Annotated in this window: 36 protein-coding genes and 3 rRNA genes; 26 read left to right on the forward strand and 13 right to left on the reverse strand. The window is 59.3% G+C overall.

Annotation, left to right across the window (positions count from 1 at the left end; translation table 11 throughout):
- The 6 genes from rrf to BMOU_RS10395 form a co-directional block, all read left to right on the forward strand.
- A 5S ribosomal RNA gene (gene rrf / locus BMOU_RS11865) occupies nucleotides 1–79 on the forward strand; the annotation flags it as partial.
- 478 nt (nucleotides 80–557) lie between these two features.
- On the forward strand, nucleotides 558–1232 hold the full coding sequence (locus BMOU_RS10375) for a phosphatase PAP2 family protein (protein ID WP_034877517.1): 675 nt from the start codon (nucleotides 558–560) through the stop codon (nucleotides 1230–1232).
- A gap of 433 nt (nucleotides 1233–1665) precedes the next feature.
- A complete protein-coding gene (locus BMOU_RS10380) occupies nucleotides 1666–4557 on the forward strand; it encodes a glycoside hydrolase family 3 protein (RefSeq protein ID WP_034877519.1) in 2892 nt (963 codons plus the stop codon).
- 315 nt (nucleotides 4558–4872) lie between these two features.
- Nucleotides 4873–7302 carry a beta-glucosidase GluB gene (gluB, locus tag BMOU_RS10385; RefSeq protein WP_034877521.1) on the forward strand — a complete coding sequence of 810 codons (2430 nt, stop codon included), beginning with the start codon at nucleotides 4873–4875 and terminating at the stop codon, nucleotides 7300–7302.
- The gene (locus BMOU_RS10390) at nucleotides 7295–7852 is read left to right on the forward strand and encodes a GtrA family protein (RefSeq protein WP_034877523.1); all 558 of its coding nucleotides are present in this window, start codon (nucleotides 7295–7297) and stop codon (nucleotides 7850–7852) included. The genes gluB and BMOU_RS10390 overlap by 8 nt, the downstream gene beginning before the upstream one ends.
- Before the next feature lie 264 nt (nucleotides 7853–8116).
- Nucleotides 8117–8410: a DUF2316 family protein gene (locus BMOU_RS10395; protein ID WP_235143780.1), complete on the forward strand. Its 294-nt coding sequence runs from the start codon at nucleotides 8117–8119 to the stop codon at nucleotides 8408–8410.
- A gap of 204 nt (nucleotides 8411–8614) precedes the next feature.
- Here the strand turns inward: BMOU_RS10395 and BMOU_RS10400 are convergent, their stop codons facing one another.
- The gene (locus BMOU_RS10400; RefSeq protein WP_051428972.1) at nucleotides 8615–11476 is read right to left on the reverse strand and encodes a glycoside hydrolase family 3 N-terminal domain-containing protein; all 2862 of its coding nucleotides are present in this window, start codon (nucleotides 11474–11476) and stop codon (nucleotides 8615–8617) included.
- A 217-nt stretch (nucleotides 11477–11693) separates the two neighbouring features.
- Between BMOU_RS10400 and BMOU_RS11250 the strand changes: the two genes are divergently transcribed.
- From BMOU_RS11250 to BMOU_RS10415, 3 genes are read left to right on the forward strand one after another with little or no spacing between them, the layout of a single operon-like run.
- Nucleotides 11694–12398, forward strand: coding sequence for a LytR/AlgR family response regulator transcription factor (locus BMOU_RS11250; RefSeq protein WP_034877528.1), 705 nt, complete (start codon nucleotides 11694–11696; stop codon nucleotides 12396–12398).
- 17 nt (nucleotides 12399–12415) lie between these two features.
- Nucleotides 12416–12841, forward strand: coding sequence for a hypothetical protein (locus BMOU_RS10410; RefSeq protein WP_034877530.1), 426 nt, complete (start codon nucleotides 12416–12418; stop codon nucleotides 12839–12841).
- 16 nt (nucleotides 12842–12857) lie between these two features.
- Complete coding sequence (locus BMOU_RS10415; protein ID WP_051428973.1) at nucleotides 12858–13715, forward strand: ATP-binding protein; 858 nt, start codon at nucleotides 12858–12860, stop codon at nucleotides 13713–13715.
- 110 nt (nucleotides 13716–13825) lie between these two features.
- Here BMOU_RS10415 and BMOU_RS10420 read toward each other — a convergent pair whose 3' ends face one another.
- Both BMOU_RS10420 and BMOU_RS10425 read right to left on the reverse strand, forming a co-directional pair.
- Nucleotides 13826–15019, reverse strand: coding sequence for a pyridoxal phosphate-dependent aminotransferase (locus tag BMOU_RS10420; RefSeq protein WP_034877532.1), 1194 nt, complete (start codon nucleotides 15017–15019; stop codon nucleotides 13826–13828).
- 155 nt (nucleotides 15020–15174) lie between these two features.
- A complete protein-coding gene (locus BMOU_RS10425) occupies nucleotides 15175–15807 on the reverse strand; it encodes a sugar O-acetyltransferase (RefSeq protein WP_034877534.1) in 633 nt (210 codons plus the stop codon).
- A 270-nt stretch (nucleotides 15808–16077) separates the two neighbouring features.
- Here BMOU_RS10425 and BMOU_RS10430 point away from each other — a divergent pair, with 270 nt between their 5' ends.
- Complete coding sequence (locus BMOU_RS10430) at nucleotides 16078–17481, forward strand: chloride channel protein (RefSeq protein WP_051428974.1); 1404 nt, start codon at nucleotides 16078–16080, stop codon at nucleotides 17479–17481.
- Nucleotides 17482–17576: 95 nt separating this feature from the next.
- Here the strand turns inward: BMOU_RS10430 and BMOU_RS10435 are convergent, their stop codons facing one another.
- The gene (locus BMOU_RS10435; protein WP_171002112.1) at nucleotides 17577–18920 is read right to left on the reverse strand and encodes a sensor histidine kinase; all 1344 of its coding nucleotides are present in this window, start codon (nucleotides 18918–18920) and stop codon (nucleotides 17577–17579) included.
- Between the two features lie 29 nt (nucleotides 18921–18949).
- The gene (locus BMOU_RS10440; RefSeq protein ID WP_034877538.1) at nucleotides 18950–19666 is read right to left on the reverse strand and encodes a LytR/AlgR family response regulator transcription factor; all 717 of its coding nucleotides are present in this window, start codon (nucleotides 19664–19666) and stop codon (nucleotides 18950–18952) included.
- A gap of 316 nt (nucleotides 19667–19982) precedes the next feature.
- On the opposite strand from BMOU_RS10440, the gene BMOU_RS10445 reads away from it, so the two are divergent.
- The gene (locus tag BMOU_RS10445) at nucleotides 19983–21110 is read left to right on the forward strand and encodes an ABC transporter ATP-binding protein (RefSeq protein ID WP_034877540.1); all 1128 of its coding nucleotides are present in this window, start codon (nucleotides 19983–19985) and stop codon (nucleotides 21108–21110) included.
- 283 nt (nucleotides 21111–21393) lie between these two features.
- Complete coding sequence (locus BMOU_RS10450; protein ID WP_034877542.1) at nucleotides 21394–22806, forward strand: DUF4032 domain-containing protein; 1413 nt, start codon at nucleotides 21394–21396, stop codon at nucleotides 22804–22806.
- Nucleotides 22807–22875: 69 nt separating this feature from the next.
- Here BMOU_RS10450 and rlmB read toward each other — a convergent pair whose 3' ends face one another.
- Both rlmB and BMOU_RS11720 read right to left on the reverse strand, forming a co-directional pair.
- Nucleotides 22876–23865, reverse strand: coding sequence for a 23S rRNA (guanosine(2251)-2'-O)-methyltransferase RlmB (rlmB, locus tag BMOU_RS10455; RefSeq protein WP_034877544.1), 990 nt, complete (start codon nucleotides 23863–23865; stop codon nucleotides 22876–22878).
- Nucleotides 23866–24092: 227 nt separating this feature from the next.
- Complete coding sequence (locus tag BMOU_RS11720; RefSeq protein WP_268744949.1) at nucleotides 24093–24215, reverse strand: hypothetical protein; 123 nt, start codon at nucleotides 24213–24215, stop codon at nucleotides 24093–24095.
- Nucleotides 24216–24635: 420 nt separating this feature from the next.
- On the opposite strand from BMOU_RS11720, the gene BMOU_RS10460 reads away from it, so the two are divergent.
- Complete coding sequence (locus tag BMOU_RS10460) at nucleotides 24636–27626, forward strand: cation-translocating P-type ATPase (RefSeq protein ID WP_034877545.1); 2991 nt, start codon at nucleotides 24636–24638, stop codon at nucleotides 27624–27626.
- A 122-nt stretch (nucleotides 27627–27748) separates the two neighbouring features.
- Here the strand turns inward: BMOU_RS10460 and dcd are convergent, their stop codons facing one another.
- The 3 genes from dcd to BMOU_RS10475 all read right to left on the reverse strand — a co-directional run bounded on the left by dcd (nucleotide 27749) and on the right by BMOU_RS10475 (nucleotide 31621).
- Complete coding sequence (dcd, locus tag BMOU_RS10465) at nucleotides 27749–28330, reverse strand: dCTP deaminase (protein ID WP_034877546.1); 582 nt, start codon at nucleotides 28328–28330, stop codon at nucleotides 27749–27751.
- Nucleotides 28331–28479: 149 nt separating this feature from the next.
- Entirely contained in the window at nucleotides 28480–29238 is a 759-nt protein-coding gene (locus BMOU_RS10470) for an alpha/beta hydrolase (protein WP_034877547.1), read from the reverse strand.
- A 310-nt stretch (nucleotides 29239–29548) separates the two neighbouring features.
- Nucleotides 29549–31621 carry a Na+/H+ antiporter gene (locus BMOU_RS10475; protein ID WP_034877549.1) on the reverse strand — a complete coding sequence of 691 codons (2073 nt, stop codon included), beginning with the start codon at nucleotides 31619–31621 and terminating at the stop codon, nucleotides 29549–29551.
- 82 nt (nucleotides 31622–31703) lie between these two features.
- On the opposite strand from BMOU_RS10475, the gene BMOU_RS10480 reads away from it, so the two are divergent.
- On the forward strand, nucleotides 31704–32180 hold the full coding sequence (locus tag BMOU_RS10480; RefSeq protein ID WP_034877550.1) for a nucleoside deaminase: 477 nt from the start codon (nucleotides 31704–31706) through the stop codon (nucleotides 32178–32180).
- Nucleotides 32181–32316: 136 nt separating this feature from the next.
- Nucleotides 32317–34611: an alpha-galactosidase gene (locus BMOU_RS10485; protein ID WP_034877551.1), complete on the forward strand. Its 2295-nt coding sequence runs from the start codon at nucleotides 32317–32319 to the stop codon at nucleotides 34609–34611.
- Between the two features lie 111 nt (nucleotides 34612–34722).
- On the opposite strand, the gene BMOU_RS10490 is transcribed toward BMOU_RS10485, so the two are convergent.
- Nucleotides 34723–35925, reverse strand: a complete 1203-nt coding sequence (locus tag BMOU_RS10490) for an ROK family protein (RefSeq protein ID WP_034877553.1) — start codon at nucleotides 35923–35925, stop codon at nucleotides 34723–34725.
- A 182-nt stretch (nucleotides 35926–36107) separates the two neighbouring features.
- Between BMOU_RS10490 and BMOU_RS10495 the strand changes: the two genes are divergently transcribed.
- From BMOU_RS10495 to BMOU_RS10505, 3 genes are read left to right on the forward strand one after another with little or no spacing between them, the layout of a single operon-like run.
- The gene (locus tag BMOU_RS10495; RefSeq protein WP_034877555.1) at nucleotides 36108–37400 is read left to right on the forward strand and encodes an ABC transporter substrate-binding protein; all 1293 of its coding nucleotides are present in this window, start codon (nucleotides 36108–36110) and stop codon (nucleotides 37398–37400) included.
- A 14-nt stretch (nucleotides 37401–37414) separates the two neighbouring features.
- Nucleotides 37415–38329 (forward strand): carbohydrate ABC transporter permease, encoded by a 915-nt coding sequence (locus tag BMOU_RS10500; RefSeq protein WP_034877557.1) that lies wholly within the window; start codon nucleotides 37415–37417, stop codon nucleotides 38327–38329.
- Nucleotides 38330–38347: 18 nt separating this feature from the next.
- Nucleotides 38348–39226, forward strand: a complete 879-nt coding sequence (locus tag BMOU_RS10505) for a carbohydrate ABC transporter permease (protein WP_034877559.1) — start codon at nucleotides 38348–38350, stop codon at nucleotides 39224–39226.
- Nucleotides 39227–39322: 96 nt separating this feature from the next.
- Here BMOU_RS10505 and BMOU_RS10510 read toward each other — a convergent pair whose 3' ends face one another.
- Nucleotides 39323–40342 carry a LacI family DNA-binding transcriptional regulator gene (locus BMOU_RS10510; protein WP_034877561.1) on the reverse strand — a complete coding sequence of 340 codons (1020 nt, stop codon included), beginning with the start codon at nucleotides 40340–40342 and terminating at the stop codon, nucleotides 39323–39325.
- A gap of 323 nt (nucleotides 40343–40665) precedes the next feature.
- On the opposite strand from BMOU_RS10510, the gene BMOU_RS10515 reads away from it, so the two are divergent.
- The 6 genes from BMOU_RS10515 to ilvA all read left to right on the forward strand — a co-directional run bounded on the left by BMOU_RS10515 (nucleotide 40666) and on the right by ilvA (nucleotide 49044).
- Nucleotides 40666–41991: an ABC transporter substrate-binding protein gene (locus BMOU_RS10515; RefSeq protein WP_034877563.1), complete on the forward strand. Its 1326-nt coding sequence runs from the start codon at nucleotides 40666–40668 to the stop codon at nucleotides 41989–41991.
- A 121-nt stretch (nucleotides 41992–42112) separates the two neighbouring features.
- Nucleotides 42113–43012: a carbohydrate ABC transporter permease gene (locus tag BMOU_RS10520; protein ID WP_051428975.1), complete on the forward strand. Its 900-nt coding sequence runs from the start codon at nucleotides 42113–42115 to the stop codon at nucleotides 43010–43012.
- A 5-nt stretch (nucleotides 43013–43017) separates the two neighbouring features.
- Nucleotides 43018–43842 carry a carbohydrate ABC transporter permease gene (locus BMOU_RS10525; RefSeq protein WP_034877565.1) on the forward strand — a complete coding sequence of 275 codons (825 nt, stop codon included), beginning with the start codon at nucleotides 43018–43020 and terminating at the stop codon, nucleotides 43840–43842.
- A gap of 56 nt (nucleotides 43843–43898) precedes the next feature.
- On the forward strand, nucleotides 43899–45596 hold the full coding sequence (locus BMOU_RS10530) for a glycoside hydrolase family 13 protein (RefSeq protein WP_051428977.1): 1698 nt from the start codon (nucleotides 43899–43901) through the stop codon (nucleotides 45594–45596).
- A gap of 194 nt (nucleotides 45597–45790) precedes the next feature.
- Nucleotides 45791–47611: a glycoside hydrolase family 13 protein gene (locus tag BMOU_RS10535; RefSeq protein WP_034877567.1), complete on the forward strand. Its 1821-nt coding sequence runs from the start codon at nucleotides 45791–45793 to the stop codon at nucleotides 47609–47611.
- A 167-nt stretch (nucleotides 47612–47778) separates the two neighbouring features.
- Complete coding sequence (gene ilvA / locus BMOU_RS10540; protein WP_034877579.1) at nucleotides 47779–49044, forward strand: threonine ammonia-lyase; 1266 nt, start codon at nucleotides 47779–47781, stop codon at nucleotides 49042–49044.
- Between the two features lie 102 nt (nucleotides 49045–49146).
- Here ilvA and BMOU_RS10545 read toward each other — a convergent pair whose 3' ends face one another.
- Nucleotides 49147–49920: a Sir2 family NAD-dependent protein deacetylase gene (locus tag BMOU_RS10545; RefSeq protein WP_034877569.1), complete on the reverse strand. Its 774-nt coding sequence runs from the start codon at nucleotides 49918–49920 to the stop codon at nucleotides 49147–49149.
- A gap of 503 nt (nucleotides 49921–50423) precedes the next feature.
- Between BMOU_RS10545 and BMOU_RS10550 the strand changes: the two genes are divergently transcribed.
- Both BMOU_RS10550 and BMOU_RS10555 read left to right on the forward strand, forming a co-directional pair.
- Nucleotides 50424–51957, forward strand: a 16S ribosomal RNA gene (locus BMOU_RS10550).
- A gap of 456 nt (nucleotides 51958–52413) precedes the next feature.
- Nucleotides 52414–55492, forward strand: a 23S ribosomal RNA gene (locus tag BMOU_RS10555).
- Nucleotides 55493–55609 lie beyond the last annotated feature (117 nt).

A 55609-nucleotide genomic window follows, 5' to 3' on the forward strand; every position in this document is an offset into this window, starting at 1 on the left:
TCCGAACCCGGAAGCTAAGGCCTGGCACGGTGATGGTACTGCACCCGGGAGGGTGTGGGAGAGTAACGCGCCGCCGCATCCAACCGTTGGGACCCCTTCCCCGGTCGAGCCTGTCGGGCTCCCGGGGAAGGGGTCCCTTTTCGTTGTCGGCGGCCCCTTGCCCTCCGGCCCCGGGGCCTTCGGCGGGCTCCCGGGGAGGGGGTCTTGTGCGTGTTTGCGTGGCCTTTTGCCCTCCTTCCTTTCCGGTGTCCCGCACGACCCCACCCGCCGATGGCCCGGGGGTGCCGTCGGCGTGTTGTTCCGGGAGGCCGGGCGGGGTTCCGAGCCGCGGCGCGTCCACGGATCCAAAGCCCAGACACATCAGCAATCCGTCGGAGGTCACTTTCCGTGCGTCCGTGGTCCGGCCGTCCCGGACACGGAACACCACCAAAACCCACGGTTTCCACGAGTTTCACGCGGTGACCCCACGGGATCGGTCCAAAACAAACCGGAAGATCCTGTTATATGCCCAACACGAACAAGTGTATTCGAGGCGAACGCGTGGTTAACTTGAGTCCATGCACACAAGAACCCGAACCATTGCCGTGGTGGTAGCCACTGCGCTGTTGTGCGCCATCGTACCGATGATCGGCATCAGCTTACGTAATTCCGTAGCCATCACCAGCCGTGAAACCAATATTCTGCAAAATCTGGCAAGGTTGCCGGAAGGGCTGCGTGATTGTTCGGCGGTGCTCGCGTTCATGTTCTCGACCATCGGATGCATAGCGTTGCTCGTCATCCTGGCGGGCATCGACTTGCGCATCACCAAAGACAGGAAGATCGTAGTCCGCGATGTCATTGTATCGGCGACGCCGATACTGTATGTGAACGGCATCAAATGGTTGGTCGAACGCCCACGACCGATCACTTCCGTCGGTTCGGGCCTGCTGCCGGGCGATCCAAGCTTTCCGAGCGGACACACCGCGGCGGCCGTCATCGTCTCCGTCATGATGATTCTGACGGTACGCAATTTGGCCCGTAAACGCTTCCCAGACGGCGAAACCGATCGGAAACGGATACTTCTACGCAGAGCGGTGATCGGCGGTGTGGCAATCGTCATCACGGTCGCCTGCTCGCGCCTACTGCTGGGACTGCATTTCCCGACTGACGTACTGACATCGGCCACTGTCTGCCCGCTCATCTCCTATGCCGTCTGGTGCGTGTGGAACGTCGCCACGTCGTCGGGTAAGTGAGGCGGACGATCCGCCATTTTCGGATGGTCGGCATTGCAGGATGAGCGAAGCGAGCTGAAGGATCCCGAAAGCCATTCGAGGCTGGTCAACGGGATTTGCTTTCCGACCTGCCATTCAGCATGACGGGGTGAGGATTCCCATATCCGCTACGAAAATGGCGGTGTCGCAGGACGACGCAGATTATGTTCGGTTAACGACAGATTATCGGGGCATTGCCGGATTGCCCGGTGGCTCTTTCGATTTCAAGGATGCTGATGACGCTTGAAAACATTGAGGTTCGAGTGTTCGACCGGAATCATATTTGAATTTTGCATGATGATCCGTATGTTTTTCTGATTGGTTCGCGATTTCCGTTTTCCGGACAATGGAGCCAGTAAGCCGTTCGCACAGTGGCGAAAGGCGCGGGAACAGAGAAACCAAGGAAGGAATCGTCATGCTGGAAATCAACATGGATGACGTCATTGCAGTGATCCAATCCATCAGACCGCAGCTGATAGTCATTGCCGTGGCATTGGTGCTCGGCATCATCACAACCGTCGCAATCAACAAGAGAACCGTGGCGAGCCAAGGCGTACGCAAATTGGCGCATTCGACCAGTTGGGTCGTCGTGGCGATTGCGGCGATCGTATCGATCACCATGGCCCTTACAGGTCCGCTTGACAGCATGCTGACCATGGCCACCGCCACCAAGCATGAATTGACGCAGGAAACCATCGATACCACCAACAAGCTTGCCGTGGACATCGAGCGTGAAGGCATCACCCTGCTGCAGAACAATGACCGCATGCTGCCGATGGGCGACACCGGCAACATCAACGTATTCGGCTGGGCGTCCACCAATCCCATCTACGGTGGTACGGGTTCCGGTGCGCTGTCCGATGCCTACGACACCACGTCGCTGCTCGACGGTCTGCACGACGCCGGTTTCAAAACCAACGAAGACCTGACCAAGTTCTATACCGACTACTCCACCACACGCGGAACCATCGCCGTGACCTCGGCCGACTGGACCCTTCCCGAGCCGGCCGCCGACACCTATGCCGACACACTCATCGACAATGCGAAGGACTTCTCCGACACCGCCATGGTCGTGATCGGCCGTGTAGGCGGCGAAGGGCTCGATCTGCCGACCGACATGAAGGCCGATGACGTGACCTACAACGACAATTCCAAGGATTATGAGGACTTCCCGAAAGGCACGCATTATCTGGAGCTCAGCCAGTCCGAGAAGGACATGATCGATCTGGTCGCCAAGAACTTCAGCAAGATCGTGCTCGTCTACAACGGTGCGAACGCGTTCGAAATGAGTTTTGTAAAAGATTATCCGCAGATCAAGTCGGTGCTTTGGGCGCCGCATCCGGGCCAGGCCGGCTTTGAAGCGCTCGGTGAAGTGCTTTCCGGCAAGACCAATCCGTCCGGCCGAACCGCTGACACCTTCCTGACCGATCTGACCGCCAATCCGACATGGAACAACTTCGGCAACTTCGAATACGACAACGTCAAGGAATTCGAGGTCGACTCCGCTCGCGGCGTGCGCTTCCCGCACTTCGTGAACTACAACGAAGGCATTTACGTCGGCTACCGGTACTACGAAACCGCCGCCAACGAGGGCCTGATCGACTACGACGCCACCGTGCAGTATCCATTCGGCTACGGCCTGAGCTACACCACCTTCGAACAGAAGATGGGCGAGGTGACCTACGATGCCGAAACCGGCAAGATCACCTTCGATGTGACCGTCACCAACACCGGCGACACCGCCGGCAAGGATGTGGTCGAGACCTACTACAACCCGCCATACACCAACGGCGGCATAGAAAAGGCGACCGCCAACCTGGTCGACTTCGAGAAGACGAAGGAACTCAAGCCGGGTGAATCCGAAACCGTCAAAGTCGAATTCGATGACGACGACATGGCCTCATACGACTACAAGAACGCGAAATCCTACGTGCTGGAAAAGGGCGACTACGCCATCTCCATCCGTTCCGACTCGCACCGCACCATTGACGAACGGGAAATCATCGTCGCCGATACCATCACCTACGACAGCGAAGACAACACCCACAATGGTGACGCCGCCGTGGCCACCAACGTGTTCGATGACGCGAATGGCGGACTCGACTATCTGAGCCGCGCCGACCACTTCACCAATGCGGATGAGGCGCTGGCCGGTCCGACCGACTATTCCATGTCGGACAAGGACAAGTCCACCTTCTACAATGTCGGCAATTACGATCCGACCAAGTTCGACAACGATTCCGACGAGATGCCGACCACCGGCGCGAAGAACGGCCTTCGTCTGGCCGAGCTGCGCGGCGCCGATTACAGCGACGCCAAGTGGGACCAATTGCTCGACCAGCTTACGTTCGACGAGATGGACAATATCATCGCCAACGCCGGCTACCAGAATGCGGCCATCAAGTCAATCGGCAAGGTGCGTCTGTCCGATGTAGACGGTCCGGCCGCACTGAAGGATAACTTCACCGGTGTAAGCTCCATCGGCCTTCCCTCCAACATCGTGCTCGCCTGCTCCTGGAACAAGGATCTGGCCCATGAATATGGAGAGACCATCGGAGACATGGCCCATGAAATGCAGGTCTCCGGTTGGTATGCACCGTCCGTGAACCTGCATCGCTCACCGTTCGCAGGTCGCAACTTCGAATATTTCTCCGAGGATCCGACCCTGAGCGGGGACCTATCCAGCGAACAGGTGCTTGGCGCCGCCGACCGTGGCGTGTATGCGTTCATCAAGCACTTCGCCCTGAATGAGCAGGAGACCCAACGTAACGGCCAGCTGTGCACCTGGGCCAACGAGCAGTCCATCCGCGAACTGTATCTGAAGCCGTTCGAAACCGTAATCAAGGCCGATGGCGACGCCCAGGCCGTGATGGGGTCGTTCAACTACATCGGCAACACGTATTCCAGCGCCCACACCGGCCTCAACCAGACCGTGCTGCGCGGCGAGTGGGGTTTCAAGGGCTTCGTGGAAACCGACTACTTCTCCGGCACCAACTACTCCTACCAGACCGGCGACCAGGCAATCCGTGGCGGCACCGACGCCATGCTCGCCACCACCGAAACCACCAACCACATCACCGATCACAGCGCCACCTCCGTCAAGGCGATGCGCGCGGCCACGCACAACATCCTCTACACGGCGGTCAACAGCTGGCGTTACGCGGATGGTGAGCCGGACGACCCGATGCCAAGCTGGAAGGTGACATTGATCGTGGCCGATGTGGTACTGGGCGTGGTCCTGGCCGGTCTCGAGGCGCTTGCCGTCAAGCGATTCCTGAACCGACGCAAGGTGGCGGAGGCCCAGTAAGCGGCATCCCAGCGCGTAACCGCACCCCTCCTATGGCGACGCTTCACGGCAAACGTGGGCGTCGCCATGTGATTGCTTACGAAAGGATGTGCCCTTGATTACGGTGGTCCGCCGGGACAACTGTCCGGAGGAAACCGATTGTGCGGGTAAAACGACAGGTTGTGTAATACGGGCTTTGTGGGCCATCGGTGACTGGTTCAATCAAACTAGCGGCGGATCTTTGCATGCGATGCGGCAGGGAAAAGATTCGCGGGGACAGCGCGGCTCGGGGAGAGTCAAGCGGGTTCGCATAAGAGTTAGTGCAAGGGAGAACCAATGGAACTCGAAGAACTTTCGGTTGTCGAAAAGGCTGCGATGCTTTCCGGTGGATCGGAATGGGATTCACGAGGCAACAGCAGGGCCGGCATCCCCAGCTTTGTGATGAGCGACGGCCCCCACGGCGTGCGGCGTCAGCTCGGTGAGGGCGATCATCTCGGTATCGGGGCCTCCAAGCCCGCCACCTGCTTTCCGACCGCCGGTACCGTGGCCAATTCCTGGGACCCGGCGCTCGCCGAGGAGATGGGCGAGGCGCTCGGCAAGGAAGCGCACGATCTTGACGTAAACGTGCTGCTTGGCCCGGGCATGAACATCAAGCGCAATCCGCTGTGCGGCCGTAACTTCGAGTACTACTCCGAAGATCCGATCGTCGCCGGCCGTATGGCGGCAGGCCTGATTCGCGGCATCCAAAGCAACGGCGTTTCCGCATGCCCGAAACACTTCGCCGTCAACAGCCAGGAACTACGCCGTCAGGCCAGTAATTCCGTGGTTGACGAGCGTACCATGCGTGAACTGTATCTGACCGGCTTCGAAATCGCGGTGCGCGAAGCCAAGCCGATGACCATCATGACCTCCTACAACGAGATCAACGGCGTCTACGCACACGAAAACAAGCATCTGCTGCAGGAGATTCTGCGTGACGAATGGGGCTTCGACGGTATGGTCGTCTCCGACTGGGGAGGTTCCAACTCCGCTGTCGCAGCGGTCAAGGCCGGTGGATCGCTGGAAATGCCATCCCCGGGCTTCACTTCCGTACGTGAACTGGAAAGCGCCGTCAGGGCCGGAACATTGTCTGAAGCGGATCTCAACGCCCGCGCTGCGGAGGTCGCCAAAATCGCGGCGGCCACCAAACTGGTCGGCGTCGGCCGCAACGATCTGCTCACGGACGACATCGCCGCCGCGCACCACGAAGTGGCCCGCAAAGTCGCCGAAAACGCAAGCGTGCTGCTCAAGAACGACAATGCGACCCTTCCATTCAAGCCGGGCACCCGCGTGGCCGTTATCGGCGACATGGCCGCCACCGCGCGCTACCAGGGCTCCGGCTCCTCCAAAGTGAACGCCACCAAGGAAGAAAACATTCTCGAAGAGGTCAGGAATGCCGAAGACCTGCATCTTGCCGGCTACGAGCCAGGCTATGATCGCCAGGGAGCGGCCAATCGCGGACTCATCGAAGATGCCATCGCGCTCGCCGGCAAAGACGATGTGGATGTGGTGCTTGCCGTGATCGGTCTCGATGAGCGCAGCGAATCCGAAGGTCTCGACCGTTCCACCATGGCGATACCGCAGGCACAGAACGACTTGATCTCCGCCCTGAAGGGCACAGGCAAGCCGATCGTAGTGGTGCTCGTAGCCGGCTCACCGGTTGAATTGCCGTGGATCGACGACGTTGACGCCATACTGTATGTCGGTCTTTCCGGACAGGCCGGTGCCTCCGCAACCGTGCGCGTGCTTACCGGCAAAGTCAATCCTTCCGGCCATCTGGCCGAGACATGGCCGCTCGTGTATGGGGACTGCCCGAGCTCCGGCTGGTATCCGGCAATCGGCCGTGACGCAATCTATCGTGAGGGTCCGTTCGTCGGATATCGGTATTACGAGACCGCCGACGTTCCGGTGCGTTTCCCGTTCGGTTACGGTCTCAGCTACAGCGATTTCACCTTCTCCGATCTCGCGGCGGACGATGACGGCGTGACGTTCACCGTCACCAACGATTCCGATATCGCCGGTGCGACCGTCGCGCAGTTTTACGTGCGCGGACCGCAGGGAGGCACATTGCACCCCGATCGCGAACTCAAAGGCTTCGTCAAGGTGTGGCTCGGCGCCCATGAAAGCAAGGAGATCGCCATTCCGTTCGACCGTTACACCTTCCGTCATTTCGATGTCGCGGCCGACGCATGGAGAACGGAATCCGGCATATGGACGCTGCTGGTAGGCGACAATGCCGAACATCTGCCGTTGTCCATCACGTATGCCGTTGTAGGCGACGTAGGCGTCAATCCGGCCAATCCGGCGCTCGGCAATTATCTGACCGGCCGCGTCAAGGAAGTGACCGACGTGGAGATGGCCGCGCTGTTCGGACATGAGGTGATCGCCCCGGGCAAACCGGTGACTTTCGGCGTGAATGATCCGATCATGTCGTGGGCGGGCTCCAAGGGCTTCGTCGCGCGCACCATCGCCAGGACACTCACCCGGCAGGAGGCAAAGATCCGCCAGAAGACCGGTTCTCCGGACCTCAACACCCTGTTCGTGCTGAACATGCCGCCTCGTGCCATGAGCAAGATGACCCAAGGCAGGATCGACTCGGCGATGGTCGATGCCATCGTCAAAATCGCCAACGGCCGTACTTTCCGCGGATTGGGTGGCGTGATCGCCGGCTACTTCCGCAACCAATCCGCAAACAAGCGCACCGCAAAGGAGCTGAACAATGACTGACAACAACGCGATGCAGCCCAACGAAAAGGTCGGCCCGATTCGCCAATGGATCAGGAATCATCCGAACATCTGGGAGTTCATCCTGTTCAACGTGCTGTCGAACATCTCCACCATCACCCGTTTCGTGGTGACGTGGATCGGTACCGCCATCTTCATTTCCGGTATGGGACTGACGCAACCGTTTCACTTCCTGATCTTCAATTACGACACCAAGGGCAACGGTCTGGGCGGCTTCCTGACCTTCCTGCTCGCCGAGGTGCTCGCGCAGGTGGTGAACTTCTTCGTGCAGATGAAGTGGGTGTTCAAGTCCGACTCCAGCTTCAAGGACGCCGCCTGGAAGTATGTGATTCTCGCCGTGATCATCGTGGTCGTGAATCTCGTGCTGCCGGGCTACATAACCGGCCTGTGCCAGGGTTGGGGTATGAACGCCGGCGTCGCGGGCACCATCGCCTCCGTGGTCAACACCCTGCTGGCCGTGATCGTGAGCTACCCGCTGCTCAAGTTCTGGGTCATGCCGAAGAACAAGGATTCCAAGGAGGCTGCCAAGTAGATCGATGAATTTCTGAACTTCACCTTCTTTTCTTCCTTTCCTTTGCCCGCCCGGTTCCTTCCCTTCTTCCGGGCGGGTTTTTCCGTGCCGGATAAGCCGCCTGTCGAACGTCGGCCAGTGCCGTGACGGACATGGTGTTCGTTGTACGCGTAGGGTCATGACTACGCGAAGTAAGTGGCGCTACAATCCTCAACGGAATTCCGTCGGAGGTACCAGAGAACGGAAGTTTGATATGAACGGTTGGGTGAGATCATGTCGTTGACTGTGCAACAAAAGGAGACGGCCGCCGCGGAGTTCGCTGCGGCCATGAAGCGGCTCGGACTGACGACAATGCAGGTCGCCGACGATTTCGACATGCCGGAAAGCCGGATCGCCGAACTGCTGAAACTGCATAACGTACGCCATATCGAAGACGGTTGGGTGCTGCGCAACTATCTCATCGAAAAAGCGGACGCCGAGGGCATTGAGCTGCCACCGTTCACCGTGCTGCAGGGAGATCCAGAGAACTACTGGTTCCTGGATATGCGGCGAATTCGGAAACTGAATCTCAAGGCATAGGATCGAAACCGGTCGGAAGAGCGGCCTGAAAAGTCGGAACTGTCGTCGATTCGCTGGATACGACCGAAAGCTGTGTCACATGCCTTATGTGGGCTGGCATAAACGGAAGATGGGTGCCTGCGCTCTAGTGGAGCGCAGGCACCCATCTTGGTTATAGAGGTGAGGGATGGCGTGAATGGCGTTCAGCCAGTCGGGGCAGTGCCATCATTTGACGGAGACCGTGGTTCTTTTCCTCCTTCCCGTAACGACCAATGCGAAGATGCCGGCCGTGCAGAGTACATACACCGCCACGCTGCCGATGATTGCCGGCATTCGCCACACCGGAGTGAGATCGGGTTCACCGACGATGTAGCTATTCGCTACGGTGTACAGGTATTGATGGGCCGCCTCCCGCATAATCTTCTGACCAGAGGCGGTCTTCATCAGGTCAGTGCAATCGCTGATTCCTCCCATACCGTTCGATAGTGTGGAGGTTCCTCCCGCAAGCAGCGCCTTCTGCGTGTTCATGAATCCATGCAGCTCGAGATTGTCGGTCAGTACGGTTCCGGCAAAACCCCATTCGTTGCGTAATGTGGCGGTTAGCAGTGCGGAGCTTGCGCCGGCCCACGTTGTGCCGATGTTGTTGTATGAGCTCATGATGGCGGTTGCGCTGCCCTGCTTCACCGACATCTCGAATGGCTTGAAGTAGATCTCGCGCATCGCCTGTTCGCTGGCCCAAGTGCACAGACCGTAGTGACGCTGGGTTTCCTGTTCATTAAGTGCGAAATGCTTCAGGTAGGCGTAGATGCCGTTCTTGGTGACGTTGCTCGTCACGGTTGCGGCCATTGCGCCCGACAGTAGCGGGTCTTCGCTATAGTATTCGAAATTGCGTCCGGCAAAGGCATTGCGATGGATGTTGGCGCCTGGCGCGTACCATCCGGAAATATGCCAGGCCCTGGCTTCCTTTGCTATGGATTCAGCGAAATCCTTGGCCACGTCGGTGTTCCAAGTGGCGGCAAGAACCACTTCGGCAGGATAGGACAATGTCTTGTAAGTGGTGGTTCCCATGAAGGCGTCGAACACGTAGGACAGCGCCGCCGGGCCATCCATATCGTACGTCTGTGGTTTGCCGATTGACTTGATTGCCGGGGCTCCCCAGCCGTTTTTCGACAGGAAAGTGTTCATATCATCCAAGGTGAGTTCATCAAGCAACTTGTCCCAATCCTCGTCATCATATGACTTACCGGACATATCGGCCAGCTTCACGCCGTTCTTCGCGCCGAAGGTCGGTGCCTTGTCGGAATCGTCAATATAGTCGGTGCCAACGGTAAGCGCGCTCTTGAAAGCAGCCAGTTGCTCATCGGTGGCTTCAGCGTCCGAGCCGGGGACGATCGCCCAGTCATCGCGGGACATGTAGGTCACATCTCCGGCAGCGTCGTCAAAATGATTTTCGGCGGTCTGCTTATCCGAATCGCGCTTTCCGACATATTTGGCCGAGGGATCCTTGCCGGTGGATGCCTTGGCGTCGTTGAACACGATTGCCGTCGGCACATGGTAGGTGAAGGTGGCGTTCTTGGCGGCAGTGTGCGAATCGTGACGTAGGGAGATGGTGTAATCGCCCTGCTCCATCACATACGATCCGGTGGATGAATAGTATTTCAAGCTATCGTAGGAGGCCATGTCGGAAGCCTCAATGTCGATCGAAACGCTTTTGGTCTCGCCGGGCTGAATCTCTTCGGTTTTGGCGAAACCGCCAAGCACTGCGCCGGGTTTCTGAATATGGCTGCCGTCCTTGTGATAGGGAGCGCCGTAATACAGTTCGACGACATCCTTACCGGCAACCTTACCGGTATTCGTCACATCGATGGTTACCGAAATCTTCGAATGCTGATCGATGGTGCCTTGCTCGGTCACGTCGGTGACTTTCCAGTCGAAAGTCGTATATGACAGGCCGTATCCGAATGGGAACTGCACAACATCGTCATATGTCAGACCAGTGCGCTTCTCACCTTCTCGAGTGGTGTAATCATAGCTGGTGCGCGTCTCATAATACCGGTAGCCGATATACACGCCTTCCTGATAATTCACCAGATATGCCGGGTGGGAATCGAAGTCCTTGAAGCAGTCATTCGAATTCGTGTATCGGTATTCGCCGAAGTTGTAATACGATGGCGTGGTCTCCACGGCATACGGATATATATCTGCAAGGCGCCCGGACGGATTGATTTCGCCTTTGAGGATATTGACCACGGATTTGGTGCCGACATCGCCCGGATCTCCGATCCACAGTGCGGCATCGATGTCTCCCGTGGAATCCGGTTTGGCGTTTGTGCCATCAGCATCATCCAGAAAACCCAGCTCCATCGCGTTGCCGGCGTTGATGAGCACAATCACACGTTTGAAGGTCTCCTTGGTTTTGTTCATCAGCGCTTCCTCAGCCTCGCTGAGTTCGAGATAGTGGCGCTTCTTGTCGTTATCCGTCTTGCTGTACTGTGACATATCCGTCGGCAAATCGTTGCCCTCTCCGCCCTTGCGGGAAATGACCACGACCGCGGTGTCGGAATAATCTCGCATTCTTTCAAAGGAGGCGTTTCCGGTGTATGAGGAAAGTCCTGCTTCCGGAATGGAGAAGTCCACCTCGAAAGTATTCTTGCCGCTGTCGTTGTTGGCATACACCGACTTGATATCCGGGTTGACCTTGATGCCAGCCTGTTCGAATGCGGTGACGAAATCAGTGCGATTGGCGGTATATGAACTGCCTCCGGAACCGGAACCACCGTAAACCGGATTGTATGCGCCGTATCCGAGCAGATTGACCTTGCCGATATCAGTCGGCAGTACGCCGTCGTTCTTGAGTAGTACGACGCCCTCGTTTTCCTCAGTTTGGGCGACATTCAGTGCATTCCGGCGTGCCTCGGTCACCGCTGACGAGGAGGCATCGACCTTACCCGGGAAAGCCTTATCGAGGGACAGGCTGAATACGCTGAATGCCAGCACATCCGCAATGACCGCGATGACCGCGATGATTGCGAGGAACACGATGAGGATTCTTCTCCAGAGTCCTGCGCTCCGTTTCTTCTCTGCCATGATTGCTCCTTCTTCGAATAGTGCGAACATCCGCACGACTGCATGGGCAGCTTGGGAATCCACTTTGAATCCCGATGCTTCCATACTCCAACAGAAAACGGCGGAGATGATGGGCTTTGTAATAAGTCGTATGCGTTTTGGCACAAGTGGGAGTAAAAAAGTTTGCCGGCAATGCGATGGTTGATAAAATGTTCTATGAGAGACAGGAGAGTCAACGATGCTGTCGATTGCCATCATCGAAGACACCGAGTCGGATTATGAACGGCTTCGCAAACAGATCGATGAGTTCACGCGGTCTCATGGAACGCCGTTCCGCATCAGTCGGTTCGTTGATGCCGAATCCTTCCTTGACGGCTATCGGTCCGACTACGACCTGGTATTCATGGATGTCGAACTTCCGGGATTGTCTGGGATGCGGGCCGCGCACGCACTGCGCGATTTGGATGAGAGCGTCACGTTGGTATTTTTGACGCGTATCGCCAGTCTTGCCGTCAATGGGTATGAAGTGAACGCACTTGACTACATGATCAAGCCGGTCAACGAAATCGCATTTGACCTCAAGATGAAACGATTCGTGAAAAATATCGAATCGAAACGCAGCTTCACCGTCACTATCCCAACCAAACATGGCATCGCGCGAATCGCGGCTTCGTCCATTCACTATGTCGAAGTGGCCGGGCACAACCTGATCTTCCATACCGAGCAGGGAACCTTCGTTTCTCGCGGAACCATGAAGAAACTGGAGGAGACGTTGAGCCCCCATCACTTTCTTCGGTGCAATCACTGTTACTTGGTGAATCTGCAGGCAGTGGTGTGCGTGGAGGATTGCATGGTTCATCTCGTTGATGCCGAATTGCCGATCAGCCGCGCCAAACGTAAGTCGTTCCTTGATGGCTTGGCCGCATATCTATCAATCGCGTGAGTGAGCAAGGGGAGCGAATGAATCAGTTTGAGTTTTATGACGCCTTCGAATTCGCGATTGTCCTAGCAATTGCCGAAACCCTGTTGTTTGCCTCACGGGAGCGCAGATCTTCATTCGCCGTGCGATTGGCATGTGCTGTGATTGCGTATGCTGCGATTGTCTATGGCTTATACGCGATTTCCGCAACGTACTTATCAGGATGGCTGGGCCTGCTTCGGTATCTGCTGATATTCGCGGCCTCGATTGCGGCGCTGCTGGTTTGTCTGGACGAAGCGATCCAAACTGTGCTTTTCTTGGCTGTTGCAGCATATGCGATACAGCATTGCTCCGTCAGTGTCACGACGGTAGCCGTATTTTTCATTCCGGCTCATGGTGGGTTATGGATGATTACGCAAAGCGCGGTCTGTGTTGTGCTTGGTTTAATCTTCAGAAAGATTTTTTGACGAGAACGGCCGTCAGGTGCTTGCGGACGGTCAGCTGCTCGGTATAACGGTGACGATTCTGTTGATCACACTGGTGATGAGCTACATTCCCGTGCTGTATCTGGAGCGGGAGGATTCATTGGAGAAATCCATATGCGGTATGTACGCCGCTGTCAGCTGCATACTGGCACTCGCATTGCAATCAGGCTTGCTGACGCAAAACCGTTGGAAGGATCAGGCATTACTGGTTCAGCAGATGTGGAATATGAACAGACATCAATATGAGCTGAGTAAAACCACTATCGAAACCATCAACGTGCGCAGTCATGATTTGAAGAAACAGATAGGTTTACTGCGCAACGCATACTTGAACAACGAGACCGGACGAGCATTGGACTCCATTGAATCGGCAGTCAGCCAATATGACGTGATGGCCAAATCGGGTAACGCGAACCTTGATGTGATTCTTACGGACAAGCTCATATATGCCAAACGTAATGGTATTTCCATGACGCATTTGGTCGATGGCCGAGAGTTCACTTTCATGGAGACAATCGACCTCTACGCGCTGTTCGGCAATATGTTGGACAACGCTTTCGAAGAGGTTATGAGGATTGCGGATTCCCGCCAACGGGTGGTGGTGCTGAACGGTATGCGGTCGGGTGGCATGGTGGTGATCCGTTGCGAGAACCCGACCGCTTCGCCACTGAATCTGCGAGAAGGCGAATTACCGGACACCACGAAATCCGATGTCTCGTCCCATGGCTTTGGGCTACGGAGTATTCGTATGGTGGCTGAAAAATATGGCGGACACATGACGTTGGAATCCGACGGGGAATTATTCTGTATCAGTGTGATTATTCCGGCCACTCCGACATCGCCCGTTGAGTGGTGATGTGGATCGCCATCTTCATTCCCGGCATGGGCCTGACACAGATGGAAGACGACGAACTGCACACACATGATGGGAATCGGCGTACGGTCGGCCAATCATGTGACGGTTCTTCACAACCCTTCCGCCAAATCGAGCATGCGTCGGACGCCTTCGCGCAACTCGTCCGCATCGCCGGCGTACGACAATCGCAGGAAACCGCGTCCCTCCTCGCCAAATGCCTCGCCGGGCACCACGGCGACGTGCTTCTCCTGCAACAGTCTGCGGGAGAAGTCGTCGGAGTCCAGGCCCGTGGCGCGCACATCGACGAACGCGTAGAATGCGCCCTCCGGTTCAATCAGACTGAGTTTGGAACAACCGGCCAGCTCATCGACGACGATCTGTCGTTTGGCGAGATACTCCTGACGCATGTCTTCGACCAGTTCCTGCGGACCGGTCATTGCGGCCACGCCGGCGTACTGGGATACCGAATTGACGGAGGAATGCACCATTTCCGCGATTTTACTGGTCTGTTCGATGATGCATGTCGGTGCCAGAAGATAGCCGATGCGCCACCCGGTCATGGCGTACGTCTTGGACAGGCTCTCGACGACGATGGTGCGTTCCTTCATACCCGGCACCGCCGCGATGGATGGCGCGGTAGCCGGCCGGCCATCCACGCCCTCTCCGTAGACGATCGAATGGTAGACCTCGTCGGAAATCGCCCAGATATTGTGTTTCCTGCAGACTTCAGCCACTTGCGCCAGTTCTTCGGCTGTGGTGACGGCGCCGCTCGGATTGCCGGGCGAGTTGATGATGATGGCGCGCGTTCGGTCGGTCACGGCCGCCTCAATGTCCGCAGCGCTGAGATGCATGCCGTTTTCCGGGCGCAGCGCGACGGGAACGGTTATGCCCCCGCACATCATGATGGACGATTTATACGATGCGAAATACGGTGATGGCACGACCACTTCGTCGCCGGGAGCCACCACCGTGTTGATGGCCAGAAACAGGCCGATGGTGGCGCCGTCCACGGCTTGGATCTCGGTTTCCGGATCGTAATCAAGGCCCTTCACACGGCGGGAATAATCCGCTGCAGCCTTACGGAATTCTGAAATGCCAAGGATATTGCTGTAACGGGTCTTGCCCTCCCGAGCCGCCTTGGCCGCAGCCTCCACGACATGAGGGGCGGCCGTTCTGCTGGGTTCGCCTACGCACAACGAGATTACGTCGTCGATTCCAATCACACGGTCGAACACATCGCGGATTCCAGAACGCGGCACAGCCCGCACGTTCGGCGAAATCGGCATCATCGTATCGTCTCCCATGAAACACCTCTCTTTTGCATCGGGAAAACACTGATACAAAAGAGCTATCACCGAATTGCTAACGGGAAAATCCGAATATGACGAAATGGTTTCCGATTCAAGTAATTTCGTTGCGTAAAGGTTGCCCGGTATGTGCGGACCCGTCGTCGCCCCGGCTACTCCGGCAGTACGTCGAACGGCGGATTGATCCTGCGGTCATGCCAATAAAAGACGTTGTCATGTTCGCCGATTTCACGCACCACCTTGCACGGCTGCCCATATGCCACCACGTTCGCGGGGATGTCCTTGGTGACGAGCGAACAAGCGCCGATCACCGAATTCTCTCCGATCGTCACGCCCGGCAATATGGTTACGTTCGCGCCGATCCACACGTTGCGGCCGATGGTAACCGGCAACGAATACTGCGTCGCTCGCTCGCGCAGGTCCGGACGAATCGGGTGGCCGGTGGTGGTGATGGTCACGTTCGGTCCGATCATCACCTTCTCTCCGATGTGCACCTCGCCGTCGTCGACGAGCGTGAGATTGAAGTTCGCATAGGATCCTTTGCCGAAATACGTGTTGCAGCCCCAGTTGGCATGCAGCGGCGGCTCGATCCACGCGCCTTCCTCGTACCCGCCGAGCAGTTTTTCCGCGATTGCTCGACGCCGTTCCAGCTCGCTGGGACGGCTGGCGTTGAACTCGTACAACAGTTCCATCTGATCGGCTTGCGCCTGCAGAATCTCCGGATCGTCGAAGGCGTACACTTCACCGGAATTCATGATGTCCAACACCTGTTGTGGCACGGTCATGGTGCTCTCCTTGCTGCTTTGCGTCACTCCTATGCTTGTTATTTTGCCGCATGTTCGGCCATTCGGACGAATGGAGTTTCCTGCTGGGTTCCTCCACCGCCATTCGAAATGGCTTAAGTATGTTTCGGGACTATCCTGAACGAAGGAAGTGATCCGAGCGATCGCATAATGACATGGTGATTCGGCTTCGGGAGTGAGAACGTTCATGGACTTGCGAAAAGTTCGACGGCGGTGGGACGATTGCGGAAGTGAAACGAACGGAGGAAACAAGTGCGGCGGGCATCCGATAAGAGGCAGGAGCTAGGTGCGGAAGTAACGGAATCGCAGGAACGGCCGAACAAGGCCGGCCAATCGCAACAACCGAAACTAGGGCGTATCCCGGCATTGGTCGCGGCGGTGGCCATCGTCAGCGTGGCCATCGGCGCGGCCGCAGGCCTGCTGACGTTGATGCTGTACGGTATCGAACAGCTTGGGCTCGGCTATGTGGAGAGCACGCATGAATCCGGACCATTCCATGTGCCGCCTTTGCGCCGTGCGATTTCCGTGTTTGTCGGCGCCACCATCGCCGCCATAATCTGGTGGCTGCTGCGCACCCGCAGCACAAAGGTGCCGTCCGTCAAAAAAGCGGTGAACGGTAACGAAATGCCGGTCTGGCAGACCGTCGTGCACGTAGTGCTGCAGATTTTCATCGTCGGTATGGGCATGTCGGTCGGCCGAGAGACGGCCCCGCGTGAGCTTGGTGCCATGTTCGGCCAGCGTTTCGCCCGTTGGGTGCACCTTGATGCAAAAGATACGCGTACGCTGGTCGCCGCCACTGCGGCGGCAGGTCTGGCCGGCGTCTACAACGCGCCGCTTGCCGGCACGTTCTTCGCCGTGGAGATCCTGCTCGCCGATGTGACGCTCGAATCGGTCATAATCGCTTTCTCCTGCTCCGCGCTCGCCGCATGGGTGGCGTCGCTCATCAAAGGTACCCACCCGTTTTATTCGCTTGATGAGGCCGAAGGTCTGTTCACGCCGGATTATATGGCGTTCGCACTGGTCGCCGGCCTGATTCTTGGCGTGGCTGGTGCATTGTTCCGCCGTGGTTCGCAGTGGGCGGAGCAGAACAAGCCAGCCGGCAACGGAATTCTTTGGATGATGCCTTTGGCCGGTGTACTGACCGCAATCGTGGCGATTTGGGTGCCGCAGGTCATGGGCAACGGCCGTGCCACCGCACAGTTGAGCTTCTCCAGCAAGGCCGATCTGGCCGTCATCCCGGTTCTGCTGCTGTCTTTCGCCGCCAAAGCGATCGTCACGTTGCTGACGATCCGTTCCGGCGCGTCCGGTGGCGTACTGCAACCGGGCATCGCGCTGGGTGCCGCCGGCGGTGCTGCGCTCGGTGTCCTGTGGATGCAGATATTCCACACGAATTCAATCGCCATGTATGCGTTGTTGGGTGCATGCGCATTGCTGTCGGCCTCACAGCAGGCTCCGTTAATGGCCATCTGCCTGGCGATGGAGCTGGTGAACGCTCCGATCAACCTGTTCGTGCCGATCGGCTTCGCCGTCGCCGTCAGTGCCTTTACCTCCTTCTGTCTTAACAGGCCGCTTGCAAGGTTTCGAATTGCCGTTCCGAAACTGCCGGACGGTTGCCGAGCATGCGGATTCTCTCGTAATCGTGACGCATCAGTGTGACGCATGGATCGGTAGGGGATTCCGATGGTCTCCTGACGCATCCCAATCTTCCTCGCATCAGGTTTGGATCGAGATTCCGCTTGCCTGCAGCGTTGTTACATGGCCATGAGACCGGTTTGGCGTGGAATCAGCACGGTCAGTACGAACCAGTGGTTCTCGGTGCGGATCGTCACCTCGCCGCCGTACTGCTGCGCGATATGCCGGATTGATTTCACGCCGAAACCATGCCGATGCCGATCGTCGCGTTTCGTGGTGCGCAGGTTGCCGTCCGCGTCTTTGTTGAGCCGGGAATCGTAATAATTCTCGACGCGCACCACAGTGAACCGGTTCTGCTCATACAACGCCAGTTTGATGAGCCGCTGGTCGGCGTCCGGCAGCTTCGATGTCGCCTCGATCGCATTGTCAAGCGCATTGCCGAACAGTGATGCGATATCCATCGACGACATGTTGTTCAGCAGTGAACCATCGGCTACGGCGGTGAACGTGATGCCGCGGTCGGCGCAGGTGCGTTCCTTCGTGGTCAGGATGACGTCCAGCACGGGATTGCCGGTATGCTGCTGCGCACTGTAGCGTTGCACCGACTTTTCCAACTGCTCGAAGCCGGCCGCCGCATGTTCCGGATCAACCTGCGCGCGCAGTGCCGTGATCTGATGCTTCAGATCATGCGCCAGACGGCCCAATGACTCGATGTTCTCCTTGGACTGCAGATACTCCTGATGCTGGCTTTCCAACTGTGCGTTGATCGACGCGAGTTCCGTGTTCGCCTCGATACGCCGCGCCTGCTCCTGCTGCGCATAAAGAATCGCGAAACCGCAGAAATCCACCAACGTGCGGATATAGAAGACCTCCTGGCCTACGGAGCCGGAGAACGGCGTATTCGTCGAGACGAAACTCAGGTTGCTCATGGCGAACGTGACCACCGTGATGGCCACCGTCGCAATCGCGGCGGGCGTCGTCGGCAATGTGGGTGCGGTCTGACTGAAATTGCCGCGTTCCACCAGCCAGGCCAATCCGAAGCAGATTGCGTAGATGCCGATGAGCGAAAGGACCGACCGCCAATCGAAACCCAAAGTGTCATCCCGCATGTTGGCGAAGGTCACGATCTGCCAGTGCAGCGATGCGACCAGCTCGCCCAGCACGAAGGCGCGGGCCGTGATATACAGGCTTTCACGCTTGCCGGCGCCGGCACCGAACAGAATCGTCGCATACATGCAGCCGAACGCCAGCATCATGCCGACGATCCAAAACCAGATTGGCAGCATGCCATCGAGATACTGCACCGCAATCAGCAGTGCAAGGCCGGCCACGGCCGCGAACGCCGTGCGGTGCTGCGGGGCACGGCGGTACAGTACGGCGATGTAGACCATGCAGGCCAGCCATTCGCAGATTCCCGTATACACACGGGGAATGTCGGGCAAGGCGTTGGTGATGCCGGTCATCGCGGGCATGGCGAGCATGTCGGAGCCAGTCACCTTCCTCCTCCCATGAAGTCGGTCAATGCCGCCAGAAACGCCTTTTTGCGTGGTCGGCTTACGCGCAGGTGCTCGCCGTTCGACATCACGCAATCCTGGTCGGCCACGCCGATGACGTGTCGGAGATTCACCAGATAGCAGGAATTCGAGCGGAAGAAGTGACAGTCGGCGAGCTTCGCCTCCATGTCTTTGAGCGTACCGTTGATCGACAGCTTGCCATCAAGCGTGTGGATTACGATCGTATGCCGGATCGACTCGATATATACGATGTCCGTCAATTCGAGGCGCATCTGGCCATTGCTGGTTTCGATCAGCATCGAATCGTTGTTGTTGCGGCGCACCGCGTCGATGGAACGTTTGAGCTCCTGCGAAAACGCGAACCATGGCACGGGCTTCAGCAGATACGACAGCGCGCGCACCTCGTAGCCGCTGATGGCATACTGCGGGGCCGCGGTGATGAATACGATCACCACGTGGTCGTCCCGTTCGCGTATGCGCCGGGCCGCCTCCATGCCGTCCATTTCCTTCATCTCGATATCGAGCAGCAGGATGTCGTAGACAGGGGTGTATCTCTCGACGATTCGTGCGCCGTCGTCGAATACGGAGACGGTGAATCGCTCGTTATTCTCGCTTTGGTAGCGGTTGAGATAGTCGAGTACTCGCTGGCAGCTTGCGGGGTCGTCTTCGACCACTCCGATTCGTATGTTGCGCATGCCTGAGAACCTTCCCTTCCGTGACTCCCTATCCATTGTCTCGCGTCCGTATGATAAAAACTACGATTCATCTGCGATTCAACGACAAATTCTCTTTCTGGACCGTGCCGGATGCGCGACACGCGTTGCCTAATCGGGTGAAATGTGTATTATGGAACGTGGCTCAACGAAGAGATCTTCGCTAAACCAAGTACATAAATTAACGCTTTGAATTGTGGCTTTGTCGAAGTCGTAAGCTGCAAGGCGAGGCACAGGAAAGAAATCCCTTTACAACGGATCGTGAGGCACGTACCTGCCTCTGAAAGGATGACAAATCATGGCAGAAGTCGTATTCGACCATGTTACTCGTATCTACCCGGGCAACGATAAGCCGTCGGTGGATGATCTGAACCTGGATATCAAGGACGGCGAGTTCCTTGTGCTGGTTGGCCCGTCTGGCTGCGGCAAGTCCACTACCCTGCGTATGCTCGCAGGCCTCGAAGAGGTCAACAAGGGCCGTATCCTCATCGGTGGCAAGGATGTCACCACGATGCAGCCGAAGGACCGCGACATTGCAATGGTGTTCCAGAACTACGCTCTGTACCCGCACATGACCGTTGCGGACAACATGGGCTTCGCTCTGAAGATCGCAGGCACCCCGAAGGAAGAGATCCGCAAGCGCGTCGAGAAGGCCGCCGAGATCCTCGACCTGACCGAGTACCTCGATCGTAAGCCGAAGGCCCTGTCCGGTGGTCAGCGTCAGCGTGTGGCCATGGGCCGTGCAATCGTCCGTGAGCCGAAGGTCTTCCTCATGGATGAGCCGCTGTCCAACCTTGACGCCAAGCTCCGCGTGCAGACCCGTACCCAGATTGCCGCCCTGCAGCGTCAGCTGGGTGTCACCACCCTGTACGTGACCCACGATCAGACCGAAGCGCTGACCATGGGTGACCGCATCGCCGTCATCAAGCTCGGCCTTCTGCAGCAGGTCGGCGCTCCGACCGAGCTGTACGATCGCCCGGCCAATGTCTTCGTCGCCGGCTTCATCGGCTCCCCGTCGATGAACATCAACACCCACCCGGTGGTCAACGGCAAGGCGAAGATCGGCGAGGACACTGTGGATCTGCCGGCTGAGGCCGTCAACAAGCTGACCGCCGAGGACAACAACCAGATCGTCGTCGGCTTCCGTCCGGAAGACGCTTCCCTGGCTGCCCCGGATGATGCCAACGCCTTCTCCCTCAAGGTCATGAACGTTGAGGATCTGGGCTCCGACGGCTACATCTACGGCAACATCATCACCGATGGTTCCTCTGCTGAGGCGTCCACCATGATGTCCGATCAGAACAAGCTCACCACGATTCGCGTGAACCCGCGTGCTCTGCCGAAGGTCGGCGATACCGTCAAGATCAAGATCGACCCGTCCAAGATGCACCTGTTCGCCCCGTCGACCGAGCTGCGTCTGAACTAAGTGGATATACGAGTAACCAACCGTCGGGAATCCTTCCATAGGGCATCCCGGCGGGTGGCTGAATAAACTTGACGGAGGCTTCCGCTTCCGTCAACCATTAAACGAGACATTCTCTTCCTCTCTTATTGTCTCGTTGGAGAAGCCCCGCGTAGGTGCGGGGCTTCTTTTTTGCCGCTGCCTCTGCAGATGGAGTACTCCCGATAAAGGTTGGGGGAGGGGTGGCCGACCGACATGGCAGAACGCCCCTTTCCCGTGGGTAGGTCAAAGGGTAGATTGGTGAGTTATGGAATCTATTGAACTGCCCCAGCTGGATCCCCGTGTGCTTAAGGCCACTTCCGTGAAGGCCGAAGATCCAACTGCACAATCTCCGGAACCGCAGGCGCTGAAAATCACCGCCGCAAGCTCGAATCCGAAGATGTTCACCCTACCATGGGAAAAACCGTTGGCGACCTGGCCCGAAGATCTGCTGGCCAATCTGCCGCGAGGCATCTCCAGGCACGTGGTACGTTTCGTGCATGTGGGCGACGAAGTCTATGCCATGAAGGAAATCACCCGCAATGTCGCCGAACGGGAATACGAGCTGTTGCGTCGACTGCAGAAGCTGGAGCTGCCGACCGTGCAGCCGATCGCTGTGGTGACGGGCCGTCATAGCCATGATGGCGAGCCGTTGGAAGCCATCCTGGTCACCAAGCACCTGAAGTTCTCACTGCCGTATCGTGCGCTGTTCGCGCGCAACCTGCGTCCCGACACCGCCGAACGGCTGATCGATGCCTTGGCTGTGCTAATGGTGCGCTTGCATCTGGCCGGCTTCTACTGGGGCGACGTGTCATTGTCGAACGTGCTGTTCCTGCGTGATGCCGATGCGTTCTCGGCTTTCCTGGTGGATGCCGAAACCGGTGATCTGCAGGTGAATCTGACCGAGGGACAGCGCGAATACGATGTGGATCTGGCGCGTACGAACATCATCGGCGAACTGATGGATCTCTCCTCCGGCGCGCTGCTGCCGGGTGATGTGGACGAAATTGAGGTCGGCAACCGGCTGGTAGACCGCTATCATTCGCTGTGGAGCGCCCTGACCGACACCGATGATTTCGGTCCGGATGAGATGTGGAAGATCGAGAAGCGTGTCAACAAGCTCAATAAGCTTGGTTTTGACGTGGACGAGCTGGAAATGAAGACCGCCGCCGACGGCAAGCGTGTGCTGGTGCGCCCGCGCGTGGTCGATGCCGGCTACGCCAATCGCAAGCTGCTGCGTTTGACCGGTCTGGACGTGCAGGAGAACCAGGCCCGCCGCCTGCTCAACGACTTGGATGCCTACCGTGCCTCCACATGGCGTGAGGGTGAGGATCTCGAAATTGTGGCGACCGATTGGATGCGCGAGGTGTTCGAACCCACCGTGCGCATGATTCCGCGCGAATACCGGTCGCAGATCGAGCCGGCGCAGTTTTTCCATGAGGTGCTGGACCACCGCTGGTTCCTGGCTGAAAAGGCCGGTCATGACGTGCCGATGGCCGAAGCGGTGCAGAGCTATGTGGAGAATGTACTGCCGCAGTACAAGCTTGATTCGAAGGATGTGGACGCGCTGAACGCCGAAGCCGACTCCGGTGTGATCGACGACGAATACACCTACAACAATCCCGATGATGACGGCTATAATCCGGATGACGATCCGGATGCCGCGGTGTGGAGCCATTAAACACCCATGCACCTATAACGAAACGTGGCCGAACTGGCATTGCAGTTCGCAGTTTGTTATAGGCCGTGTTTAGTTCTTCGCGGCTTCGCGACGGGCGCGGGCCACCGCATACAGCGTGATGCCGGCGGCGACGGACGCGTTGAGCGACTCGACCATGCTTGACATCGGAATGCCGGCGATGACATCGCAGGTGGTGCGTACCAAACGGCTCAGGCCATTGCCTTCGGATCCAAGCACAACCACGAGCGGATCGGTTTCGAAGCCGGTTTCGCCGACGAGCGCATCGCCGCCACCGTCAAGACCGATGCTGTAGTAGCCGTGTTCCTTCAGGCCTTCGATGGCCTTGGTCAGATTCACCACGCGGGCGACCGGCATATGCGCGGCCGCGCCGGCGGAAACCTTCCAGGCGGCGGCGGTAACCGAAGCGGAACGACGTTCCGGCAGAATCACACCATTGGCGCCGAACGCCGCGGCGGAACGGATGACCGCGCCCAGATTCTGCGGGTCGGTCACGCCGTCCAAGGCGATGAACAGCGGCCGGGCCGCGATACGGGCGGCTTCGGAATTGGCGGCTTCCATGGCGCGCGACTTCTTATCGGCGCGTTCCACGAGCTCGGCCAGTGACGAATACTGGAACGGCTGGGCCTTCATCACCACGCCCTGATGATTGGAGGAGCGCGCGATGCGGTCCATTTCCAAGCGATCCGCCTCAAGCAGGTTCAGACCGTGGATGCCGGCGAGGCGCACGATTTCGCGTGTGCGGTCGTCATGTTCGATACGTGCCGCGATATACAGCGTCGAAGCCGGAACGCCGCATCGCAATGCCTCGAGCACCGCATTGCGGCCGATGACCAGATCATCGGATTCCGAAGTGAACTTCGCCACGCGACGGCGTGCAGCCAGTCGCGGATCGGCCATTTTGCGACGATCCGCCGCCTTCTTGGCCTTATATGCCTTGTGATATACGCGATTTTCGGCCTTGGGAGTCGGCCCCTTGCCTCTCAGCGCGTTACGATGCTTTCCACCCGACCCCTTGGTCGGTCCTTTTTTCATTGCCATAGTTGCCTATTGTCCCAGCACCCCGGGAAATGCGTCGGCATCAAGGATCCGTGATCGGGCCGAATGAAATCGCCACGCACGGTTGGCGTCGATCGCATGACATTGGGCCGATGGAATCGTCCGGGGTCGGCAGTCGGGATTCATGCGACACGATTCGGAGTTTGGCTGTGATTCCGGGAATCGTGCATCGGCTTAAGCTGTCGAAATCGTTTGAGCCGGGAGATTGCCTACTTGTTGAGGGCTTTCTTGAGCAGGTCGGAGGAGGCCTTGGCGAGGGCGAACTGGCCGAAGCCGGGGTCGATGGAGGCGAGGTTGGCGTTGATGATCTGGTCGAAGGTGCTGTTCTTCATGGTGTCTTCCTTTCGTCGCGGCCGCCGTCGCTGGTTCCTGTCGTCTTGCCGTTCCCGCCGGCCGCGGGGTGATTGTTCCGTTGTCTTTTTTCCGTCTCGTTGTTCTGTTGTGCCTTCATCATAGGCCGGCCGGCCCGTGCCGGTCATGCGATGATCGTTGATTTCTTGGCATGATCGTCGGCTCATCTTGAAGAAAACGTAACAGCAGGCTGCAAAAAAACCACGAAGCTGTTTCACGGCATGTTTCACGAATTTGCGGAATCTTGACAATTGCAGGTGCGTCGCCTCATTGCAAAACAGGCACGGTGTGTAATAATGGCATGAATGCGTTGTTTGGCAATCGCCACAACGCCCACAACCGCGCAGCTCCGCCGCATAGGGCGAAGTTGACTACTCCGCGGCGCTCTCAAGGAGATCACCATGGTTGATCACGAGAACGATCAAGCCATTCATTCCCATCACTCTGCCGCAAGCGGGACCGAAAATCCAATGGTCGTCGACTCCGCGCAGGGTGTTCTGCCCCACGATGCCGACCCATCGTTGACCGATGCGCAGGCCGTGGCGGATGCGCTCAACGTCGATCCGAACGTGGGCCTAAGCCAAGCGGAAGCCGAACGCAGGCTTGCGAAGTTCGGCCCGAACGAGCTCGCCTCCGCGCCTCCCGTGCCGAAATGGAAGAAGTTCCTGGCGCAATTCAAGGACCCGCTCGTCTATCTGTTGCTCGCCGCGACCGCCATCTCACTGGTCGCGTGGTTCATTGAAAAGGCCAACGCGGTGCCCGGGGCGGAAGGCGGTGAGGCGCTGCCGTTCGACGCCATCGTCATCGTGCTCATCCTCATCGTCAACGCCGTGCTCGGCTACATCCAGGAATCCAAGGCGGAACAGGCGGTCGAGGCACTCTCGCAAATGACCGCACCGCAGACCAATGTGCTGCGCGACGGCAGAATCACCCGCATCAACACCGTTGACGTGGTGCCGGGCGACATCATCGTGCTCGGCGAGGGCGACTCCGTCTCCGCCGACGGCCGACTGTGCGTCGCCGCATCCCTGAGAATCGCGGAAGCCAGCCTGACCGGCGAAAGCGTGGCGGTCGGTAAGAAGGCGGATACGCTCGAACACGCGAAAGCCCTCGGTGACCGCGCCAACATGGTGTTCAACGGCACCTCCGTAACGCAAGGCACCGGACGTGCCATCGTGACCGGCACCGGCATGAACACCCAGGTCGGCAAGATCGCCGACCTGCTGCAGGCCACCGAAGATGACGAAAGCCCGCTGCAGAAGGAAATGAACTATGTTTCCAAGGTCCTGGGCATCGCGGTGTGCATCATCGCCGTCGTCGTGCTTGTAGCGCTTGCGATCACCGAAGGATTCAACGACATTCACGACGTGATCGACTCGCTGCTGCTGGCCGTCTCGCTGGCCGTCGCGGCCGTGCCGGAAGGCCTTGCCGCGATTCTGACGGTGGTGCTCGCCCTCGGCGTACAGCGCATGGCCATGCACAACGCGATCGTCAAGAAGCTGCATTCCGTGGAGACGCTCGGCTCCGCATCGGTGATCTGCTCCGATAAGACCGGTACGCTCACCCGCAACGAGATGACCGTGGAACGCGTAGTCACGCCCAGCGGCGAAGTGCAGATCACCGGTACCGGCTACGCGCCTGAAGGCCGCATGGTGATAGTGGACCAACGGACCCCGGAGCGTGCCGCGACCGAGATGGAGGCGGTGGCGACATTGGGCGTCGGCGCGCTGGCCAATGACGGCGACCTGCGGGAAAACACGCAGTCCGGCATATGGGAGGCCATCGGCGATCCCACGGAAGTCTCGCTGATCGTCGGTGCGCACAAGGTGAAGGCCGACCGGAGATATGCGCACTACAGTCGCGTCGGCGAGATTCCGTTCACCTCCGAACGCAAGCGCATGTCGATCGTTGCGCAGGATAACGCGGATGCCGGCAGGCTGACGGTCTTCTCGAAAGGCGCGCCGGATGTGCTGCTCGGCTATTGCAACAGAATCGCCGTCGACGGTGCCGTCCGCCCGCTTACGGAAGGCGACCGTCAGCAGATTCTGGCGACCGTCGAACGACTCTCCGGCGAAGCGTACCGTACGCTGGGGCAGGCCTACCGCCCGCTCGGCACGGCATCGCTTGCCGACGTGCCCGGCGTGATCCTCAACGCCGCGGGCCATGTCGCCGATATCGCAGAACAAAGCGACATACTGGAATCCGACTTGATCTGGGTGGGCATGGTCGGCATCATCGATCCTCCGCGCACCGAAGTGCGTGCCTCCGTCGCCGAAGCGCATCGTGCCGGCATCCGTACCGTCATGATCACCGGCGACCATCCGCTCACCGCGGCACGCATCGCCACCGATCTGGGCATCATCGAACAGAATGGCAAGGCGTTGACCGGCGACCAACTGGACGCCTTGCCCGACGACGATGCGCTCGACGCAGTGACGTCGGAAGTCTCCGTCTACGCTCGCGTGGCTCCGGAACACAAGTTGAAGATCGTGAAATCCCTGCAGCGCCAAGGCAACATCGTGGCCATGACCGGCGACGGCGTGAACGATGCCCCGGCCGTGAAAACCGCCGACATCGGCGTCGCCATGGGCATCACCGGCACCGAAGTGACCAAGCAGAGCGCGAAGATGATCCTTGCCGACGACAACTTCAGCACCATCGTCGCCGCCGTGCGTGAAGGTCGTGGCATCTTCGACAACATCAGGAAGTTCCTGCGCTACCTGCTCAGTTCCAACGTGGGTGAGGTATTCACCGTGTTCGGCGGCGTGATCTTCGCCGGATTCCTCGGCATCACCCAACCCGGCACGCAGGGCGTGACCGTGCCGCTGCTCGCCACGCAGCTGCTGTGGATCAACCTACTCACCGATGCGGCCCCGGCGCTCGCCATGGGCGTCGACCCATCCACCGACGATGTGATGGCCCGCAGACCGCGCCGCCTGACCGACCGTGTGATTGACGGCGAGATGTGGGGCGACATCATCTTCATCGGCGTGATCATGGCCGCAGTGACGTTGGTCGGCATGGACATGCATCTCGCCGGCGGCCTGTTCACCGACCGTTCCGTCGCGGCCGTCGGGCATGAGGCGCAGATGGTCGAAGCACGCACGATGGGCTTCACGATTCTCGTATTCGCGCAGATGTTCAATGCGCTCGCCTCACGCTCGCATCTGCAGTCGGTGTTCGTCGGACTGTTCGCCAACAAATGGCTATGGGGCGCGATCGGCGTTTCCGTGGCATTGCAGTTGGCGGTGATCTACGTGCCGTTCCTCAATACCGCGTTCGGCACCGTGCCGCTGAGCGCCGGAGCATGGCTCGAGTGCGTCGGACTGGCGCTGATCGTGCTCATCGCCTCCGAACTGCGCAAGTGCGTGCTACGTGCCATGCACAGGTAATGCCGGATGCACGCAGTGCTCACTGCGATGAGGGACGACGGCCGAAGCAGATAACACAAGGCGCTCGCCGGGTATTCCGACGAGCGCCCTTACGTTAGGAAGCCGAACGACTCAAGGCCCAATCAGTCCTGAATCTCGGCCTTGTAGAAATTCACGTACGAACGGCTCGGCGTTGGCCCGCGCTGACCCTGATAATGCGAGCCGGTGCCCTTCGAGCCGTACGGATGCTCGGCCGGCGAGCTCAGCCGGAAGAAGCACATCTGGCCGATTTTCATGCCCGGCCACAGCTTCACCGGCAACGTGGACACGTTGGACAGTTCTAGCGTGATATGCCCTTCGAAACCCGGGTCGATGAAGCCCGCGGTGGAATGCGTCAGAATACCCAGGCGGCCCAGCGAACTCTTGCCCTCCAAGCGTGCCGCGACGGTCGAATCCAGCTTCACATACTCCCATGTGGATCCCAGCGCAAATTCGCCCGGATGCAGAATCCACGGTTCGTTCGCGGCGACCTCGAACTGTTCGGTCAGCTCGCCCTGATTCTCCGCCGGATCGACATAGGTGTACGCATGATTGTTGAATAGGCGGAAGAAGCGGTCCAAACGCACGTCGATCGAAGCCGGCTGCACCATTTCCGGGGTCCACGGATCGAGTGAGATATGACCGTCGGCCTGGGCGGCGAGAATGTCGCGATCGGACAGCAGCATCAAAACTCCTTCAAGTCGTAACCGTACGCACTCTTCGCGCGCGAAACCACACTGCCTACCAGTCTAGCGCGCCATCGCTACGTGATGGCCGGCACCTGTACCGTACCAATCGCCAAGGCAGGCCGTTGCAGCTCTGCCGCCTAGCCGGCCTACAGCACGCCCGGTGCGATGTCGTGGATGGCCAGCCAGTCACGCAGGTCGCTGAACTCGTCGAGACTGACGGCGTGGTCGAGGCCGCGGTAGCCTCTCGAAGTCAGGAACGTGTGTTCGTCCAGCCATGCGGCGGTGGCGAAGATTTCCGGCTTGGGAATCACGGTATCGCTGTCGCCGTAACCGTAGAAGACGGGAATGTTCAGCGCGGCCAGACGATCGTCGGCAGGCGCGGTGTCGGCGACATGTCCCGGTGCGAGGAATCCCGACAGCGCGACCGACGCGAGATAGCGTTCCGGATGAACGCGCAGCAGATGAATCGCCAGAAGTCCGCCCTGCGAGAAACCGATCGGTACGACGGTGCGGTCTTCGGGAACGTTCGCGGCGACCCAGGCATCGATCGCATTCGCCGCGGCGAACGCATCACGGTCCAGATCGTCGCCGGACGGTACGCAATCATGGAACCAGGAATAGGCGCCCTGCCCGAAGCCGAATTCACCCGAACCGGCCTCCTGCAACACGAGCGGCGCCCGCAGTGAGGCGAAATCGTTATATGGGGCGACGTAGCGCATCATATCGGCGAGGTCGGCCTCATTCGAACCCCAGCCGTGCAGGCAAAGGAACAGCGGACGGCGCGGGGCGGCATTGCCGCCGCCGCGCGAATACTGCGCATGCGTTACCCACAAAGGATCGCCGAAGCGACCCGGTACCACATTCGATTCGCGTCCGATCAGATTGCCTTCGATTGCATCGCTCATGTCTTTCAATATAGCCCTTTCGACATGGCGCGCTGCGATGGCGAATGTCATCGACGGAGGAGAGGACAAAAAAAGAAGACCCCGGTGGGATTGCCACCGGGGAGAGAAAGGAGAGAGAAGAAGAAAGGGTTCAGTTTTCGGGAACTGCTGTGGCTCCTGATCAGCTGCTGTTTGCTGATAGCTCTTATATAAACAGTCCTTTCTGAGTGCATGTCTGATATTTTCTGTGAACTTTCTGGGAATCATGCATCCCGGCATGACATCCCGGCTTCCTCGACTCGGTATTGGCTTGCCCGATGTGATGCGGAACTCAGATCTGGGCGTCGGCATCGACGCTCATCACGTAGACGTTGCGGCGCAGCTGCTTGGATTGCGCACGCGTGATGTCGCCCGCCTCATACATGTCCTGAATCACACCAAGCTCGATGCCGTAGCTCTCACGCTTGACCTCTTCGGCCTGCGCCTGCGCTTCGGCGTTGTCGCCCACATTCGGGCGCGCACGCAGCGTGGCCTCGCCTCGACGGTAATCCAGCAGCAGACCGGAACAATGCTCGGTGTTGTACGTATCCTTGCCCATCTCCTCGTACAGCCGATCGATCACGTGCTCGATCGCGTCCACCTGCACGGCACGGGTATGGGCGAACAGTTCGTCGTCGCTGAACAGCGGCGTGGTGCGACGGATCTTGCTGTTCACGCGGCGCACCAGCATGCCCGTACGGCGTTGCAACGCCCTGAACCGGCCCTTCAGCTGCCAGATCGTGCGTCCGGAATCATGGGCGGTCTCGATATGACGCAACGAATTCATGATCTGGTCGAGCAGGCGCTCGCAGGCTTCGGCCTCCAGATCGTTGGCCGCCTTGTTCTCGCTCGGATGAGCCTTTGCGTCGGCCAGTCGCGCCTTCACATACTCCTTCTCCCAATTGAGTGCGTCGATCTGCAGCTGCATGTAGCCCTGCGGATCGGTTTCCCCGATGCGCTGCTTGAGCCGTGTGATGCGCTTCGTATAGGAGTCGATGATCATGAGCACGGCCTTGCGGTTATCGGACGTGACCCGTCCCGACAGCTCCTCCACGGTTCGGCGCAGCACTTCGATGGTGATTTCGCTCATCTCCATGGAAGCGTCCTTATCGTGGTTCGGCGCGAGCAGCGGCAGCAGGAAGTTGGCAAGCAGCAGCGTCACTACGATCACGCCGCCTGCGATGAAGATCAGCTCGTCACGCATCGGGAACCATTCACCGCTGCTGACGGTATAGGGGATGGTGAACATCAATGACAGGGTGATGGTGCCTTTCGGTCCGCCGAACGTCATGACGGCGGCCGAACGCCAACGCTGCGGCGTCATCTTGCGGCGCTTGTGCGTGGTCGTGTCGCGGGCGAGGCGCAGCATGAGCGAAATCCACAGGAATCGCATGACGATCACCACCGCGGAAACGGCCAGAATGGCCAGCAACAGTCGCCAGTTGCTGATTTCCGGGTCGTCCCAGCTGGCGCTCATCGCGTCCGGCAGCAGCATGCCAAGCAGAATGAACACGGTGCCGTTCAGCGTGAACGACAGCACGCCCCACACGCTTGACGATACGATGTTCGTGCGTGCCACATTCGGTCCGATGCCGGTATGGTCGAAGCGGATGGTCAGGCCGGCCGCGACGACTGCGAGAATGCCGGAGACATGCGCCGCCTCCGCGCCCAGATACAGCAGGAACGGCAGGAACAGTTCCATAAGGATTCTGCTGGTGGTCGTCTCCCAGCCGATGGAACGTAGCGATTCGAACAGGATGTCGGCGATCATGCCTACGGCCAGGCCGAAGATGGCTCCGCCGAAGAACGATACGACGAATTGCGTTGCCGACTGGCCGATCTCGAAAACTCCGCTGACGGCAGCCGCTATGGCGAACTGGAAGCCGACGATGCCGGAGGCGTCATTGAAGAGGGACTCGCCCTTCAGCACGCCCGTCTGACGCTGCGTCAGCGCGGCCTCCTTGCCGAGGGATGATACCGCCACCGCGTCGGTGGGCCCAAGCGAGGCGCCGAGTGCAAGGGCCGCGGCAAGAGTGATCGACGGCCATATGGAATGAAGTATGAAGCCGACCGCCACCATGGTGGCGATGGCCAGGCCGATGGCCAGCGACAACGATAGTTTGACCGAGCGCAGCAGTTCGCGTTTGTCGATCTCGTGCGCCTCAAGGTACAGCAACGGCGCGATGAACAACACCATGAACAGTTCCGGGTCGAGTGTGACATCCGGAAAGAACGGCAGCTGCGTGACCAGTGCACCCAATGCGATCTGCACGAGCGGGGTGGAGACCTTGGGAATGAAGCGACTGAGGAATGAAGATAATACGACGGCAGCAATAATGCATAGAATCAGTTCGAATACCGCCAACGTGCCTCCTTTGCGCGTGATTGCCCCCGCCTGTTCCAGACTACCAAGAGGCATTTATGCGCGTGTTTCGTACACTGGAGGCATGGCGTGGAATGAAAGTATGGAAGTCGCGCTTCGACTGGCACGTGAGGCGGCGGTCGAAGGGGAGGTGCCGGTCGGGGCCGTGGTGCTGGACTCCTCCCGCCAGGTGATCGGTTATGGACGCAATCTGCGAGAGGCCGACCGCGATCCACTTGCCCATGCCGAGGTCAAGGCCATGGCCGAAGCCGCGCATGCACTCGGCACTTGGAATCTTGCCGACTGCACGCTTGTCGTCACACTTGAGCCCTGCCCGATGTGCGCCGGCGCCTGCCTGCAGACGCATGTCGGCCGCATCGTCTTCGGCGCGTGGGACGCCAAGCTTGGTGCGTGCGGTTCGGTCTGGGACATTCCCCGTGATCCGCATATCGGCAGCATTCCGGAAGTCATCGGCGGCGTACGGGAATCGGAATGTGCGCAGGTCCTCACGGATTTCTTCATCGGGAAACGAGGCGCCGACGATCCGCTCCGACGGAAGTGACGAGTGGAGGCGCGACGACAATCCGGAATTACTTTCCGAAAATAAGAAACACGCTGCGACGGGTCAAGGAAAACCGGTTGCCGTAGCATCGAAAACGTCATACTCAGGAAATATTCGCATATCAAAGGATGTTGCAATGACGCTCATTCAATCGTTTCAAGGATCTGCCTCCGACGGCACCGCGCTGACCGCCGTCTATGCCGAGCAGCCAGCCTCCAGCGTGGCCCTCGCCATGGTATTCCCCGGCACCGAGCTGCCGCGACTGGTGTATTGGGGCCGCCCGCTATCCGCTCCCGAAACCGTGGTCGGCCTGTACGATGCCCTACGTCCGCAGCGCGTCTCCGGCGCGCTCGACTACACCGCATGGCCGAGCGTACTGCCGACCCAATCTGAATCCTGGATCGGTGCCAAACGTTTCGAAATCCGCCGCGACGGACGTGAGCTGTTCTGCAAGTTCGCCGTCACCGACATCAAGGCCGAGACCGTGGAAGGCGGCAACGCCTATGAAATGACCATAAAGGACGGCTATCCGCAGTGGAACGTGGCCGCGGAACCGAAACGGACACCGACCATCACCGCCACCGCCGAAGACGTGGAACAAGGTGTGAAACTCATCTGGACCTGCGAAGTCGACGTGAGCGGTCTCGTACGCCAGCGGGCCACCGTGATCAACACCGGCGAGGGACGGCTGGAAGTCGGCAAGGTGGAACTCGGCTTCCCCGTGCCGGCCGACGCCACCGAAATCCTTACCACCACCGGCCATCACCTGCACGAACGTTCGCCGCAACGCCAACCGCTGACCATCGGCCGTTTCGAAAAGGTCTCGATGACCGGCCGTCCTGATTTCGACGCAACCCTGCTGCTGTCCCTCGGTGAAACCGGCTTCGGATTCACCCGCGGCAATGTCTACTCCGCACATGTCGCATGGAGCGGCAACAGCGTGCTCTCCGCGGAACGACTGCCCTATACCACCGGCATGCTCGGCGGCGGCGAGATGCTCTTCGGCGGCGAAATCACGCTGGCCGACGGCGAGGAATACACAACCCCGTGGGTATGCGGATCCTTCGGTGAAGGCCTTAACGAAGTGGCCTCCCGTTTCCACTCGTTCATCCGCAACACGCATCGCGACTGGAACGCCGAGTACGGCATCGCCCTCAAACCGCGGCCGGTCATCCTCAACACCTGGGAGGCCGTCTACTTCAACCATGACTACGACACCCTCACCGCACTGGCCGACAAGGCCGTGGAAAGCGGCGTCGAACGTTTCGTGGTGGATGACGGCTGGTTCGGCTCCCGCCGTGACGATACCTCCGGCCTTGGTGACTGGGAGATTTCGCAGGACGTATGGCCTGACGGCGACAAGTCGCTGAAGGCGCTCGCCGATTACGTGCACGGCAAGGGCCTCGAGTTCGGCCTGTGGTTCGAACCGGAAATGGTCAACCCCGATTCCGACATGTTCCGGACGCATCCGGATTGGGTCCTGAAGCCCACTCCCGGCCGCCTGCCGATGCAGGGGCGCACCCAGCAGGTCGTCGACCTGACCAATCCGGACGCCTACGCCTACGTGTACGGCGCAATGGACAAGCTCGTGGGCGAGCTTGGCATCGACTACATCAAGTGGGATCACAACAAGCTCGTCACCGAAGCCGTTTCGCCGTATTCCGGCCGTCCGGCGGTGCATGGGCAGACGCTTGCGGTCTATAGGATCTTCACCGATTTGAAGGCCGCACACCCGGGACTTGAAATCGAAAGCTGCTCCTCCGGTGGCGGCCGCGTGGATCTTGGCATCCTTGAAGTGGCCGATCGCATCTGGGGCTCCGACTGCGTCGATCCGGTGGAGCGTGCCGATATCCAGCGCTATACCTCGCTGCTCGTGCCGCCGGAGATGATCGGTGAGCATGTGGGCGCCTCGCCGGCGCACTCCACGCATCGCGCCACCTCGCAGGAGCTGCGTATGGCCATGGCGTTCTTCGGGCATATGGGCATCGAATGGAATCTGCTCAAGGAGCCGCAGGCCGACATCGACAAGCTCGCCAAATGGGTCGCCGAGTTCAAGAAGCATCGTGAATGGTTCGCCGTCGACACGGTGGTGCACTCTGATGCCGCCGATCCGGCCGTGCGTGTGGACGGCTGCGTCATGCCGAACAAGGCCGCCGCAATCTACCGCTTCACGCAGCTGACCACCTCGCAGACCTATCCGGCCGCGCCGGTGCGTCTGCCCGGCCTCGATCCGGATAAGGTGTATACGGTGTCACCACTCGACGTGAGCCTTGACCTGGTCAAGCAAGACATCACCAATGGGCAGAGTCCGCTCGGCTGGTGGAATCCGGAAGGTGTGAAGATGACCGGGCGTGCGCTCGAAACCTACGGCATCCGCCCGCCGTCGCTTCACCCCGCCCAGGCCGTCCTGTTCAAGGTCGTGGAAATCTGATTGCCTAAGTGCCGGTAAACGGCTTCTTCCGGATCGAACCGAGCATTCGGATCCTGATGATCGATGAGGGTGCGGTTCGATCCGGCGGAGCGGTATACGCAAGGAGCTGGGTCAGCCCACATACTGGCGGATGGCTTGGGAGGCCGCGGCCTTGGCCCATAGCGCCCAATCGTGGTCCGGTATCTCGAAATCCACCGGCGCGGCCTGGCTGTGGCGGTAGCTGTTGATGCCATTGCGCAGGTCATCGATGCCAAGTTTGGCGATGAACGACGATTCGCCGGCGATCATGATCTTCTCCGGCATGGCGATGTTCGCGATCGTCGCCACCAGCGTTCCCAATCGGAAGCATGTACGATTCACGAGTTTCGTGGCCTGCGGTACATTCGCCTTGGCGTCGCGCGTGAAATCGTCGAACGTGACCACGCGGCCGATCGCATGCGAGTATTCCTCCACGATGGAATCGTCACTCAGGCATTGCGCGCATCCCTTGTGGCCTGATACGCAGCGTGGACCTTCCGGATCGACCGGAATGTGCCCCACCAGACCGTAGGATTTGTCCGGGCAGTTCACCAGTTCGCCGTTCAGCGCCAGCGAATACCCCACGCCCACTCCAATCGTAAGCACGGCGAAACTGTTCAATCCCACCCCCGAGCCGAACAGGCAGGCATCCACCAGCAGCGAATCGATGTCGTTGTAGATGCCTGCCGGCAGTCCGGTGGCCGCACGCACCATCCGTGAAAGGTTCACCGGCTGCGACCAGTGCATGAACGGCGCGAACGTCACCAACGAATCGTTCACCACATGGCCGCCGATGGAGATGCCGACCGCACATGGTTTCGGCCATCCGGCCATTGCCGCTTCGCTGGAGCAATCCGTCACCAGGCGGCTGATGATCCGCACCACGACCTCCGGCGAAGTATCGTCGATCACCTGCTCGTGGCAACCGGTGATGATATGCCCGCCCGCATTCACGGCCACGGCGGAAGCGAGCGAGGCGTTCAATTTGATGCCGACGAACGTGCGCGCATCCGTGATGATGCGCAGTCCCGTCTGTGGCCGACCGCGACGTTCGCCGCTGTCCTTCACCGTGAACCCTTTTGGCAATCTGCCCGTCTGGTCGGCGGTCATCGGGGTCTCCTCGACAACGCCGGCATAGATCAGATCGCTGGTGATGCGTGAGATCGCACCCTGCGAAAGACCGAGGATCTGCGCCAGCGTAATGCGTGCGATCGGCCCGTATTTCATGATGCTGGCCGCCACTTTATGGGTGTAGCTCGAGCCGTCGAACCACTGTGGAAGAGGAGAATCTGCCATGTATACGTTCCTTTACGCCGATTTACTTTCCCAGAATAACAAAATCTCGACGTTTAGTTTCCGCAGGGCGTAGGCGCGCAGGCGCTGGGAATGAAAACCGTCTCCATCTAGCATCCTGAATAACGGTGGCGTGGTGAAGGTGCCGTGACCGCCGCAGACAAAGAAGTAGCAAGGAGTCGAGAATGAAACCTGATTCCACAACCAGTGCAGGCAAGATCAGGAGGATTGCATACCGTGCGCTTACCGCTGCATGTGCGGTCGCGATTGCGGCCGGCCTCGCCGGCTGCGGCGACAGCACCGCGGGAACCGTCACGTTGGATTTCTTCCAGTACAAGTCCGAGGCTGCGGATTGGTTCACGGCGAAGGCCCGAGAATTCGAGAAGACCCATCCCAACATCAAGATCAACATCAACAACTCCTCCGACGCGACCACCGATCTGCGTACGCGTCTGGTGAAAAACCGTGAACCCGACATCATCACCATCAATGGCGACATCAACTACGGCATGCTGGCCGAAGCGGGCGTGTTCCATGACTTCACCGACGACGAAATCGTCGACAAGCTCAATCCGGGCATGGTGAAGATCGCCAAGAACCTGGTGCAGACGGAGGACCAGTCCAAGAAGCGTCTGTACGCCATTCCGTACGCCGGCAACGCAAGCGGCTACATCATCAATGCCGATGTGTGGGAGGCGGCAGGCGAGGATCCCGACAATCCTCCGCAGACCTGGAGCGAATTCATAGCGCTGCTTAAGCGTTTCAAGGAGAAGGGCATCACACCCATCGAGGCGAGCACCGCCGATCCGTGGACGCTGCAGGCTCCGCTATCGTCCCTCAACTCCACGCTGGTGCCGGAATCGGAATACAGCAAGCTCAAGGACGGCTCCAAGACGTTCTCCGACCTGTGGGGCACGGTCAGCGACGAGTTGGTCGAAATCTACCAGAACTACACGCAGAAGAATCCGGCCGTCACCTACCAGCAGGCGACGCAGGATCTGGCGGCCGGGAAGGCCGCGATCCTGCCGCTGGGTACGTATGCGATTCCGCAGGTGCGTCTGATCAACAAGAACGCCAACCTGCGCTTCGCGCAGATGCCGGCCACCGACAATGCCAAGGAGCAGCAGCTCACCGCCGGCGATGACGTGATGCTGACCATGGGCGCGCATACCAAGCATGAGAAGGAGGCCCGCCAATTCGTGGACTTCCTCATGAGCGAGGAGAACGTGAAGGACTACTCCGAGCAGCAGTCCGCATTCACCCCCTACAAGAACACCTACGTGGGCGATGATGCGTTGAACGGCGTGCTGAGCTTCTACAAGGCCGGCAAGCTGACCGACTTCTGCGACCACTACGTGCCGGCCAGCATCAACATCGCGGGCTTCCTGCAGACGCTGATACAGACGGGCGACAAAGACAAATTCCTGAACAGCATGCAGTCCGAATACGACAAGATCGAAGCTAGGAACTTCAGGTGAGAGGAGGCGCGGACATGACTGGCAATACTGCAACGAAGCCTGCGAAGAAAAAGGTTTCGAAATTCTCCAAGCGCAAGGTCGATCCGGCGTTCTATTGGATGACCGTGCCGGCCGCGATTCTGGTGGCGATCTTCCTGTACTGGCCGTTCCTGCAGGGTGCGGCGTACTCGTTTACCAACTCCCAAGGCTACGGCGACTTCAAGTTCATCGGTTTCAAGAACTACATCGCGATGTTCCAGGATGCGCGTGTGGGCAACGCCTACATGTTCACGATCTTCATCGCGGTGCTGATCACGATCGGCACGAACTTCATCGGCATGTTCCTCGCGGTGCTCCTGAATTCCAGGATCGCCTTCAAGAACGGCTTCCGTGCGATCTTCTTCATTCCGTACACCTTGTCGGTGCTGGTCATCGGCTATGTGTTCAAGTACATCTTCATGACCCCGTTGCCGGCACTCGGCCAGGCGCTGCACATCGATTGGCTGTCCACGTCGATGATCTCCAACCCCGACCTGGCATGGTTCCCGATCGTGTTCCTGTCGATCTGGCAGGGTGTGGCCTACTCCACCCTGCTGTACCTGGCGGGTCTGCAGACCATCGACAACGAGATCTACGAGGCGGCGTCCATCGATGGCGTGAATGCCTGGCAGAACTTCTGGCAGATCACCTTCCCTCTGATCGGACCGTTCTTCACGATCAACATGGTCCTGAGCCTCAAGAATTCGCTCGGTGCGTTCGACCAGATCATGGCATTGACCAAGGGTGGTCCGGATTCCAAGACCGAGACCGTGTCGTATCTGATCTTCCAGAACGGCCTGGGCAACGGTGAATACTCCTACCAGATGGCGAACGCGGTCACGTTCTTCATCGTGCTGGCAATCCTCGCATTCGTGCAGCTGAAGTTCTTCAGCGGCAGGGAAAAGGTCTGAGAGTAAGGGGAAGAAATCATGACTAGCGCAACTGTTGCATCGAAGACCGCTGCCGCGGGTTCCGGCAAGCCGGAGAAAATCCGCAAGGACCGCAACATCAACTGGTGGCTCACCGCGGCCGTGGCCGTGCTCAGCCTCACCGTGCTGGTGCCGCTGTACTTCACCGTGGTCACCGCGTTGAAGACCCCGGGCGAGGCGGGCACGTTCAGTCTGCCGACCTCTTGGGAATGGCATAACTTCGCTGACGCGTGGACCAAGGTGAACTATCCGAAGGCCGCGCTCAACTCCGCGATCATCACCGTGTGCGCGGTGGTTCTGACGCTGCTGACCAACACCTTCGTGGCGTACGCGGTCGCAAGGAATATGGACAAGCGATTCTTCCGCTTCCTGTACTACTTCTTCCTGGCGATGATGTTCGTGCCGTTCACCGTGATCATGCTGCCGATCGCCAAGGAGATGGGCACCCTGCATCTCGACAATCAGCTCGGCCTGATCATCCTGTACACGATTCTCGGCATCGGCACCAACCTGTTCATCGCGATCGGCTTCATCCGCTCGATTCCGGTGTCGTTGGAAGAGGCGGCACGCATCGACGGCGCCTCGACCTGGCGCATCTTCTGGACGATCATCTTCCCGTTGATGGGCCCGATCAACGCCACCATCGCGATTCTGACCGCACTGTGGGCTTGGAACGACTTCCTGCTGCCGCTGATCACCCTGACCGATCAGAGCAACCAGACCATCCCGCTCGCGCAGTACGTGTTCCAGAGCCAGTTCACCTCGAACTATCCCATGGCCTTCGCCTCCTACCTGATGGCCATGGCCCCGGTGCTCATCGTCTACATCTTCGCCCAGAAGTGGGTCGTCGGCGGTGTGATGAGAGGCGCTGTGAAGTAAACGGTCCCTTGGACCCCTCGGCAGAGGGAGAAAAAGCGGGAGCCCCACGGCATACGTGGGGCTCCCGCTTTGCGTTTCCCATTGCCTGGGAGGGAACTATGTCTCGGCGATCGGCCGGGTCGTGCCACCCGGCGTCAGTATGGTCTGAATAATCGTACGCGGCTCGTCCAGTGTCTTCTTCGAGATAAGGTCGAGCGCCTTGTGCGCGGTAATCCGTCCGATCTCGCGTGCCGGCTGCGCCATTGTGGTCAGATCGATGCTCGTCGCCACATCCGATCCGTCATGACCGGCCACGGATATGTCTTCCGGTACACGCACGCCGTTGCAACGCAGCTCGTGCATGACGGCCAGCGCATAGTGGTCGGACCATACGCACAATGCGGTTGGGCGTTCCGGCAATGCGAGGATCTCAGCGACGGTCTGCCTGACGGATCGCGGTTCCGTAACGTCGATATAGCGGATGCCGCAGTCGGTGAGATTGAGGTCGGCGATGGTATTGCGGTAGCCGGTGGTGCGGTCGTCGTGGCCCCACTCGCTGCCCGGTAGCGGCTCTTTACGCCCGATATAACAGAATTTTCGATGACCGATGGCGGCCAGGTATCGTACGAGCATGCTTTCCGACACCTGGTCGTCGATGGCGACGGACCCTTGGCAGAAGTTGTCGTCAGGCGAGTTGACGGACACGATGGGCATATCCAACTGTTCCAGTGCCTTGTCTTCCTGTTCGGTGGCGGAGAAACCGGTGATGATCAATGCGTCGGCGTTGCGGTTGGCCGGCAGGTTGGTGAAGAACCCGGAACGCTCTTCGGTGCTGCCCGCACGGTAGATCATCAGGTCGTAGTGCGCTGGATTGAGTACGTCGTACAGTCCGTCCAGCAGTTCACCCATGAACCAGCCTGCGATGCGGTCGCGGGATAGCAGCGCGATGCGGTTGGTCTGCCCGCTTGCCAATGCGGAGGCCGCCTTCGAGACGGTGTAGTTAAGCTCCTTCGCCGCCTTCAATACCTTCTCTCGCGTGCGAGGCGCCACATGATCCATGCCGCGTAGCGCCCGTGAGACGGTGAAGGTGGAGACCCCCGCGGCCTTCGCCACGTCTTCGATGGTCGTCTGCGCCATGAGCCGCTCCCGCCGTTGTCGAATATTCGAACCATGTCTACTAAACGATTATATATTTCTTTCTCGATTTTTTGCGATGAGCTGTACTAAGCGTTGAGGTGACAGAATGGGATCAAGGGTCTGCATTGACGGGTTTCGGGTTAGAGGATATTGGAAAATCAATGTAAAACCAGTTTGACGCGCCGATAGGAAAGGTGTGTGGCTGGATTTGACAAATACGTTTCTTTTCTCATATCCTATAGCTAAGCGCTTAGCAAAAAGGCGAGTGCCAGGAAACCGAATCATGACGACATGTATCGATTTCCGCGAGGAAAGGAACATCAATGAAGATCGGAAAATCCATCAAAACCATCGTCGCCGGGGCCATGGCCATGGCCTGTCTCGCATCCATGGCCGCCTGCGGTCCCGGATCGTCATCCTCCCAATCCAATGCGACCTCCGAACCGGTGAGCACCGACCTCGGCAACGAGAACATCGAACTGAAGCTATGGGACGGCGCCGGTCTCAAAACCTTCGACGACCAGCTCATCGAAGCCTTCCAAAAGAAGTATCCGAACATCACCATCAAGGCCACCTACGATCCCGACAACACCTCCGCGCAAAACGGTCCGCGCATCATCTCCGCCGCCGATACTCCGGATATCGCGCGCATCACCGACATCAATTCCGCCGTGCGTGGCAAGCATCTGGTCAATCTTGATGACTATGCCAAAGCCTACAAGTGGAACCTGCCCGAATCCCAAACCGAGGTATACCAGGTCGATTCCAGCGGCAAAATCGGCTCCGGCAGCCTTTACGCGGTGCCGGACGGCGTATCGATGACCGGCCTGTACTGGAACAGGAAAGTGGCGAAGGAGCTCGGCATCACCGAGGCGCCGACCACCGTCGAGCAGCTCGAGGCCGACATGAAAAAGGCCTCCGACGCCGGTGTGCTGGCGATGATGATGCCGGCCAAGGAAGGCGGCACGTCGTACATCTATCAGGCGTTGCTCACCAACTATGAAGGCCGCGACGCCGTGCAGGATTGGATTCTGCAGAAGAGCGGCGCCACGTTCGCTACCGAAGGTGCCGTCAAGGCGGCCAAGCAGATTAAGAGCTGGCAGGATGCTGGCTACTTCTCCAAGGACGCCCTCGCGCTTGATGGATCCACCGCATTGAGCCGTTTCTGCAATGGTGAGGCGCTGTTCTTCCCCTCCGGCAGCTGGTATTCCGCATCCATCAACGATGCCCTCGGCGATGATGCCGGATGGGTGGCGTTCCCCGGTGAAAGCACGGGCAAGGAATCCGCCGCGGCAAATGCCGTGACCGCATTCGGCATTCCGGCCAATGCCAAGCATAAGAACGCGGCGGCCGCGTTCCTCAACTTCCTGCAGTCCGAGGAGGCCCGTCAGATCGCGGTCGATAACGGCTATCCGCCGGTGGGTGAGGGTGACGTGCCCAGCACGGACAACCAGCTGCTGATGCAGGTGCTTATGTCCTACGAAAACCTGGTGAAGACCGGCAACACCACCGACTTCATCAACAATGCGACCGCTGGCATCCAGTCCAGTGCCATCATCCCCGGTTTCCAATCGCTGCTCGACGGCACCATGACGTCGAAGCAGTTCGTCGACTCCATCCAAAAGCAATACGAGAAGGAAACCAAATAGCCGCAGCCACACAACTTCGGGCGGGACGTTTTCAATCCCTTTTCGCTCCCGCCCGAATCCCCTCCGCATCGCAACGTAATCACATACGCGGCAAACCGCGCCAACCCAAGTTGAGGCAATCATGACCACCCGCAATTCCACCAAGCCGAAACGCCCGCTGCCGCTCGGCGCGATCAGCCTGCTGTTCCTTCTGCCGGCATTGTTGTTCTATGCGGTATTCGAACTCTGGCCAATCGCGCAGACCATCTGGTACTCCCTGTACGACTGGAATGGCATCGACGAAAGCACTTTCGTCGGACTCGACAACTACGGGACGGTATTCACCGACCCCGATCTGTACGGCTCGATCCTGCATTCGTTCTATCTGATCATTTTCTTCTCCATCATCCCGATCGTGCTCGGCCTGATCATTGCCGTGCTCATCAAAGACATGAAATCCAAGATGGGCCGCGGTTTCGCACAGGTCTGCCTGTTCCTGCCCCGTGTCATCCCCGGTGCCGCGGCAGGCGTGGCCTGGACCTGGATGCTTGCCGACAAGGGCACTGTCAACCAGTTGCTGCGCGCAATCGGTCTCGGCGATGCCGCGCACGTATGGCTCGGAGACCAATCCACCTCATTGAACGCCGTCGGAGTGATCGGCTTCTGGCTGCAGCTTGGCTTCTGCGTGGTGTTGCTGCTATCCGGCATCGGCGGCATCGATCAGTCGCTTTACGAAGCGGCCAGTCTTGACGGTGCCGGCTGGTGGCGGCAACTCTTCCACATCACCCTGCCCGGCCTGCGTGGGCAGATCGGCGTATGCCTGACCATGACCATCATCTCCGCGCTCGCCAGCTTCGACGTGGTCTACATGTCCACCCAGGGAGGTCCCGGTACCTCCACCATGGTTCCCGGCGTACAGGTGTACCGACTCGCATTCACCCAGCAAAGCGTCGGACTCGCCTCCGCGCTGGCCGTGGCCCTGATGGTGCTCGTGCTGCTGGTCGTCGGCCCTCTGCAGCGACTTGTCAACGGAAAGAAGTGATTACCATGCAGCAATCGAAAACGACCCGCATCGCCGGCGGTGTGATGCTCGCACTGACCGTGCTCTTCTGCGTGCTGCCGTTCCTCAGCATGTTCTCCGCGGCACTGCAGCCGCAAGGCTCCATGCCGGAAGGCATCCAGTTTACGGCGCATCCACACTGGGAGAACTTCATCGATGCCTGGAATGTCGCCAACATCACGCCGTTGCTGCTCAACAGCATCATCCTGGTGGTTACGGTGGTGCCGTGTGTGGTGATCTTCTGCTCGCTTGGAGGCTACGCGTTCGCGCAGCTGAAGGTGCCTTTCAAGGGACTCATCTACGCATTGTTCCTGGTTGGTCTGACGATCCCGTTCGAGACGATGGTGACCCCGCTGTACTACGAGATCAGCGACATGGGGATTCTCAACACCCGCCTTGCACTGATTCTGCCGTTGATAGGACTGAACATTCCATTCGGCATTGTGTGGATGCGCTCCTGCTTCGAACAGATGCCGCGAGATCTGATGGAGGCAGCCAGCATCGACGGTGCCGGACACTTCCGTACCTTCCGTTCAATCCAGCTGCCGCTTGCGTTGCCGGCGATTTCCTCGCTGGGCATCCTGACGTTCCTTGCCACCTGGAATCAATTCCTGCTGGCTGTGGTGCTGGAGAACGATCCGAACAAGCGCACGATGGCGGGTGCCCTGCAAGCGTTCGTCGGCCAGTACCAGACCGATGTGGTGCTGCTCAACGCAGGCGCGCTGCTGATCATGGCGCCGACCATGCTGCTGTTCATCTTCCTGCAACGCTACTTCATCCGCGCCATGCTGGCCGGTTCCGTCAAGGGGTGATTGCGATGGCCATCTCTTCCTCTTCCACCATCTTCCCGGCCAACACAATGGGCAACATGGCCGAAGGAGTATCCGCAGGCACGACAATCGCCGGTACGACCGACGATTGGTGGCGTGACGCGGTCATCTATCAGATCTATCCACGGTCTTTCGCCGACGCGAACGGTGACGGTGACGGTGATCTGGCCGGCGTAATCGACCGACTCGACTATCTGCAGGGTCTCGGAGTGGATGCGATCTGGCTGTCGCCGTTCTATCCGTCGCCATTGGCGGACGGAGGCTATGATGTGGCGGACTATCGTGCAATCGACCCGCGCTTCGGCACCATGGCGCAGTTCGATGAACTAATCGCACGCGCACATGGGCGTGGCCTCAGAATCATCATCGACATTGTACCGAATCACACTTCCGACCGGCACGCATGGTTCCAAGCGGCACTGGCGGCGGCTCCCGAGTCTCCGGAACGTGCCCGTTACGTGTTCCGCCGTGGCAAAGGCGAGCATGGCGAACTGCCACCTACCAACTGGTTGAGCAACTTCGGCGGCTCCGCGTGGGAGCCGTGCGGCGACGGCTGGTACTATCTGCACACCTTCGCCAAGGAACAGCCCGACCTCAACTGGGATAATCCCGAAGTGCACCAGGAATTCCTCGATATTCTGCGATTCTGGTGCGACAAGGGCGTGGACGGCTTCCGCATAGACGTCTCTCATGGCTTGGCCAAGGATCTGCGCGAGCCATTGCGTGATCGGCCGGATCCGACCAAAATGTACCCACAGGCCGCCGACGGATCCGATCCGATGTGGGATCGGGACGCCGTTCACGACATCTATCGTGAATGGCGCAAACTCTTCGGCCGTTATCATCCTGCGAAATATGCGGTGGGGGAGTCTTGGACGCCATTCAGTGAGCGTGTATTCCAATACGCACGTCAAGACGAACTTGGTGCGATTTTTGACTTCTCCCTCGAAAAGGCCGCATGGAATCGTGATGAATACCGCGCCACCATCGAGCGCACACGACGCTACGCCATCATGGCCGGCACCGCGCCCACTTGGGTGCTCGGCAACCATGACGTGCCACGTATCGCATCCCGACTGGGCGTACCGTCCGGTACCGATATCGAGGCTTGGGTCACATCCAATGGCACTGAACCCGCCATCGAACCGGTGGTCGCCGCGCGGCGTGCGCGCGCCGCGGCTCTGGTCATGCTGGGACTGCCCGGCACCGCCTTCGTCTACCAAGGCGAGGAATTGGGATTGCCGGAGGATTTTGATTTGCGGTCGGATGAGTTGCAGGACCCGATATGGGAACGCACGCTGCATACGTTCAAAGGGCGGGACGGCTGCCGCGTGCCGCTGCCTTGGACGGACGTGCGCGATAAGGCGTTTGGCTTCAACGATTCCGGTAACGCATGGCTGCCTCAACCGGCATGGTTCGCCGGTTACGCCGTCCGTTCACAGGACAATGACGCCGATTCCAGCCTGAACCTGTACCGCAAAGCCATCGCCCTGCGCAAACGCATGGTCGAACGGGGCGGCGATGTCACGCTCGCATGGCTGGACCCCGGTCTGTGCGGGGACGACGGGTTCGGCTGGAAACTGCCATCCGGTATGACGGTGCTGACGAACTTCTCCACAACATGCGCGATCGCATTGCCGGAAGACGCGCATGTGCTATTGAGCTCCTGCGCCGATTATGGTGCGGATGCCGCCGCAACACAAGTGCCCCCGGAATCCACTGTCTGGTATCTCTGATCGTGCTCCTTTGCCAAAGAGCGGGTGGATTCTCGGTTGCCCCCTGTCGGGGATGCTCGCTTCGCCTCTATCGTCCACGCAAATTCATTTCCTGGATTGCGGAACGCGCCGCAGGCAAGAAAGAAAAAAACGACTTACTTACCATGGAGTAGTTAGGAATTCACCCCTGCAAAGTAGCAAAGGAGCTTACGAACATGACTGACTTCAATCGTTCCGTCTTGCCCGATGACGTTCGTTCGAACGGCGCGACCCCGAATCCGTGGTGGGCCAATGCGGTGGTCTACCAGATCTACCCGCGTTCCTTTCAGGACACCAATGGCGACGGCATCGGCGATCTGAAGGGCATCACCAGCCGTCTCGACTATCTGTCGGATCTCGGCGTGGACGTGCTGTGGCTCAGCCCCGTCTACAAGTCCCCGCAGGACGACAACGGCTATGACATCTCCGACTATCAGGACATCGACCCGCTGTTCGGCACGCTCGAGGACATGGACGAGCTTCTTGCCGAGGCACACAAGCGCGGTCTGAGAATCGTGATGGACTTGGTGGTCAACCACACCTCCGACGAACACGCCTGGTTCCAAGCCTCGCGTGACAAGGATGACCCGCATGCCGACTGGTACTGGTGGCGCCCCGCCAGGCCGGGCCACGAGCCGGGAACGCCGGGTGCCGAACCGAACCGTTGGGGCTCCTACTTCGGCGGCTCGGCATGGCAGTACGACCCGAAACGTGGAGAATACTTCCTCCACCAGTATTCCAAGAAGCAGCCCGATCTCAACTGGGAGAACCCGGAGGTGCGCAGGGCCGTCTACCGGATGATGAACTGGTGGATGGACCGTGGCATCGACGGCTTCCGTATGGATGTGATCACACAGATCTCCAAGACCATCGACGCCAATGGCAGGCTGCCGGGTGAGGAAGGCTCAGAAATCGCCGATAATCCGGTCGGCGAGGAGGGCTACTCCAGCCCGTTCCCGTTCTGCTCCGACGGTCCACGCGTCGACGAGTTCCTGGCCGAGATGCGCCGCGAGGTCTTCGAAGGCCGTGAAGGCTTCATGAACGTGGGCGAGGCTCCGGGCGTCACCCCGGACCGTAACGAGCACATCACCGACCCGAAAAACGGTGAGCTCGACATGCTGTTCCTGTTCGACCACGTCGGTGTCGATCAGGCGGCCTCCAAGTGGGACGTCGTGCCGTTCGAAGTCAGGAACCTGCGAGCCCGCATGGCCGACCAGCAGGCCGCCGTCAAAAACGCCGGATGGGCCAGCCTGTTCTTCTGCAACCACGACCAGCCGCGTGTCGTATCCCGTTGGGGCAACGACTCCGACCGGGAATCACGCGAACTGAGCGCCAAGGCGTTCGGCATGCTGCTGCACATGCATCGTGGAACCCCGTACATCTATGAGGGTGAGGAGCTGGGCATGACCAACGCCCACTTCACCGAACTCGGCCAGTACCGCGATCTGGAGGCGATCAATGCCTACCGCCAGCGCGTGGAGGAAGCCAAGTGCCAGTCGCCTGAATCCATGATGGCGGCGCTTGCACTGATCGGCCGCGATAATGCGCGCACGCCGATGCAGTGGGACGCGTCCAAATATGCCGGTTTCACCGCAGCCGACACGGCCGTCGAACCGTGGATCAGCGTCAACCCGAACCATGTGGAGATCAATGCGGTCGAGGAGTTCGACGACCCGGAGTCCGTATACAGCTTCTACAAGAAGCTCATCGCCATGCGCCATAACAACGCGACCATCGCAACCGGCGAATGGAATCTGCTGGATGCCGAGGACGAACAGGTGTATGCCTTCACCCGTACCGGCGGCGACGATACGATTCTCGTTATCGTCAATGTCTCCGACAAGTCGGCCGACGTTCCGGCACGAATAGCCGACCTGCTCGCAGACGGCGTAGATGAATCGCAGATACTGCTGAGCACTTATGATGCTATGCATAGTGTGAAGTCGATCGCTCGCGGCGAGCTCGCTCGTTGGGAGGGAGTCGTGATTCAGCTCTGATCGATCTTTCCCTATAACTCTCTGCACAGTCACCCGGCAGATTCATCACGGAATCTGCCGGGTGTTCCTGTTCATCCGGCATCCGCTGAAGGGGTTACGGCGCGATACCCACCCATATGCCGGTCGCATACCACGTCTTCGGCAGACGTCCGCTTACAATTACGCTCATGGAACAAAAAGAGGTTCTCAAAGCATTGCAGCGCGATCACGCAGCTGAACTGAAACTGGCCGCCGAACGACTTGCGGGCACCGCACGTCATACGGAAATCATTCCGTCCCCGACGCTGTCCGAAATGACCGGACATGAGATTCTGCTGAAGCCTGAGAATCTTCAGGTCACCGGATCGTTCAAGATTCGCGGCGCCTACAACAAGATCGCCTCACTGACCGACGAGGAGCTGGCCCGCGGCATCGTCACCGCATCCGCGGGCAACCATGCGCAAGGCGTGGCCTACGCGGCCCGCGAGCGTGGGGCCAAGGCGACCATCTGCATGCCGACCATCACTCCGCCGCTGAAGGTCGATGCCACCAAGGCGTACGGCGCCGACGTGGTGCTGCACGGCGATGTGTTCGATGAGGCGGCGGCCTACGCCACCATGCTATCCGAAGAACAGGGCATGATTTTTGTGCCGCCGTTCGACGATTACGAGGTGATCTGCGGCCAGGGCACCATCGCTCTCGAGATTCTTGAAGACGTGCCGAACGTCACCGACATCGTCGTACCGCTTGGCGGCGGCGGTCTGGGTGCGGGCGTTGCGCTCGCCGTCAAGACCTTCAAACCGGAAGTGCGTGTGATCGGCGCCATTCCGGAAGGGTCCCCGGCGTACAAGAATTCGTTGGCCGCGGGTCATGTGGTGTCTGCCGACCGGGTGGTTACCTCTGCGGAAGGCGTCGCGGTAAAGCGTCCGGGTGATTTGCCGTTTGCGCTGCTCAACGAGTTCCTTGACGATATCGTCACCGTTTCCGAACGTGACATCAATGAGATGATTCTGCTGATGCTCGAAAAGCACAAGCTCGTCGTCGAGGCCGCCGGCGCTGTGTCGTTGGCTGCATTGGAACACTTGAATCTACGTTCGCGCAAATTCGCTTCTGCCGAAGGGCCGCATGTGGTCGTGCCGATTATGTCGGGCGGCAATATCGACACGGTGACCATGGGCGCCGTGATTCAGAAGGGCATGATCGCCCGTGGCCGCATCATGAATTTCGAAGTCGAGCTGCCGGATACTCCGGGTCAGCTCGTCAAGGTGGCTACGCTGCTTGCCAAGGAACGTGCCAACGTTATCGCGTTGGACCACGACCAGTTCAAGGCGTCCGGCCACTACACCAATGCGGTGTCATTGGGCGTGACCGTCGAGACCAACGGTCCCGACCATATCGACCGCATTCTCGAGGCGCTGAAGGAAGCCGGCTTCCAGCCCAAGCGCATCTACTGATCATTGATTCCGTAGCTCGGCGGAATCGTCGGGTGTTACGCTGATGGCCCCGATTCGAGGAAACGAATCGGGGCCATCAGCGTAATGACACTCAATGAGTGTCTAACTTGCCATCTGACTGTTCCGTTCTTCCGCGATGGTCTCATCGACAAGCCGAGGCAATGCCACCGCGATGTCGTCACGGATCAGGCGATCGGCCAGGCGGTCGTACTGGGTGCGTCCCATGTTCATGATGGTGATCGGCACGCCTGCCTGTGCTGCTACCGGCACGATACTCGCCGCGGGCATCACTTCCAGAGTGGAGCCGATGACCCACAGCTCATCCGCCTGCGTGGCCAGGCGATATGACTTTTCCATGGCCCCGTCCGGCAACGCCTCGCCAAAGTAGACCACGTCGGTTTTGATAAGACCGTTGCAAGGCATATTGCCGCTGTACGGTAGCTTGCGATGGCAGTGCGGGTCAGGTTCATTGTCGAGATTCGCCATGATGTCGGCGGTATCGTACTTGGCATGGCATTTCATGCAGTGCGATGTGCCGATGGTGCCGTGCAGATTCACGATGACGTTATCGCTATTGCCGGCCTTCTCATGCAACGCATCAAAGTTTTGCGTGGCCAGGAGCGTCAGCATGCCTGCCTGTTCCAGCTTGACCAACGCCTTATGCGCCGTGCCCGGTTGCGCGTTCCATACCGGAGATTCCTTCTGCCAACGCCAGGAGTATTCGCGATCCTCCTTATTGGCAAGGAATGCGTCGATGTCGTAGACGTTCATCTGCTCGGGATGTTTGGTCCAAACACCGTCTGGACCGCGAAAGTCGGGAATGCCTGCGGATGTGGAGATACCCGCGCCTGTCAGTACTGCGATTTTCTTGCTCATACCCAATACATACCACTTTCATGTGTGTCGCAGTCACTCCCTGTCATGATTCCGACACGCCGGCCGGGTGGTGGCCGTGGCGGGTACCGTGGCGGGTTCCGGTCGGCTCCGGCGGGTTTTGGGTGGGGTTTGCCCGTGTGTGCGACACGCCGGTTGAGGCGTGTGTTCGCAATGGTTTTGGCCCGGTCGGTGTGGGGCGGGGTTGCGTGGGGCGGCCGGGTCGTGTATGTTTATCCCTTGCTGCCGCTCGGCGGGCGGTCCGGGAGGGTTCCTTCCGGGTGCGCGCGGGGCGTGCGGTGGTGGTTTGAGAACTCAAGAGCGTATCTGTACTACTTCTTTATGGTCAAATGATTGCCAGTCCGTCCTACGGCCCGCGCGTTGCGCGGGTGCCGGGAGACCGGTCGAACGGGACGGGGTTTTCGTGCGATGCGCCTTTCCTGATAAGGCGATGTCGATTTTCTTTGTTTTTGAGGGTCATTGTTTGGTTCTCTTCATGAAGGTTTTTTGTGGAGGGTTCGATTCTGGCTCAGGATGAACGCTGGCGGCGTGCTTAACACATGCAAGTCGAACGGGATCCCGGGGGTTCGCTCCCGGGTGAGAGTGGCGAACGGGTGAGTAATGCGTGACCGACCTGCCCCATACACCGGAATAGCTCCTGGAAACGGGTGGTAATGCCGGATGCTCCGGCCCATCGCATGGTGGGCCGGGAAAGATTTCATCGGTATGGGATGGGGTCGCGTCCTATCAGGTAGTCGGCGGGGTGACGGCCCACCGAGCCTACGACGGGTAGCCGGCCTGAGAGGGCGACCGGCCACATTGGGACTGAGATACGGCCCAGACTCCTACGGGAGGCAGCAGTGGGGAATATTGCACAATGGGCGCAAGCCTGATGCAGCGACGCCGCGTGCGGGATGGAGGCCTTCGGGTTGTAAACCGCTTTTGATCGGGAGCAAGCCGGCTTGTCCGGTGAGTGTACCCTTCGAATAAGCACCGGCTAACTACGTGCCAGCAGCCGCGGTAATACGTAGGGTGCAAGCGTTATCCGGAATTATTGGGCGTAAAGGGCTCGTAGGCGGTTCGTCGCGTCCGGTGTGAAAGCCCATCGCTTAACGGTGGGTCTGCGCCGGGTACGGGCGGGCTGGAGTGCGGTAGGGGAGACTGGAATTCCCGGTGTAACGGTGGAATGTGTAGATATCGGGAAGAACACCAATGGCGAAGGCAGGTCTCTGGGCCGTCACTGACGCTGAGGAGCGAAAGCGTGGGGAGCGAACAGGATTAGATACCCTGGTAGTCCACGCCGTAAACGGTGGATGCTGGATGTGGGGCCCGTTCCACGGGTTCCGTGTCGGAGCTAACGCGTTAAGCATCCCGCCTGGGGAGTACGGCCGCAAGGCTAAAACTCAAAGAAATTGACGGGGGCCCGCACAAGCGGCGGAGCATGCGGATTAATTCGATGCAACGCGAAGAACCTTACCTGGGCTTGACATGTTCCCGACCGATCCGGAGACGGGTCTTCCCTTCGGGGCGGGTTCACAGGTGGTGCATGGTCGTCGTCAGCTCGTGTCGTGAGATGTTGGGTTAAGTCCCGCAACGAGCGCAACCCTCGCCCTGTGTTGCCAGCACGTCGTGGTGGGAACTCACGGGGGACCGCCGGGGTCAACTCGGAGGAAGGTGGGGATGACGTCAGATCATCATGCCCCTTACGTCCAGGGCTTCACGCATGCTACAATGGCCGGTACAGCGGGATGCGACATGGCGACATGGAGCGGATCCCTGAAAACCGGTCTCAGTTCGGATTGGAGTCTGCAACCCGACTCCATGAAGGCGGAGTCGCTAGTAATCGCGGATCAGCAACGCCGCGGTGAATGCGTTCCCGGGCCTTGTACACACCGCCCGTCAAGTCATGAAAGTGGGCAGCACCCGAAGCCGGTGGCCTAACCCCTTTTGGGGGTGGAGCCGTCTAAGGTGAGGCTCGTGATTGGGACTAAGTCGTAACAAGGTAGCCGTACCGGAAGGTGCGGCTGGATCACCTCCTTTCTACGGAGAATTCAGGGCACGGTTCGTGTCCGGTGTGTGCCCCATGCGCGTGGAATGGTTCCACGGTTTCGTGTGGGGATGCTGGTGTGGAAGAGATCGTCTGGCCTGCCGTCCCCCTGCGGGGTGGCGGGGGTGGTATGGGTGTGCTTTTGGGTTCCCGGACCGCCACCCCACAGTCTTGGATTGTGGTGCGGTTCGATGCCCATCATGGGTGGCCTGGACGTCGTTCGGACGTCGGGTGACAGTGGTGGCGCGTGGTGGTTTGAGAACTGGATAGTGGACGCGAGCAAGGGAAACCTGGTGTTTCTCTTTGCTTATCGCGATTTCGCCAAACTCTTCTTTTTCGAGTTTGGTTTCGAGATCGATCGTTTTGTGATCATTTTGAGTGTGATGATTTGTCGTCTGGCGATCCTGCTATCAGGAGACCCGCGGGCGGGGCGATGGCCGTGGTGCCGTTGTGTCGCTTGCAAGGGCGTATGGTGGATGCCTTGGCAGACAGTACCGACGAAGGACGTTTGAGGATGCGATAAGCCTCGGGGAGCCTCCAGCATGGCTTCGATCCGAGGATTTCCGAATGGGGCAACCCGCCGGCCGTCATGGGCCGGCACCGCATTTGTTGCGGGGGGTACGCAGGGAAGTGAAACATCTCAGTACCTGCAGGAAGGGATACTCCGTGAGTAGTGGCGAGCGAAAGCGGATCAGACCAAACCGGCCGCGCGCGATACCCGTCGGGGGTTGCGTGGCCGGGGTTGCGGGAGCGTGTGTCCCGGCCCCGACGGGCCGGGCGGGAGTCATAAAGCGGCTAGCCAGGGGAACAGGCTTGAAGGCCTGGCCGTAGAGGGTGCCAGCCCCGTACCTGGACGCTTGCCGTCTCCCGATCGCGTGTCCCAAGTAGCGCGGGCCTCGTGGAATCCCGCGTGAATCGGCGCCGACCGTGGCGTAAGTCTAAGCATACCTGTCTGACCGATAGCGTACCAGTACCGTGAGGGAAAGGTGAAAAGCACCCCGGGAGGGGAGTGAAAGAGTTCCTGAAACCGTGCGCCTACAATCCGTCGGAGCCCTTTTGTGGGGTGACGGCGTGCCTATCGAAAAATGAGTCTGCGAGTCAGTGGTGCGTGGCGAGGCTAACCCGTGGTGGGGCAGCCGTAGCGAAGGCGAGTCCGAATAGGGCGTTTTTCAGTCGCGTGTCCTGGACCCGAAGCGGGATGATCTAGCCCTGGGCAGGTTGAAGCGCGGGTAAGACCGCGTGGAGGACCGAACCCACCTGGGTTGAAAACCGGGGGGATGACCTGGGGCTAGGGGTGAAAGGCCAATCAAATTCCGTGATAGCTGGTTCTCTCCGAAATGCATTTGGGTGCAGCGTCGGCTTATTGCATCGCGGGGGTAGAGCTACCGGATGCTTGCGGGCCCTTGTGGGGTACCAACAGCAGCCGAACTCCGAATACCGTCGATGTGTATGCCGGCAGTGAGTCGGCGGGGGATAAGCTCCGTCGTCGAGAGGGAGACAGCCCAGACCGTCGTCCAAGGTCCCGAAGCGTGTGCTAAGTGGGAAAGGATGTGGGGCCGCATAGACAGCCAGGAGGTTGGCTCAGAAGCAGCCATCCTTGAAAGAGTGCGTAACAGCTCACTGGTCTAGTGGTCCCGCGCCGACAATGTAGCGGGGCTCAAGCACACCACCGAAGACGCGGCGGCACGCGTTTGCGCGTGCCGGGTAGGAGAGCGTCCCCTGAGGGGCGAAGCGGCCGGGTGACCGTGCCGTGGACTTCAGGGGAGTGAGAATGCAGACATGAGTAGCGGAAGACGGGTGAGGATCCCGTCCGCCGGATGACCAAGGGTTCCGGGGCCACGTTCGTCGTCCCCGGGTGAGTCGGGTCCTAAGGCGAGGCCGACAGGCGTAGTCGAATGGATGAACGGGTGGATATTCCCGTACCGGCAGCGAACCGACAGGACCGAGACGGTGGGTGCCGACCTCCGGGTTTCCGGGCGTGCGTTCCTTCGGGGGCGCGTGCCGGGGTTCCCGTTGGGGGCGCAGCCGCAGTAGGTGAGCGCAGGGGTGACACGGAATGGGAGCCGGCCGCGGAGGTGGTTTTCCGTGGTCAAGCACGCAGCGCGCATCATAGGCAAATCCGTGGTGCATGGGCGCGAGGTGCGATGATGGGGCCCGTTGCGGGCCGATATCCGGTGGTCCAGGCCGTCGAGAAAAGCCTCGGCGTCAGGCGCGTTGCCGCCCGTACCCCAAACCGACACTGGTGGTCAGGTAGAGAATACCAAGGCGATCGAGCGAATCCTGGTCAAGGAACTCGGCAAACCGCTCCCGTGCCTTCGGCATAAGGGAGACCCCCGCGGGTGAACGGACATGCTCCGGGAGCGTGTGGGGGTGGCACAGACCAGGGGGTAGCGACTGTTTACCAAAAACACAGGTGCATGCGAAGGCGTAAGCCGCTGTATATGCACTGACGCCTGCCCGGTGCCGGAAGGTTAAGAGGATCCGTCAGCCCCCTTGGGGGTGAAGCGGTGAATTCAAGCCCCGGTAAACGGCGGTGGTAACTATAACCATCCTAAGGTAGCGAAATTCCTTGTCGGGTAAGTTCCGACCTGCACGAATGGCGTAACGACTTCCCCGCTGTCTCGACCAGGAGCTCGGCGAAATTGCAGTACGAGTAAAGATGCTCGTTAAGCGCAGAAGGACGAAAAGACCCCGGGACCTTTACTATACCTTGGTATTGGCGTCAGTCGCGGATTGTGTAGCATAGGCGGGAGGCTTCGAAGCGCGGGCGCCAGCCCGTGTGGAGCCGCAAGGTGAAATACCGCTCTGTTCTCGTTTGACGTCTCACCTCGAACGGTCATCCCGTTCAGGGACAGTGCCTGGCGGGTAGTTTAACTGGGGCGGTTGCCTCCCAAAGAGTAACGGAGGCGCTCAAAGGTCCGCTCAGCCCGGTTGGCAATCGGGTGTCGAGTGCAATCGCACAAGCGGGCTTGACTGCGAGGACGACGGTCCGGGCAGGGACGAAAGTCGGAGATAGTGATCCGGTGCCGGCGCACGGGCGCGGCATCGCTCAACGGATAAAAGGTACCCCGGGGATAACAGGCTGATCATTCCCAAGAGTCCATATCGACGGGATGGTTTGGCACCTCGATGTCGGCTCGTCGCATCCTGGGGCTGGAGCAGGTCCCAAGGGTTCGGCTGTTCGCCGATTAAAGCGGCACGCGAGCTGGGTTCAGAACGTCGTGAGACAGTTTGGTCTCTATCCTCTGCGCTCGTTGGAATCTTGGGGAGGCCTGCCCATAGTACGAGAGGACCTGGGTGGACGAACCTCTGGTTTGCCGGTTGTCGCGCCAGCGGCACGGCCGGTTGGCCACGTTCGGGAGGGATAACCGCTGAAAGCATCTAAGCGGGAAGCCTGCTCCGAGATTAGGATTCCTTACAGTCCTGAACTGTTGTAGCCCGCATGTGGAACACGTGTTTGATAGGCCGGAGGTGGAAGCCCCGCGAGGGGTGGAGCCGACCGGTACTAACGGGCGATGGCGACATAACGTCCCGACCCCTGTGGTTGGGTCGGGTCCGCGTCTTTCCTGCTGCGGGATCGTTCCAGGCGACAAGGAGCGCCGGAATGGTCGCATTACGATTCACACGATAGGCTCCTCGCGTCCG

This window comes from Bifidobacterium moukalabense DSM 27321 (assembly GCF_000522505.1).
In the GTDB taxonomy this organism is placed as follows: Bacteria; Actinomycetota; Actinomycetes; order Actinomycetales; family Bifidobacteriaceae; genus Bifidobacterium; species Bifidobacterium moukalabense.

Bases quoted from the DNA above. Each gene is read 5' to 3' on its own strand.
- BMOU_RS10375 (WP_034877517.1), top strand. From the start codon at position 558: ATGCACACAAGAACCCGAACCATTGCCGTGGTGGTAGCCACTGCGCTG.
- BMOU_RS10380 (WP_034877519.1), top strand. From the start codon at position 1,666: ATGCTGGAAATCAACATGGATGACGTCATTGCAGTGATCCAATCCATC.
- gluB (WP_034877521.1), top strand. From the start codon at position 4,873: ATGGAACTCGAAGAACTTTCGGTTGTCGAAAAGGCTGCGATGCTTTCC.
- BMOU_RS10390 (WP_034877523.1), top strand. From the start codon at position 7,295: ATGACTGACAACAACGCGATGCAGCCCAACGAAAAGGTCGGCCCGATT.
- BMOU_RS10400 (WP_051428972.1), bottom strand. From the start codon at position 11,476: ATGGCAGAGAAGAAACGGAGCGCAGGACTCTGGAGAAGAATCCTCATC.
- BMOU_RS11250 (WP_034877528.1), top strand. From the start codon at position 11,694: ATGCTGTCGATTGCCATCATCGAAGACACCGAGTCGGATTATGAACGG.
- BMOU_RS10410 (WP_034877530.1), top strand. From the start codon at position 12,416: ATGAATCAGTTTGAGTTTTATGACGCCTTCGAATTCGCGATTGTCCTA.
- BMOU_RS10420 (WP_034877532.1), bottom strand. From the start codon at position 15,019: ATGGGAGACGATACGATGATGCCGATTTCGCCGAACGTGCGGGCTGTG.
- BMOU_RS10425 (WP_034877534.1), bottom strand. From the start codon at position 15,807: ATGACCGTGCCACAACAGGTGTTGGACATCATGAATTCCGGTGAAGTG.
- BMOU_RS10435 (WP_171002112.1), bottom strand. From the start codon at position 18,920: ATGACCGGCATCACCAACGCCTTGCCCGACATTCCCCGTGTGTATACG.
- BMOU_RS10440 (WP_034877538.1), bottom strand. From the start codon at position 19,666: ATGCGCAACATACGAATCGGAGTGGTCGAAGACGACCCCGCAAGCTGC.
- BMOU_RS10445 (WP_034877540.1), top strand. From the start codon at position 19,983: ATGGCAGAAGTCGTATTCGACCATGTTACTCGTATCTACCCGGGCAAC.
- BMOU_RS10450 (WP_034877542.1), top strand. From the start codon at position 21,394: ATGGAATCTATTGAACTGCCCCAGCTGGATCCCCGTGTGCTTAAGGCC.
- rlmB (WP_034877544.1), bottom strand. From the start codon at position 23,865: ATGGCAATGAAAAAAGGACCGACCAAGGGGTCGGGTGGAAAGCATCGT.
- BMOU_RS11720 (WP_268744949.1), bottom strand. From the start codon at position 24,215: ATGAAGAACAGCACCTTCGACCAGATCATCAACGCCAACCTCGCCTCC.
- BMOU_RS10460 (WP_034877545.1), top strand. From the start codon at position 24,636: ATGGTTGATCACGAGAACGATCAAGCCATTCATTCCCATCACTCTGCC.
- dcd (WP_034877546.1), bottom strand. From the start codon at position 28,330: ATGCTGCTGTCCGATCGCGACATTCTCGCCGCCCAGGCCGACGGTCAT.
- BMOU_RS10470 (WP_034877547.1), bottom strand. From the start codon at position 29,238: ATGAGCGATGCAATCGAAGGCAATCTGATCGGACGCGAATCGAATGTG.
- BMOU_RS10480 (WP_034877550.1), top strand. From the start codon at position 31,704: ATGGCGTGGAATGAAAGTATGGAAGTCGCGCTTCGACTGGCACGTGAG.
- BMOU_RS10485 (WP_034877551.1), top strand. From the start codon at position 32,317: ATGACGCTCATTCAATCGTTTCAAGGATCTGCCTCCGACGGCACCGCG.
- BMOU_RS10490 (WP_034877553.1), bottom strand. From the start codon at position 35,925: ATGGCAGATTCTCCTCTTCCACAGTGGTTCGACGGCTCGAGCTACACC.
- BMOU_RS10495 (WP_034877555.1), top strand. From the start codon at position 36,108: ATGAAACCTGATTCCACAACCAGTGCAGGCAAGATCAGGAGGATTGCA.
- BMOU_RS10500 (WP_034877557.1), top strand. From the start codon at position 37,415: ATGACTGGCAATACTGCAACGAAGCCTGCGAAGAAAAAGGTTTCGAAA.
- BMOU_RS10505 (WP_034877559.1), top strand. From the start codon at position 38,348: ATGACTAGCGCAACTGTTGCATCGAAGACCGCTGCCGCGGGTTCCGGC.
- BMOU_RS10510 (WP_034877561.1), bottom strand. From the start codon at position 40,342: ATGGCGCAGACGACCATCGAAGACGTGGCGAAGGCCGCGGGGGTCTCC.
- BMOU_RS10515 (WP_034877563.1), top strand. From the start codon at position 40,666: ATGAAGATCGGAAAATCCATCAAAACCATCGTCGCCGGGGCCATGGCC.
- BMOU_RS10520 (WP_051428975.1), top strand. From the start codon at position 42,113: ATGACCACCCGCAATTCCACCAAGCCGAAACGCCCGCTGCCGCTCGGC.
- BMOU_RS10525 (WP_034877565.1), top strand. From the start codon at position 43,018: ATGCAGCAATCGAAAACGACCCGCATCGCCGGCGGTGTGATGCTCGCA.
- BMOU_RS10530 (WP_051428977.1), top strand. From the start codon at position 43,899: ATGGCCGAAGGAGTATCCGCAGGCACGACAATCGCCGGTACGACCGAC.
- BMOU_RS10535 (WP_034877567.1), top strand. From the start codon at position 45,791: ATGACTGACTTCAATCGTTCCGTCTTGCCCGATGACGTTCGTTCGAAC.
- ilvA (WP_034877579.1), top strand. From the start codon at position 47,779: ATGGAACAAAAAGAGGTTCTCAAAGCATTGCAGCGCGATCACGCAGCT.
- BMOU_RS10545 (WP_034877569.1), bottom strand. From the start codon at position 49,920: ATGAGCAAGAAAATCGCAGTACTGACAGGCGCGGGTATCTCCACATCC.